At 46.1% G+C, this 57,671-nt stretch carries 48 protein-coding genes (2 of these 48 running past the window's edge); 26 read left to right on the top strand and 22 right to left on the bottom strand.

From position 1 onward, the window contains the following. The 12 genes from ACFFUV_RS10895 to ACFFUV_RS10840 all read left to right on the top strand — a co-directional run. Nucleotides 1-419, top strand: the 3' portion of a protein-coding gene (locus ACFFUV_RS10895) for a MarR family winged helix-turn-helix transcriptional regulator (RefSeq protein WP_390193276.1). The gene continues 70 nt to the left of window position 1, outside the view; only the last 419 of its 489 coding nucleotides appear in the window; the start codon falls outside the window, past its left edge; the stop codon is at nucleotides 417-419. Between the two features lie 450 nt (nucleotides 420-869). Beyond that, the gene (locus ACFFUV_RS10890) at nucleotides 870-2,123 is read left to right on the top strand and encodes an ABC transporter substrate-binding protein (protein WP_390192370.1); all 1,254 of its coding nucleotides are present in this window, start codon (nucleotides 870-872) and stop codon (nucleotides 2,121-2,123) included. A gap of 30 nt (nucleotides 2,124-2,153) precedes the next feature. Further along, nucleotides 2,154-3,053: a carbohydrate ABC transporter permease gene (locus ACFFUV_RS10885; protein ID WP_390192367.1), complete on the top strand. Its 900-nt coding sequence runs from the start codon at nucleotides 2,154-2,156 to the stop codon at nucleotides 3,051-3,053. Nucleotides 3,054-3,055: 2 nt separating this feature from the next. Continuing rightward, nucleotides 3,056-3,886 carry a carbohydrate ABC transporter permease gene (locus ACFFUV_RS10880; RefSeq protein ID WP_390192366.1) on the top strand — a complete coding sequence of 277 codons (831 nt, stop codon included), beginning with the start codon at nucleotides 3,056-3,058 and terminating at the stop codon, nucleotides 3,884-3,886. Between the two features lie 2 nt (nucleotides 3,887-3,888). Next, nucleotides 3,889-5,100 carry an ABC transporter ATP-binding protein gene (locus ACFFUV_RS10875; protein WP_390192363.1) on the top strand — a complete coding sequence of 404 codons (1,212 nt, stop codon included), beginning with the start codon at nucleotides 3,889-3,891 and terminating at the stop codon, nucleotides 5,098-5,100. 32 nt (nucleotides 5,101-5,132) lie between these two features. Then, nucleotides 5,133-5,993 (top strand): MurR/RpiR family transcriptional regulator, encoded by an 861-nt coding sequence (locus ACFFUV_RS10870; RefSeq protein WP_390192361.1) that lies wholly within the window; start codon nucleotides 5,133-5,135, stop codon nucleotides 5,991-5,993. Nucleotides 5,994-6,043: 50 nt separating this feature from the next. After that, nucleotides 6,044-7,444 carry a M24 family metallopeptidase gene (locus ACFFUV_RS10865; RefSeq protein ID WP_390192358.1) on the top strand — a complete coding sequence of 467 codons (1,401 nt, stop codon included), beginning with the start codon at nucleotides 6,044-6,046 and terminating at the stop codon, nucleotides 7,442-7,444. 106 nt (nucleotides 7,445-7,550) lie between these two features. Beyond that, nucleotides 7,551-8,450: an ABC transporter substrate-binding protein gene (locus ACFFUV_RS10860; protein WP_390192355.1), complete on the top strand. Its 900-nt coding sequence runs from the start codon at nucleotides 7,551-7,553 to the stop codon at nucleotides 8,448-8,450. A gap of 156 nt (nucleotides 8,451-8,606) precedes the next feature. After that, complete coding sequence (locus ACFFUV_RS10855; RefSeq protein WP_390192352.1) at nucleotides 8,607-9,272, top strand: GntR family transcriptional regulator; 666 nt, start codon at nucleotides 8,607-8,609, stop codon at nucleotides 9,270-9,272. A gap of 159 nt (nucleotides 9,273-9,431) precedes the next feature. Next, on the top strand, nucleotides 9,432-10,361 hold the full coding sequence (locus ACFFUV_RS10850) for a Gfo/Idh/MocA family protein (protein WP_390193274.1): 930 nt from the start codon (nucleotides 9,432-9,434) through the stop codon (nucleotides 10,359-10,361). 83 nt (nucleotides 10,362-10,444) lie between these two features. Further along, on the top strand, nucleotides 10,445-11,140 hold the full coding sequence (locus tag ACFFUV_RS10845; RefSeq protein WP_390193271.1) for a sulfite exporter TauE/SafE family protein: 696 nt from the start codon (nucleotides 10,445-10,447) through the stop codon (nucleotides 11,138-11,140). A 100-nt stretch (nucleotides 11,141-11,240) separates the two neighbouring features. Further along, nucleotides 11,241-11,663, top strand: a complete 423-nt coding sequence (locus tag ACFFUV_RS10840) for a YccF domain-containing protein (protein ID WP_390192350.1) — start codon at nucleotides 11,241-11,243, stop codon at nucleotides 11,661-11,663. 48 nt (nucleotides 11,664-11,711) lie between these two features. Here the strand turns inward: ACFFUV_RS10840 and ACFFUV_RS10835 are convergent, their stop codons facing one another. Then, nucleotides 11,712-12,575: a glycerol kinase gene (locus ACFFUV_RS10835; RefSeq protein WP_390192349.1), complete on the bottom strand. Its 864-nt coding sequence runs from the start codon at nucleotides 12,573-12,575 to the stop codon at nucleotides 11,712-11,714. Nucleotides 12,576-12,699: 124 nt separating this feature from the next. Beyond that, complete coding sequence (gene glgX / locus ACFFUV_RS10830) at nucleotides 12,700-14,667, bottom strand: glycogen debranching protein GlgX (RefSeq protein WP_390192348.1); 1,968 nt, start codon at nucleotides 14,665-14,667, stop codon at nucleotides 12,700-12,702. A 463-nt stretch (nucleotides 14,668-15,130) separates the two neighbouring features. Here glgX and lamB point away from each other — a divergent pair, with 463 nt between their 5' ends. Both lamB and ACFFUV_RS10820 read left to right on the top strand, forming a co-directional pair. Continuing rightward, the gene (gene lamB / locus ACFFUV_RS10825) at nucleotides 15,131-16,366 is read left to right on the top strand and encodes a maltoporin LamB (protein WP_390192346.1); all 1,236 of its coding nucleotides are present in this window, start codon (nucleotides 15,131-15,133) and stop codon (nucleotides 16,364-16,366) included. Between the two features lie 112 nt (nucleotides 16,367-16,478). Then, nucleotides 16,479-17,318 (top strand): MalM family protein, encoded by an 840-nt coding sequence (locus tag ACFFUV_RS10820; RefSeq protein ID WP_390192343.1) that lies wholly within the window; start codon nucleotides 16,479-16,481, stop codon nucleotides 17,316-17,318. 44 nt (nucleotides 17,319-17,362) lie between these two features. On the opposite strand, the gene malZ is transcribed toward ACFFUV_RS10820, so the two are convergent. From malZ to nagB, 3 genes are all read right to left on the bottom strand, one after another. Beyond that, nucleotides 17,363-19,216 carry a maltodextrin glucosidase gene (malZ, locus tag ACFFUV_RS10815; protein ID WP_390192341.1) on the bottom strand — a complete coding sequence of 618 codons (1,854 nt, stop codon included), beginning with the start codon at nucleotides 19,214-19,216 and terminating at the stop codon, nucleotides 17,363-17,365. Beyond that, nucleotides 19,213-21,000: an alpha-amylase family protein gene (locus ACFFUV_RS10810; protein WP_390192339.1), complete on the bottom strand. Its 1,788-nt coding sequence runs from the start codon at nucleotides 20,998-21,000 to the stop codon at nucleotides 19,213-19,215. The genes malZ and ACFFUV_RS10810 overlap by 4 nt, the downstream gene beginning before the upstream one ends. Nucleotides 21,001-21,177: 177 nt before the next feature. Further along, nucleotides 21,178-21,978, bottom strand: a complete 801-nt coding sequence (nagB, locus tag ACFFUV_RS10805) for a glucosamine-6-phosphate deaminase (RefSeq protein ID WP_390192336.1) — start codon at nucleotides 21,976-21,978, stop codon at nucleotides 21,178-21,180. Nucleotides 21,979-22,417: 439 nt separating this feature from the next. Between nagB and ACFFUV_RS10800 the strand changes: the two genes are divergently transcribed. Continuing rightward, complete coding sequence (locus tag ACFFUV_RS10800) at nucleotides 22,418-23,614, top strand: tetratricopeptide repeat protein (RefSeq protein ID WP_390192334.1); 1,197 nt, start codon at nucleotides 22,418-22,420, stop codon at nucleotides 23,612-23,614. A 77-nt stretch (nucleotides 23,615-23,691) separates the two neighbouring features. Here the strand turns inward: ACFFUV_RS10800 and sstT are convergent, their stop codons facing one another. From sstT to ACFFUV_RS10775, 5 genes are all read right to left on the bottom strand, one after another. Beyond that, on the bottom strand, nucleotides 23,692-24,903 hold the full coding sequence (gene sstT, locus ACFFUV_RS10795) for a serine/threonine transporter SstT (protein ID WP_390192331.1): 1,212 nt from the start codon (nucleotides 24,901-24,903) through the stop codon (nucleotides 23,692-23,694). Between the two features lie 305 nt (nucleotides 24,904-25,208). Next, the gene (locus ACFFUV_RS10790; RefSeq protein WP_390192328.1) at nucleotides 25,209-25,706 is read right to left on the bottom strand and encodes a copper chaperone PCu(A)C; all 498 of its coding nucleotides are present in this window, start codon (nucleotides 25,704-25,706) and stop codon (nucleotides 25,209-25,211) included. A 40-nt stretch (nucleotides 25,707-25,746) separates the two neighbouring features. Further along, entirely contained in the window at nucleotides 25,747-26,361 is a 615-nt protein-coding gene (locus ACFFUV_RS10785; RefSeq protein ID WP_390192326.1) for an SCO family protein, read from the bottom strand. Then, complete coding sequence (locus tag ACFFUV_RS10780) at nucleotides 26,358-26,786, bottom strand: protein kinase family protein (protein ID WP_390192324.1); 429 nt, start codon at nucleotides 26,784-26,786, stop codon at nucleotides 26,358-26,360. The genes ACFFUV_RS10785 and ACFFUV_RS10780 overlap by 4 nt, the downstream gene beginning before the upstream one ends. A gap of 150 nt (nucleotides 26,787-26,936) precedes the next feature. Further along, nucleotides 26,937-27,569 carry a DUF2057 family protein gene (locus ACFFUV_RS10775; protein ID WP_390192322.1) on the bottom strand — a complete coding sequence of 211 codons (633 nt, stop codon included), beginning with the start codon at nucleotides 27,567-27,569 and terminating at the stop codon, nucleotides 26,937-26,939. A gap of 489 nt (nucleotides 27,570-28,058) precedes the next feature. On the opposite strand from ACFFUV_RS10775, the gene ACFFUV_RS10770 reads away from it, so the two are divergent. The 4 genes from ACFFUV_RS10770 to ACFFUV_RS10755 all read left to right on the top strand — a co-directional run bounded on the left by ACFFUV_RS10770 (nucleotide 28,059) and on the right by ACFFUV_RS10755 (nucleotide 32,812). After that, nucleotides 28,059-30,596, top strand: coding sequence for a glycosyl hydrolase family 18 protein (locus tag ACFFUV_RS10770; RefSeq protein ID WP_390192319.1), 2,538 nt, complete (start codon nucleotides 28,059-28,061; stop codon nucleotides 30,594-30,596). 148 nt (nucleotides 30,597-30,744) lie between these two features. After that, complete coding sequence (locus tag ACFFUV_RS10765; protein WP_390192317.1) at nucleotides 30,745-31,113, top strand: GntR family transcriptional regulator; 369 nt, start codon at nucleotides 30,745-30,747, stop codon at nucleotides 31,111-31,113. After that, nucleotides 31,113-31,985 carry an ABC transporter ATP-binding protein gene (locus ACFFUV_RS10760; protein ID WP_390192315.1) on the top strand — a complete coding sequence of 291 codons (873 nt, stop codon included), beginning with the start codon at nucleotides 31,113-31,115 and terminating at the stop codon, nucleotides 31,983-31,985. The genes ACFFUV_RS10765 and ACFFUV_RS10760 overlap by 1 nt, the downstream gene beginning before the upstream one ends. Beyond that, nucleotides 31,982-32,812, top strand: coding sequence for a hypothetical protein (locus tag ACFFUV_RS10755; RefSeq protein ID WP_390192313.1), 831 nt, complete (start codon nucleotides 31,982-31,984; stop codon nucleotides 32,810-32,812). Before ACFFUV_RS10760 ends, ACFFUV_RS10755 begins: the two co-directional genes overlap by 4 nt. A gap of 45 nt (nucleotides 32,813-32,857) precedes the next feature. On the opposite strand, the gene ACFFUV_RS10750 is transcribed toward ACFFUV_RS10755, so the two are convergent. From ACFFUV_RS10750 to ACFFUV_RS10725, 6 genes are all read right to left on the bottom strand, one after another. Further along, the gene (locus tag ACFFUV_RS10750; protein ID WP_390193268.1) at nucleotides 32,858-35,302 is read right to left on the bottom strand and encodes a molybdopterin guanine dinucleotide-containing S/N-oxide reductase; all 2,445 of its coding nucleotides are present in this window, start codon (nucleotides 35,300-35,302) and stop codon (nucleotides 32,858-32,860) included. Nucleotides 35,303-35,319: 17 nt separating this feature from the next. Continuing rightward, nucleotides 35,320-36,414, bottom strand: coding sequence for a NapC/NirT family cytochrome c (locus ACFFUV_RS10745; protein WP_390192311.1), 1,095 nt, complete (start codon nucleotides 36,412-36,414; stop codon nucleotides 35,320-35,322). A 283-nt stretch (nucleotides 36,415-36,697) separates the two neighbouring features. Further along, nucleotides 36,698-38,809, bottom strand: coding sequence for a type I secretion system permease/ATPase (locus tag ACFFUV_RS10740; protein WP_390192309.1), 2,112 nt, complete (start codon nucleotides 38,807-38,809; stop codon nucleotides 36,698-36,700). A gap of 20 nt (nucleotides 38,810-38,829) precedes the next feature. Next, complete coding sequence (locus ACFFUV_RS10735) at nucleotides 38,830-40,740, bottom strand: bifunctional diguanylate cyclase/phosphodiesterase (protein ID WP_390192307.1); 1,911 nt, start codon at nucleotides 40,738-40,740, stop codon at nucleotides 38,830-38,832. A gap of 8 nt (nucleotides 40,741-40,748) precedes the next feature. After that, nucleotides 40,749-41,408, bottom strand: coding sequence for a transglutaminase-like cysteine peptidase (locus tag ACFFUV_RS10730; RefSeq protein WP_390192305.1), 660 nt, complete (start codon nucleotides 41,406-41,408; stop codon nucleotides 40,749-40,751). Between the two features lie 46 nt (nucleotides 41,409-41,454). Further along, the gene (locus tag ACFFUV_RS10725; RefSeq protein WP_390192303.1) at nucleotides 41,455-42,846 is read right to left on the bottom strand and encodes an HlyD family type I secretion periplasmic adaptor subunit; all 1,392 of its coding nucleotides are present in this window, start codon (nucleotides 42,844-42,846) and stop codon (nucleotides 41,455-41,457) included. A gap of 202 nt (nucleotides 42,847-43,048) precedes the next feature. Between ACFFUV_RS10725 and pdxH the strand changes: the two genes are divergently transcribed. Further along, nucleotides 43,049-43,684 carry a pyridoxamine 5'-phosphate oxidase gene (gene pdxH / locus ACFFUV_RS10720; protein ID WP_390192301.1) on the top strand — a complete coding sequence of 212 codons (636 nt, stop codon included), beginning with the start codon at nucleotides 43,049-43,051 and terminating at the stop codon, nucleotides 43,682-43,684. On the opposite strand, the gene ACFFUV_RS10715 is transcribed toward pdxH, so the two are convergent. The 3 genes from ACFFUV_RS10715 to ACFFUV_RS10705 form a co-directional block, all read right to left on the bottom strand. After that, nucleotides 43,681-44,436, bottom strand: a complete 756-nt coding sequence (locus ACFFUV_RS10715) for a helix-turn-helix transcriptional regulator (protein WP_390192299.1) — start codon at nucleotides 44,434-44,436, stop codon at nucleotides 43,681-43,683. The two genes, pdxH and ACFFUV_RS10715, sit on opposite strands and share 4 nt — an antisense overlap. A 324-nt stretch (nucleotides 44,437-44,760) precedes the next feature. Next, nucleotides 44,761-46,581, bottom strand: coding sequence for an SUMF1/EgtB/PvdO family nonheme iron enzyme (locus ACFFUV_RS10710; protein ID WP_390192296.1), 1,821 nt, complete (start codon nucleotides 46,579-46,581; stop codon nucleotides 44,761-44,763). A gap of 129 nt (nucleotides 46,582-46,710) precedes the next feature. Further along, nucleotides 46,711-47,811, bottom strand: coding sequence for a PEGA domain-containing protein (locus ACFFUV_RS10705; RefSeq protein ID WP_390192292.1), 1,101 nt, complete (start codon nucleotides 47,809-47,811; stop codon nucleotides 46,711-46,713). A gap of 424 nt (nucleotides 47,812-48,235) precedes the next feature. On the opposite strand from ACFFUV_RS10705, the gene ACFFUV_RS10700 reads away from it, so the two are divergent. From ACFFUV_RS10700 to putP, 4 genes are all read left to right on the top strand, one after another. Then, on the top strand, nucleotides 48,236-49,060 hold the full coding sequence (locus ACFFUV_RS10700; protein ID WP_390192289.1) for an AraC family transcriptional regulator: 825 nt from the start codon (nucleotides 48,236-48,238) through the stop codon (nucleotides 49,058-49,060). Nucleotides 49,061-49,244: 184 nt separating this feature from the next. Continuing rightward, nucleotides 49,245-52,364, top strand: a complete 3,120-nt coding sequence (gene putA, locus ACFFUV_RS10695; protein WP_390192287.1) for a bifunctional proline dehydrogenase/L-glutamate gamma-semialdehyde dehydrogenase PutA — start codon at nucleotides 49,245-49,247, stop codon at nucleotides 52,362-52,364. A gap of 23 nt (nucleotides 52,365-52,387) precedes the next feature. Beyond that, nucleotides 52,388-53,077 carry a 1-pyrroline-5-carboxylate dehydrogenase gene (locus tag ACFFUV_RS10690; protein ID WP_390192286.1) on the top strand — a complete coding sequence of 230 codons (690 nt, stop codon included), beginning with the start codon at nucleotides 52,388-52,390 and terminating at the stop codon, nucleotides 53,075-53,077. Between the two features lie 67 nt (nucleotides 53,078-53,144). Further along, complete coding sequence (gene putP / locus ACFFUV_RS10685) at nucleotides 53,145-54,626, top strand: sodium/proline symporter PutP (RefSeq protein WP_390192284.1); 1,482 nt, start codon at nucleotides 53,145-53,147, stop codon at nucleotides 54,624-54,626. A gap of 185 nt (nucleotides 54,627-54,811) precedes the next feature. On the opposite strand, the gene ACFFUV_RS10680 is transcribed toward putP, so the two are convergent. Further along, complete coding sequence (locus ACFFUV_RS10680; RefSeq protein WP_390192282.1) at nucleotides 54,812-55,075, bottom strand: hypothetical protein; 264 nt, start codon at nucleotides 55,073-55,075, stop codon at nucleotides 54,812-54,814. A gap of 81 nt (nucleotides 55,076-55,156) precedes the next feature. On the opposite strand from ACFFUV_RS10680, the gene ACFFUV_RS10675 reads away from it, so the two are divergent. Next, nucleotides 55,157-55,633, top strand: a complete 477-nt coding sequence (locus tag ACFFUV_RS10675; protein ID WP_093270211.1) for an Lrp/AsnC family transcriptional regulator — start codon at nucleotides 55,157-55,159, stop codon at nucleotides 55,631-55,633. A 60-nt stretch (nucleotides 55,634-55,693) separates the two neighbouring features. On the opposite strand, the gene ACFFUV_RS10670 is transcribed toward ACFFUV_RS10675, so the two are convergent. Beyond that, nucleotides 55,694-56,461 (bottom strand): siderophore-interacting protein, encoded by a 768-nt coding sequence (locus ACFFUV_RS10670; RefSeq protein WP_390192278.1) that lies wholly within the window; start codon nucleotides 56,459-56,461, stop codon nucleotides 55,694-55,696. Nucleotides 56,462-56,554: 93 nt separating this feature from the next. Beyond that, the gene (locus tag ACFFUV_RS10665) at nucleotides 56,555-57,142 is read right to left on the bottom strand and encodes a LysE family translocator (RefSeq protein ID WP_390192276.1); all 588 of its coding nucleotides are present in this window, start codon (nucleotides 57,140-57,142) and stop codon (nucleotides 56,555-56,557) included. Nucleotides 57,143-57,278: 136 nt separating this feature from the next. Between ACFFUV_RS10665 and ACFFUV_RS10660 the strand changes: the two genes are divergently transcribed. After that, nucleotides 57,279-57,671, top strand: the 5' portion of a protein-coding gene (locus ACFFUV_RS10660; protein ID WP_390192274.1) for an Lrp/AsnC family transcriptional regulator. The gene runs 48 nt beyond the window's last position; the window shows 393 of its 441 coding nt (coding positions 1-393); the start codon lies at nucleotides 57,279-57,281; its stop codon lies off the right edge, out of view.

Genomic DNA, 57,671 nt, shown 5'->3' with positions numbered 1-57,671 from the left:
AGTTGAACAAGGATTTGGGTTTGACCGGTCCTCAACTGATATTGATGCGTGCTATCCGTGACCTTGGTGATGTGACAATCAAGCAGTTGTCCATTGAAACCAATATGAGCCAGGCGACGGCGACAAGCATCATTGATCGATTAGAAAAGCGAGAACTGGTTGAACGAGTGCGCAGTCAGCGAGACCGACGTATTGTTCACGCGAATCTTACCGACAAAGGCCTGCTTATGCTTAGTACAGCGCCACTCCCACTGCAAGATAGTTTTATCCAACGTTTTTACGATCTTGACCGATGGGAGCAGACCCAGATCTTGTCCACGGTTCAGCGCATCTCTGCGATGATGAATGCGCATGATATTGAGGCTGAGCCTGTGCTGCATATCGATACTGAGCCGAAAGACTCAAATCATCGACATTAAATTACTTTTATCATTACATCATTAAAAAGGGACCCGCTTAGCGAGTCCCTTTTTTCGTTAGAGTCTTCATACTTTGTGATTAACCGCTAGGTTTAAAATAGCGATGTTGATTGCCCGCAAACCTCCCTCCTTTTTATGCTCGATTCGTTCACCTAATTGGGTGGTCTTATCTCACCAAAGTTGATCGCTTTGCAACATTTGAGTGCACAATTCGCTTCCTTTTTGTTTATGCAATTGCGTTAAATCCTTGTATTCATTGTATACAAACTTGTGGCATGAAAAGTGCTTTTCATGAAATGCGCACCAAGAAAAACATTTTACTTGATGTTGTTATGTTAGGAGAAAGCCGGAAACAGCACGTTAACCAAAACGAACTTGGCGCTGTTTATTAGGCAAAAGAGTGCAACTTTGCACTGAATATGGATTGAATTGAATATTGAGGGAACACTCATGAAAAAACGATTACGTAGTTATTTATCCACTGCTGTGAAATCAAGCTTATTGGTTGCGAGCTTAGCGGGCTTCCAGTCAACCGCAATGGCGGATGATAATGAAGCGACCTTAACCATCCTTAACTCACAATGGTTAGATGCGCTACGTGGCGAGTCTTTATGGGGAGCGGTGAAAAAGTTCGAGGCAACGGATCCAACGGTTACCCTTGAACGTGAAATGATTTCGTCATCAGAAATGTATACAAAAATGATGACACAGCTGGCCGGTGGTCAGGGTGCAGATTTATTGATTTTGCAAGAAGGACTTTTTTATTCTGCCGCCAATGCGGGTTTTCTGACCGATATCAGCAAAGCGGTAGAAGGTGTCGATAACCTGAATGTCACGAATGAAAATGGTGTTATTGATGGTGAGCGTTTGGGCATTGCATGGCAACGTGCGCCTTATGCACTAATCTACAACAAAACGTTAACGGATGACGCTGGCGTGTCAGCACCCACCACTGTTGATGAACTCATCGCGTCTGCAAAGGCGGTTCATGATAAGTCAGATGTGATTGGCTTTACAGCCCGTCACCGTATGGCTGATGTTGGCTCTTGGTCTATGGATTTCCAAAACTGGGCGTTTGGTTACGGTGTTAACTGGGTCAACGAGGACGGAGAGTTGACCATCAATACTCCAGAAGCTGTTAAAGCCGTCAAAGCGTTCAAGAAATTGTACGATGCGGACATCATTCCAAAGGGTGATGATATGCCGACTCAGCGCACTCGCTTTAAGCAAAACCAAGTGGCGTTCAGTATTGATAATAGTGGCGGTACGTTGAATATTGCTAACGGTGGCGAGTTGGATTCCAAGAACCTTGCCGGTGCATTGCTGCCATTCCCTCAACCTGGTGCTCACCAGCAGTTATTTATCGCTCTTAATGCGAAAAGCGAGCACAAAGCGGAAGCGATTAAATTCCTAAAATGGTTAATGTCAGCAGATGCTCAGAACGCGATGCGTCAAGCCTCTGGCCCTGATGCGTTGGCGACCGATGTTCCTGTTACTCAAGAGTTTCTGGCTGCAAACCCATGGGCAGCGGCGTTTGCTGAAGCAGGTAAACACTCTCGCAGTACTTTGATTCCTGGATACGAAAACGAAACGCCAGCCATCATGCGTACCGTGATGGGCGCAGTCGAAAAAGTCATTGTTGCTGGTGAAGATCCTGAAGAAGCGCTTGCTTACGCGCAAAAACGCATTTCATTGAAATACTAAACCAGAGTCCTATCGATTAAGAGAGTCCTCATGGAAGCAATATTAACTCAACGCTCGCGTAAGTCGCGGGCGTCCCTTCTGCCTTATTATTTCATCGCTCTACCGATGATTTATTTGGCAGTGTTTATGTACTGGCCGCTCATCAAAGAGATGTATATGAGTTTGACATCAGCGATGTTAACCAATCCATCAGGCGGCAAGTTCATTGGTTTAGGGAACTATGAACTCCTGTTCCAGGACCCGACCTTCTTTAAAACAGTCAGAGTCACCGTTGTTTATTCACTGTTGTCAGTGGTGTTTAGTGTCGCATTAGGTGTCGTTGCTGCGCTGGCGATTAACCGTCCTTTTCCTGGACGCGCCATTGTACGCGCTATCCTGTTGTTTGGGTGGGCAGTACCGAGTGTCGCTGCCGCTTTAATTTGGCTGTGGATGTACAACGAGCGTTCAGGTGTATTTAACGAAATCGCCGGCATGCTGGGTTTTGATGCTCAGCCTTGGTTGACTAGCGCAGACATGGCGATGACATCGATCGTGACGGTGACCGTTTGGCAAGCCGTACCTTTTGTGATGCTGGTGGTTCTTGCTGCACTGCAATCTGTTCCCGACGAGGTGAGAGAAGCGGCTCGCATTGATGGAGCTGATGCTCTTAATGTCTACCGCAACGTGACTTGGCCGCATATTCGCCCAGCGGTGCAGTTGGTTGCACTGCTGATTACCGTTTGGTCTATTCGTCGTTACGATTTGATTTATTTGCTTACCGGTGGCGGCCCTCTTGATAGTACGGGTACCTTGGTTGTTCAGCTAAAGCAAATCGCGTTCCGTGATTATGAACTGGGCACAGCCAGTGCTTACGGTGTTGTCGGGCTAGTACTGGCGATGTTGGTCGCTGCCTTCCACCAATATGTTGAACGTCGTCAAGCAAGGAAATAACTATGTTGTTAAGGAAAACCCCTGCGTTATTACGCTACGTGCTCATCGCTATTTTGCTGGTGTTTAGTGGATTTCCAATCTATTGGATGCTTAACACTGGGTTGTCAGCAGAAGCCCAACTCTACAATGAAGGGCAGAGTTTTTGGCTGCAGCTAGGTAACCTTCCGGCGATGATTGGGTCGTTGAGTAGTGTGCCTGTGATGCATTGGCTGTTTAACACTTTCTTTATCGCAGCGGGTACTACAGTGCTGAGCTTGGTCTTGGGAGCACTACTTGGTTATGCACTGAGCCGACTTAAATTCCACGGTAAAGGCTTAATTGGCTTCTTACTTTTTACCACTCAAGTTGTGCCTGAAGCTTTATTGGTGGTTCCACTTTACTCCATGTTTATTACCATGGGGTTACTCAATAGCATGTTTGGTCTCATTCTGGCCAATGTAGGTTTTGCTCTTCCGGTCTCGGCCTTCATTATCAAAGGGGCGATCGATCAAGTACCGTACGAAATTGAAGAGTCGGCTGCGGTTGATAACTGCCCACGTTATGGCATTTTTTCTACCATCATTTTGCCTTTGATAGCGCCGAGCTTATCCGCAGCGGCCGTGATTTCTTTCTTCTCCGGATGGAATGAATTCCTGTTTGCTTCAACATTTATTAACGATGATGACATGTGGCCTGCGAGTGTTGGTTTGGCTTCATTTATTGGTCAATACGACACACCACTCTCCACTGTGATGACGGCGGCGCTGATTTTCAGTATTCCAGCCATTGTCTTTTTCTTAATTATTCAACGCAGAATTGTCGCTGGCTTGACCGCTGGCTCAGTTAAGGGGTAATCATGCCTAAACTTAATTTTCGTAATCTATCTAAGTCTTTTGGCGACCACACTGTCATTCGTGAATTTAATGCAGAAGTCAGTGACCGTGAATTCTTGGTGCTATTAGGGCCGTCGGGCTGTGGTAAATCAACGCTACTTCGCATGATTGCTGGCTTGTCTGATATCTCTGGCGGTGACTTTCTGATTGATGACCAAGTCGCCAACGACTGGTCACCCAAAGAGCGCGGTATTGCGTTTGTGTTCCAAACGTACGCGCTGTATCCCCATTTAACGGTACGTGAAAACATTGCCTTCCCGTTAATGATGAATCGATTTAACTGGTGGCATCACCTGCCAATGATCAACACCCTAAAACGTTGGTCTTTAATGAACGATGCCTCCATCGTACAAGCTACGGACAAAATCGCAGAGCAGCTCGAGCTAACCCCACTTCTTGACAGACGTCCTGCGGCACTTTCTGGTGGTCAACGTCAACGGGTTGCACTCGCACGTTCCTTGGTACGTGACCCATCGATTTACCTACTCGATGAGCCGCTATCAAACCTTGATGCCAAGCTGCGAACTCAAATGCGTTCTGAAATTTCAGCACTACATAAAAAAGTGAAGAAAACCTTTGTGTATGTGACTCACGATCAGGTTGAGGCCATGACGATGGCAACGCGCATTATCATCATGAATCAGGGCGAAATTCAGCAGGTCGATACGCCAGAAAATATCTACAACGATCCTAGAAATACCTTTGTCGCGCGCTTTATTGGCTCACCAGCAATGAACCTCGTCACCGTCGATATTGACGGTAATGAACTGAACGCTTCAGGACGCGAAAGCTGGGAACACCCCGGTGCATTGCCAGACGCTAGCAAAGCCATTATTGGCGTACGCCCTGAGAAAATGATTCTCGCGGAAGGGCTAGAAGGTTTAATCAAAGGTCATATCGTCGCGGTAGAAAAACTGGGCGCAGAGACCGTGGTTGGTCTGAACGTTGGCCTAGATGTCGATGAAGACGACGAGGAAAGCTTGATCGAGAAAGACACGATCTTTATTCGCGTTCCGGGCAATGTGAATGTCGAGATTGGTCAGCAAGGCTCATTCAGTTACGACGCACAAGATTGCTACTGGTTTGACGAACAAACGGGGGAGCGTATCGAGAATCCAGCGGGAAAGCTTTATGAGTTGGATGACAGTGTCAGCGAGCGAGTAAGACAGGCTTAAAACAAAAGAGGCAATTGAGTTTGGGTGTAAATATGTCTGATACGAGTAAACCAAAAGCAGTGAAAGAATCGTTTATCTCTCGAGTCAAAGAAGCATTTCCTTCATTGCATCCTGTTGAGAAGCAGCTTGCAGGCTTCATTTTGGATTTTCCAGGCGAATTAGCCAGTTATTCTGCGTCTGAATTGGCTTCTTTAGCTGGCGTCTCGAATGCCACCGTATCTCGCTTTATTCGTCATATTGGTTACCAGAATTTTGATGAAGCAAGGCGTCAGGTGAGAGAAGAACGTAAGTCCGGTGTTCCCTTATTTCAAGCTGAGCGAAAGGCCGTATTGAGCGGTGAGGAGGGTGGCGACCCTTCCATCCTTTACGGGAGTAATATCACCGAGACGTTTAAACAGCTTGGGGAATCACGCGTTAATGCTATCTCAGATAAAATGCTTAATTCTCGACGAGTATGGGTTTTTGGTTTCAGAGCGAGCCAAGCTTTAGCCGCATATTTTCAAACTCAGCTATACCAACTCAATGACGAAGCTCGCTTAGTGAACACCGGTGATGGCGGTTTGGGTGAGTTTCTTAGTGCCATCAACGATCAGGATCTGATTGTGCTGTATGGCTTACGCCGTCGCCCAACGATATGGCGTCAATTGCTGAGCCAATGTATCGGAACCGGCGCTGAAATATTGTTGATTAGTGATGATCACTTAGCGTTTAACCAAGATGTTACCTGGCACATTCGCTGTTGTTGCGATAACGCGGGTCCGCTTGATGATCACACCTCGGTGATGGCCTTGAATCACCAGCTACTAAATTCAGCGTTTGAACGTGCGGGGCCAAATGAGCGCAGCAGACTCGCAGAGTCCTACAACCAGCATCAGCAATTGGATGAGATGTAAAGCAGCCAATTATAAATAAAGGAAGTCATACCTTAAGGAGTATTAAAGAGATGGCGACTAGTCAGTTTGAAAAACTATTACAAGGGTTTGAACCCAGTTTTGAGTTTGTGCCGCCAAAGGCCATTCCTGAAGCCGAATTTTATTCCCGTGTTGAGCAAATCCGTCGCGAAGCGATGATTGCTGAACTGGATGTCACTATTGTTAACGCCAATGGTGCCAGTGGTTTCAATACCACCAATAAATATTTACGCTACTTGTGTGACTGGATGCGTGAAGGGATTTTAATCATCCCGACCGACAGCAGCAAAGGGCTCCAGTTATATTCTTTTTATACTCAGTCAGTCTTGCTACCACCGTCATTAGGTGAAGCGATTGGGGTAGAAAAAATGTATCAGGTTGGGGCTTTGGGCCGTGAATATTCAGGCCGTCAGGGCGACTCGGGCCGTCAATTGGTTGAAGGTGTGGTCAAGACACTTTCTCACCTAGGCTATAGCACAGCAAATATCGGTTTGATTGGTGATTCATCATCCGTTAAACACTGGCATGGCATTCAAAGCCTGCTACCGAAAGCGACATACAAAGAGATGACACACGTTATCCTTAACATGCAACGCATTCGCTCAAAGAACGAGGTTGATCAAATTCGCGCGTCAGCGCAATTAATGGATATCGGCTTTGAAGCGGCTGTTCATGCTTGCAAACCGGGTGTGACGGATTTTGAATTGTACGCCGCATTTAGTTTTGCCCAACTTGCACGCGGTGGTGAAAACGCCGATGCGTATCAAATTGGTGTGAATCAATACGGTACTCATTGTGGTAAGCCCTACGGCCATCGCATTGTATCTGGCGATCTGATCAACTTCTACGTTTCGGGTATTGCGTTCCGTGGTTACTCGGCACAAATGGCGCGCATGATTGCGGTGGGTGACATTACCGATAAGCAAGAGCAAACACTGGAAGTGTGCACCGAAGCGTTAAGACGTGCAGAAAAAGCGATTCGTCCAGGAGCTCGTGCCTGCGATATCAATAAAGCCGCTTTTTCGGCCTACGTTGAACAAGGGTACGTTAAAGATGATATTACCGCGACGATGCCTTATAACTGGGCGCCCAACGATGACCTCTCCGCAGTAGAAATACCACAACAATACGTACCAGATGTCGATTTTGAAGCAACAGGGCGCAAACTGATGCATGTCTATCCAGCGGTTGCTGGGCCTCATAACCCGAATGTTGGCCACAGCGTTGGTATGCATGGCAACCCAGATAAATTTAATCTGACATCGCACAATACGGATATTTGCCGTCCTGGCTTAACGTTTGTTCTGCATCCTCAATGGCTCGCACCACAAGAATCAGGTGCCAATATCGGTAACAGTTATGCCGTTACTGAAGATGGGTATGAAAACCTGAATTGCCACACGCCAATCGAAACAATTCGTATCAAAGCGTAATGTTCACTAGTTAATTATTCATTCCCTCAGTACTTAACTGAATGCATCTGTTCGACCTGAATTTGTTAAGTACTGAGTTATATCGGCATTATTGCCAGAGGATTTTATGGAAAAAATTCAAGTCGCAGCGACCGGTCATAGCCTTAACTACTTGCCGGAATATCTGGCTCTAGAAAACGGCTATTTTGCAGAAGAAGGCATTGAGCTTAACGCCATCGTACCGAGCCCGTGGGACAAAGTGATCACAGAAATTGAGCAAAGCAGCTCCAACTATGCATTGGGCGGAATTTGGGTTCCTGCGATGTATCACGGAAATGGTAAAACGTTGGTGCCATTCGCCCAGCTTGCCGCTCGTTGCCCGTTGACCATTGTTGGCCGCAAACAAGCTGAGTTCAAATTTGAGGACTTAGTCGGCAAAACGATTTTAGTCCCAGGTGGTAACGGTGCGAGCCCAGGTATGTTTTTAGACGTGCTATTGAAAGAACACGGTATTGATCCAGCTACGGTTAACGTTGCCCGTTGTTTAACTGGCACCATGATGAAAGAGCTGTATGTCGGAGGATTAGGGGATTATTTGATGATTGACCCGATTTCAGCCCTCAAACTCTCCCGTGAAACCAGCAATGTGATAGTGACTCACTTAAGCCAAAGTGGTGGCCCGATCCCATGGAGTGTTTATTACTGCACGCCCGAAACACTGGGCGACGATGAGGCATTGCAAATCAAATTTAGTCGCGCTCTCGCGAGAGGAATGAAGTTCGTCAATGAGCATTCGGCTGAAGAGATGAGCGACTTACTGGCTAAACTGTTTCCCGCCAATGAATTGGATGATTTGATTGGGTTGGTGAACGCGTATCGAGAGTGGGGTATGTGGACATCTCCAGAGATCGACCGTCCGTCATGTGAGCGTTGGCTTCACGGTATCAGTGATGGCAACCTCTCTGCACAACCGATACCTTACGATGAGCTGGTTAACGCGAAGGTTGCCGCTAGCGCGCTAAAGTAAGGGTGAGTGCTGGGTATTGTTTGTCTATGTGATACTAACATCAAGCGTCTCATTCTTGTGGGGCAAAACCAACTATGGGACGCTTTATATGTTAGTGTGCATGAAATTCAGATAGATAGAGAATATATCGTTCATTTGTTGCATTGAGAATTTGTAATGTCTAGTGATGATAAAATATACAATAAACTGCTCAAAACCATCGTCGCGCATCAGTTGCCTCCTGGGGCTCGGCTTCCTGAAGATAAACTTTCTGAGGCGTTCAACGTCAGTCGAACAGGAATCCGTAAAGTCTTGCAGCGTTTGGCGGTTGAGCAATTCGTTTTAATTCGCCCTAACAAAGGCGCGGAAGTGTACGCGCCAGATCAGCAAGAAGCGAATGAAGTCTTCGATTCCAGAATATTAATCGAAACTCAGTTGATTCCGAAGTTGGTTCGTAATTGGGATCGAACTCTTTCCGCCCAGTTTCGCCAAATCGTGGTGCAAGAGAAGAAAGCAGAACAAGACGACGATCTGTCCAATGCGATTTTACTCACATCGCAGTTTCACTATGAGCTTGCGAAAATTGCGGGTAACTCGGTTTTGGCGAGTTTTGTTGAAAAGTTGTGTTATCGCTCCTCGCTGGTGATCGCGTCTTATGGCTCGATTAACAGTGTTGGTTGTGATTGTGGTGACCACGGGCATTTGATTGACTTGCTGGACAAAGGCGATGAAGAGGGAGCCACGGTATGGATGAAGCATCATCTTCAACAGATCAAACAGTCTCTCGATATTGACCGTCAAAGAAGCAGTGATATCGACTTTCTCCAACTGTTTTCTAGCTAGCGGTTAATGTGACTTGAGAAGCGGTTTCCGGCTTTTGCTGTGAACCACTGCACTTTCTAATCCATCGAAAATTTCTAACAATAGATATCATTCAACACCTTATAGCGGTAGAGTGACTGGCATTGTGTATTAAGATGCGGCCGTCTGAAGGAGTGAATGATGAAAATAGGAATTGTCGGATTAGGTGATATTGCGCAGAAAGCGTATTTGCCTGTGATCACGCAACGCGATGACCTTGAGTTGGTATTTTGTACCCGTGACCCGCAAACGCTTGCCGCGTTAGCTGGGAAGTACCGTATTGCCGAGACGTGTCAAGATTACCGCCAATTGCCAGCCATGAACGTCGATGCGGTGATGATTCATGCGGCAACCCACGTTCATTTCGAGATTGCTTCATTTTTCCTTGAGCAGGGGATTCCAACGTTTGTCGACAAACCGCTTTGTGATAATGCCGCTCAAGTAGAACAGCTTTATACCCTTGCAACACGTCAGCAGCAGCCACTGTATGTTGGGTTCAATCGTCGGCATATTCCGCTGTATAACCAATACATTCCCGAGCTCGCCGAGCAAAGACTGGGCGCTTTGCGTTCATTACGCTGGGAAAAGCATCGCTGCGCGCACCCAGGCGATATTCAAACATTTATTTTCGACGACTTTATCCACCCATTGGATAGCGTCAATCTTAACCATCAGAGTGATTTACGCGATGTTGATGTGCGTGTCCAAACTCAAGGGCAGCAACTGGCTCGAATTGATGTCAGTTGGGAGAGTGGCTCTACTTTGTTGTGCGCGTCAATGAATCGCCAGTTTGGCACCACCAGTGAGCGAGTGTCTGCTTGTTATGACAATCATGCTTTTGAGTTTGATTCTTTTGTTGAGGGGCGAGAGTGGAAATCAAGTGAAGAGCGCCATCTTAAAGTCAAAGATTGGACACCAATGCTGGCCACTAAAGGCTTTAGCGCGATGATTAATGATTGGGTTGCTTGTGTTAACACCGGCACGGTGGCCAGCGAAGTGGTCGAACGCAATATCGCTACGCATCGCTTGGCTGACGCGATTTATGAGCAGGTTATTGGGCAATTGGCGTAAGATGCGCCAATCCTAAGTCGGTGTGATTGATTAGTTGAGGAATATGTGTGTCTGATTGGCTAAGCTCGCAGGCGTTAATCGCCATGTTTTTGATTTTTCTCGGGTCATTTGTTCAAACCGCGATTGGGTTTGGTTTGGCGGTGGTGGCTGCGCCGCTGCTTTTTATGGTTTCACCTGATTACGTTCCGGCACCCATTACCATCACGGCGCTATTTATTTCGTTGCTCAGTGCGCTGAGACATCGCGCCAGCGTTGAAATTGGTGGGCTAAAAATGGCCTTGATTGGACGTATTCCTGGGTCGATTGCTGGTGGCGTTCTGTTAGTCATGGTGTCGACCCAGTTGCTGTCTTTGTGGTTAGGGCTGCTGGTGTTGTTTGCTGTGGTGGTCAGTTTACTGCCATTTCGCGTTGAGCCAACACCGGCAAGAATGGCAGTCGCCGGATTTTTCTCTGGTTTCTTTGGGACCAGTTCGGCGATCGGTGGGCCGCCAATGGCCTTGCTGCTACAACATCAAGAAGCCAATCAGCTGCGCGGTAATCTCTCGGCGTTTTTTGTGTTCAGTTCCATCATTTCACTGATCATCCAACTGCCTACTGGGTATCTCACCTTACATCATCTGTGGCTGACGATACCGTTAATTCCAGCGGCTTGGCTCGGATATAAATTGGCCATTTTTACCACGCAAAGTTTACCGAAAGAAAAAATTCGCGCAGGGGCGTTGCTATTATGTCTAGTAAGCGGTGCCACTGCAGTCTATAACGGAGTGATTCAGTATTAGGGAGCGAGTTTTTAGGGTTTTTGGTCAAAATATGACACCGCGTTTACCTTGTAGGTCGAGCAGTCACGCATGATAGGCGAATAATAATATGGGAGCAGATATGCGTACGATTGGAAATATAATTTGGTTCTTGTGCGGCGGCGTGGTCATGGGGCTGTTGTGGTGGATGTTTGGTTTGTTAGCGTTTATTAGCATCATTGGTATTCCTTGGGGGAAATCATGCTTTGTTATCGGGACCTTTTCATTCTTTCCGTTTGGCAAAGAAGCGATTTCTCGGAGTGAGTTAACCAATCAATTGGATATTGGTACTAGCCCTGTGGGGTTTATCGGTAACGTGATTTGGTTCTTACTGGCTGGGATTTGGCTGGCGATTGGTCATATTGTCTCGGCGGTCGCTTGCTTTGTGACCATTATTGGTATTCCGTTTGCGTTGCAACATCTAAAGCTGGCGGCTATTTCACTTGCGCCTATCGGTAAAACGGTGGTCTCAAAAGAGCGTGCTGGCGCGGCGCGTTTTCGCTGAGTAGGTCAATGGTTTTTGGGGGCCCTTGTGCTTGAGCGCAAGGGCTTTTTAATACGCGCGAATCCCGTATCGGCGAAGGCGTTTTGGCAGCACTTCGTCGAGTTGATGCACTTCTTGCTCACTCACTTCAATGAGCGCAAAGTTATGTTGGTGATATACATCTCGAATCTGCTGACGTTGAGACTCGGTTTGCGCGCCATGCGCTTCGCTCCAGTACTGCAAGTACACTTTTCCTGCCGGTAAATAAAAGTCGCAAACCATATCATCTTCAATCGGCAACTGGCGCGCATATGCGTGAACAATACCATTTACGTAAAGCCAATTATCGATCAGCAATTCCCCCACGGTTCGCACATAATGGCCATCCAAGGTGCGGTGCTTGGCTTCAAACTTTTGTCGAAAGCTTGAAATGGATTTATCTGTCGCGTGCAACTCGGCGTCTTGACCAAGAAACTCGGTTACCGATTGTTTAAAGCGTTTATTTTTAATGATCGAATCGTGCCAAACGATAAAATAGTTTTGTGAAGTTTTATCTTGTTTCTGTTGCCCACCAACACTGGCACCGAGTTGGGTTAATTGCCAGCCGTGTTCTCCCTTTTCCATCCAACCTAATTCATTGAGTAACTGATTGACTTTTTTCGCGTTGAGCTTGAGGCGCTCACCAATTTGCGTCGCGCTTAGATGGGTTTGCGCTGTGTGATCAAGGTCGATAATAAGATTCGCTGGCCAGGCAATGAATTGACCAAATTTTTTATGCTGAGCATATTCTCCCCCCATTTTTGTTCCAAGCGGGGTGAGTAGCCACTGTTCTTGATAGCGATTGATATAGCCCGCGTTGGCTAACGTCTCAAACAGTTGCTTTGCTGAAATACCACGCTGCTTCGCGAGCGCTGAGGTGGAGAGTTTGTTCACCGTAAAAGCTCAAAAGTTGAAAAAGTAATGCGCCATTGTTTCCCACTTTTATCATTGAATACAAATTTAGAGCGCACGATCTTTGAGCCATCTTCCGTTTCCAATGGCTCAAAGTCTGGTGGGGTTATGCATCACTTGTGGTCGAGTGGTAGAAAATCGCCATTGACTCGGGTGCAATTAATACCTGCTTGTGATCAATGGTTTGATGGACATTATGATGATCGGTATGGCATATCATTACCCATTCTTGTTCTGTCTCATCGGGAAGCGTGAATCGGGCGGGCGCTTTGGTTTGATTAATGCAGTAAAAAAGTTCATCGCCTGCTTCATCGATCCCCATATGCAGGGCGACAGAGCTTAAACGGTTCCAGTCGTCATGTTGCATGATTTCGCCGTTTACTCGCCGCCAGTAGATTCGATTGTTATTGCGCCTTTCGCCGCTAAAGGCTTGGATAAACGGCACCATATACTCTTGCCTTGCCACGACCATTTCCGCAACCCATTGCTTAAAAGCCTCTTTACGTGGCGTCATTTCCCAGCTCAACCAGCTCAGTTCGTTATCTTGGCAGTAGGCGTTATTGTTGCCTTGTTGAGTGTGGGACAGTAAGTCAGCGGTCAAAATATGTGGAATTCCGAACGAGAACAGTAAGCTCGCCATAAAATTGCGTTTTTGCTTTTCTCGTTTGGCGATGATAGTGGAGTTATCCGTTGGCCCTTCGACGCCATAGTTATGTGAGCGATTATCCCCGTGCCCGTCGCGATTTTGCTCACCGTTCGCTTCATTGTGCTTATGTTTGTAGCTGACAAGGTCTTGCATACAAAAACCGTCATGATAGGTGATGTAGTTGACCGTCATACGAAATGGCCAACAAGCGGCACTGTAGAGATCGCGAGAGCCCATTAAACGAGTCGCAAATTCCTTTAGATAGCCTTGGTCGCCTCGCCAAAAGCTGCGCGTTATATCGCGAAGACGGTCATTGCATTCATTCCATCCGAAAGGAAAATTACCAACCTGATAGCCATTTGGCCCGATATCCCAAGGTTCTGCTATCAATTTAACTTGTTTCAGTACTGGATCCTGAGCCACGGCTTTAAAGAAAGCAGAATTGCGATTGAAGTTATCACCTTCTCGACCCAGCGTTGCCGCTAAATCAAAACGAAACCCATCGATTTTATATTCGCTTACCCAGTGGCGTAGGGTGTCCATGACCAGGTTGAGCGAGGGTTGATAAGCGAGGTCGAGCGTATTGCCACAGCCAGTGAAGTTGGCAAAATGTTCCCCGTGTTTGATGTAATACTCATCATCAAGCGCTTTAAGGTTGAATACCGGGCCGCCTTCTCCACCTTCTGCGGTATGGTTGTAAACCACATCCATGATGACTTCTATGTTGTTTCTATGCAGTTCTCGAATTGCGGTTTTTAACTCGTTAATCGCATCTTGGTCGGCATAACGAGGATCGGGCGCCATAAAGACATACGGGTTGTACCCCCAATAATTCACCATATCATTACTCAATAGGTGAGGTTCGTGCATACAGGCGGTGATGGGCAGCAGTTGTAGCGTATTGATGTTTTGCTCACGATAGAACCTCAGCATGGCTTCGCTGACCAGCCCCAGATAGCGTCCACGGTATTGAGATTCGATATCAGGGTTAAGATTCGATACGCCTTTCACGTGGGTTTCAAAGAGAATGACGTCATCAAGAGGACGACAGGGTTTTTCTACGCCTTGCCAATCAAACGTATCCTCGGTGACAACGCACTTGGCCAGCTCAAAGCTTTTCTGGGCATCAAACGGTGGAATATAATGCAGAGCGCTATCAAGCGCTTTGGCGTAAGGGTCAGCGAGGTAGTAGAGTTCGTCATCAACTTCGAGTACGTAACCATATCGTGTTCCCGGCTTAATGTTTTCAAGATAGGTGTAGCGAACCCCTGCGTACTCTTCGGTGAGCGGGTAGCTTTGATAGCCGTTGTCTTGATCAAAAATGGCCAGAGAGAGCGAGGCTTTCTTTGGCGCATGAATCGAAAAATTACACCCGTGCTTGTCGAGTGTGGCACCTAAAGGAAAAGGGCGAGCGCACTGCATAGTCATTGATTGTCGTTTCTTCTTTTTAACTTATTAAATACTAAGTAAAAGGCTTGATGTGATTTCGGTCAAGCGCCCTAGAGGATATTTTTCAGTGTAATTTTATTTCATTTTAGGGACATAAAAGCTGAAAAAAGTGAGCCGATTATCACTTTGTCGCTTAAAACCTGATCATCAAGCCAGATCCTCCGCCTCAAATTTGTGATTGGCCCCTTAAAAAGCAGGTTAGCGCTTTTTTCTCCTCCTTTCTCATCCCCCTCAAATTAGTTTTGGGTGGAGGAAGTCAGCCATCTACTCCTTGGGTAATCTTTCCTACGTCGAAACAAAATACGAGCAACTTGTTACCATGTGACTTGATGCTCCGTCTTACCACTCATGTTGTTGTCTCTTCATTTCTGCCTTTATGAAGCGATGGTCAATGAGTCGAAATGCGCAAGATAAAAAATAAAAGCCCTATATGGAGTTTAAAATGAAAAAAGTAAGTGTAATTGCTGCCGCAGTGGCCGCTACTCTCGCTGCAGGTTCTGCGTTCGCAGTTGATTTTAATGGTTATATGCGCGCTGGTACTGGCATCAGTAACAACGATGGTGGCGACATCTCGTTTATGAAAAATGGTATTGGCCGTTTGGGTAATGAAGACGACAACTATTCTGAGTTTGGTTTTTCTGAAGAGTTAAAAACTGGTGAGCAAAATTGGCGAATTGAGTCAATGATTGCTTCGAGCAATTCAGGTGCCAGTGGTTGGCAAGACGGTGATTTTAATGTAGCGCAGTTTAATGTTCAGGCTAAAGGTTTGTTCGCTAGTGACAAAGAAGCTGTGTTGTGGGCTGGTAAGCGATACTACCAACGTAAAGATATTCATATTACAGATACTTATTTCTTAGATACTTCTGGTACCGGTGGTGGTATTGAAAATGTATCTATTGGTAATCAAAAATTCTCGTTCGCAGTTCTTCAAGATGGAGAAGATTCTGATTATGCAGGTTACAAAGTTGATGCTCGCCTAGCTGGTATTAGCTTGTGGAATGATGCTTCATTGGAGCTTGCTGCCGTATATAACTTTGCTACAGAAACAGCGAATGGTAACAGTGAAGCTGATGATGGTGTTTTAGCAACCGCGATCATTCATCAAAATCTTTCTTTTGGTTTTAACCAAACGATTCTTCAATATGGTACAGCGTCATATGGTGAACAAGCATACCGTTTAGGTGGTGCAGGCTCTTATTATGACCGTTCAGGTGCGCAAGACGATGCCAATGGTTTTCGATTCTTGAACTGGGGTGTAGTTTCTTTAGGGCAGTCATGGGAACTGGGCCACCAACTAGGTTATACCGTTGGTTCAGATATCGGTGGTACTAATAGTGATGGTGATTATACTGGGCAGCAGTTTGACCTTAGTCAGTTTACGGCCGTCGTGCGCCCTATGTACAAATGGAATGATACAATGCGCACTGTCTTTGAAGCCGGCTATAACTCAGGTGATCGTATCGCCAATGGTGGCTTAGCGAAAGAAGATTTCGGTGGGGCTAAATTTACAGTGGCTCAAACTTGGGCAATGGGTGATAACTTCTGGGCACGTCCAGAATTGCGTATTTACGCTTCTTACTTGAAAGACTTGGAAAGCGATTCATTTGGAGCAACTGAAACTCAAGCCGGTGAAGATAATGATGTTGTTGTCGGCATCCAAGTAGAAGCTTGGTGGTAATCCACTAAAAGTCCTAAATAAATTAAGTCCATAGTGTAAATAGCCGACTTATGTCGGCTATTTTTTTAAAGGTTTATGAGAGTCTTTAAAAAAATAACAAAGGAAACACTCTATGTATTTACGCGCTTTACTTTTAGGGGGCTGTATCGCCCTAACAGGCTGCCAATCTGCTTCAGTTGTTGAGCAACAGCCAGCAACGTCTTCTCAAGCCTCTCGCATTTCTCAGTTATCGGCAACACAAGTAAAGTTACCGAGTGTCACCCGAGTAGCGATTACCGCTAATACCCAGTATTTGAACAATCAAACCATTGATAGCCCGGTGGCGGTATTTGCGATCCCTGCTGACCGCGGTCGCATGTCACTGACGATCACTAGTGAAATAAAAGATTCAGTATTTTACCCTTATGCAATGATCACTGATGAACAAGGTCAGGTGATTGAGCAATACGATGACAGCAGTTTTGAATATGTGAAGCCACGCCTGAATCTCGGTAACCGTTTAGTGGCGGATATCGATTTCTTCCCGCCTCGTGGTTATCAAACCTTGTACTTAGTGGTTTATACCAAGAAGTCTGATTTAGATGGCTCTACCGGAGTGATTCATCCTGCACGATTGGATGCAGAAGCTCGTGGTAACTATATGCCAGAAATGAAAGATATTCCGGTTCCGCACAGCTTAACGGGCACCATCGAGCTTGAGGTCGCTGGACCAAGCTTTTTCTCATCATTGACGAGTAATGACAACGCAGAGCAAAACGTTACGTCTAGTGACCAAGCTCAGCGCGCAGTGGAAGCCGTACAACCTGATACTCAAAGCTACTACACCAATGCCATCACTCAAGCGGTTAAAGAAAACAACTTGCCGAAAGCCCTTGGTTTGCTGGACGAAGCCAAAGCGCTAGGTGTAGAGGGCGCGCAGGAAGTGTTTATTAAAGCCGTGAATAGCAAATAAGCCGTTAAACACTCAATAAAAGCTCCCAAATGTGGGAGCTTTTTTTACCCGTAAAAAGGGTGTGAAGTCAAAATCCTAAACTGCTGCGCGTCTATGGTGATGGTGAGTTCACCGTCACAAACCGTCATAGGCACACCATCTGTGAAGTCGTAGAACTGGTTAAGCTCTGATCCTGTTTGCCATATTGGCGCGCGGAAAGTGGCGGGGCTTTGGCTAACATTCATCGCAAACACAACCATTTGCGAACCGAGGTGGCGTGCAAATACAATGCCTTGCGATGATTGATTCAGCCACTGAAAATCGCCTTGCTGCAGCGCAGCGCAGTGTTTGCGCAGTGTCATTAAGCGTTGGAAAAACGGAAGGTGTTCTGAGGTTTCTAATTGATGCCAAGGCATGCAGCGGCGGTTGTCTGGGTCGTCGCTTCCTTCCAGCCCCACTTCGGTTCCGTAATACAAGCAAGGCGTGCCAACGTAGGTAAATAAAAACGCCGCAGCGATATGGAATCGAGCTTTATCACCATTAACCATGGTCATAAAACGGCGTGTGTCGTGACTGTCTAATTGGTTGAGCTGAGCTAATTGATTTTGCCAAGGAATGCTAGCGCGAGCTTGGTCGAGCCAAGTGCAGAATTCGCCAACATCAATTTCGATTGGATCCCAACTGACATCGATATTAGCTAACAAGGCGCGAAGCGGATGGGCAAATCCGAAATAGTTCATTGAGCCATCTTCTTGATCGCCTTGTAACCACTGGGTGGCTTCAAAAAAGTGCTCACCAAGGATATAACAGTCCGGGTTGACTTGCTTGGCAGAGTGACGGAATGCTTTGACGTAGTGAGCATTGTTTTTGGCGCCTGAGCCTTCTCCGAGCATATGGATAACATCAAAGCGCCAACCATCAACATGATACGGTGCGCGCAACCAGTGCTTGATAACGGAATCATCGGACTGATAAATCGTGTCACGGACTTGCTGATTTTGGAAGTTTAATACTGGGAGCGAGTCGATGCCTTTCCAACCAATGTAATGATTCGTATCGCCTTCAAAAAAGTAATAATCGCGGTAAGGTGAACTTGGGGATTGATACGCGCCAGCTGTGGTTTGTTTTCCCGGTTTATCAAACCAAGGATGTTCGGTAGACGTATGGTTAAAGACCGCATCGAGCATAACCTTCATGCCGCGCTGATGAACGGTTGTACACAGCGAGGCAAACTGCTCATTGCCACCAAGGTGCGAGTCAACGTGGTAGTAATCGGTGGTGTCGTATTTGTGGTTACTGGGCGCTGAGAATATCGGGTTAAGATAAAGTGCAGTCACGCCCAGTTGTTGTAGATACTCGATTTTTTGTTCCACGCCAAACAGATCACCACCATAAAACTCACTGGCCCCACTATTATCGTGCCCACCAACCGGCTCTTCCCAGGCTTTTTGTAGTGATGGTTTTCCACTGAGTAATTGATATTCGCCACTTTTTACACTGATTTCTGGTTTTCCATTGGCAAAGCGATCAGGGAAGATTTGATAAAAAATTTGGCTTTTTACCCAGTTTGGTGGCTGGTGGGCAGCGTTATATTTAAAGTGGTATACGCGTGAAGGAATTCGGCGGTTAATGCCTTGCCCCGTTAGCCAAAATTGTTGGATTCCGACCATCGCTTTGAAGCTGTAATGAGTGAGGTCGCTGTCAGTGTTAAGTGCAATCGTTGCCTGCCAGTAGATGAGCGTAGACGTCTCTTTTAATACCGACATCTCAACCAGATACTCTTCATTATCTGGCTCATGGCGAACATAAATATGATCGTATTGATCTTGTGCTGAAGTGGCAAGAGTCAGAGTGAGCGAACCTTGTTGGCGTTGTACCCAAAATTCGCTCTGACCATGATAGAGAAACGGAAACGTCATGCGGGCTCCTTAATCAGTTCTAAATAGCCACAAAACAGTGGCGTAAATTCGACGCTTACACAGGCGCCGTCGTGGTTTAGATGCAGTGGATAACGCACGTCGTTCAGATGGTCATACAGGTACAGGCCATCACTGTTTTGTGGCCAATGTTTGACGAGCGTCTGTGGAAGAGAAAGATTGATGCGTTTTGAATGTTGGTGGTCAAAATTGACCGCAATAATCACAATTTGCGAAGGCGCTGAGCGGGCAAACGCAAACAGGCGATGCTGTAATTCATCAAACTGTGCGTAATTAGCCGCATAAAGGTCATGATAATCGCCCTGCATTGCTGGAGATTGAAGCGTCAGATTTAATAATCGTTGATAAAACTGCCTAAGTTCAAGCTCATTGTGATTAAGGAGGCCGCCATCAAATCGTCCTTGGTTCATCCATCTTTGGTGATGAGGAACACCCACGTAATCAAAAATCGAGGTTCTTGATGGTTGACCAAAACCTGCATTTTCATTTGCAGGCTCTCCTACTTCTTGTCCGAAATAGATAAGCATCGCTGCTGGGGATAGCGTGCAAGCCACTAACATGGCGGGGCAAGCACGCTTGGCATCTCCAGCAAATGCCGGCGAAGCAATACGCTGTTCGTCGTGATTTTCTAAGAAATTGACAAAATGCGCGGCCATCTTACGTTGCTGCCATTCTAAGGCGCCGATTTGAGATGTGGAGGCGGTGCCTTGGACAATTGAACGTAATAGGTCATAGAGCCCCACCTTGTTGTAGAGATAATCCATTTTGCCCAGCTCAATATAATCCTCATAGCGATCGGGCTGATAGATTTCGGCTATCAGTACGGTATCAGCGCGCTGGGTTTTTATTAAGCTGTTGAGGTAGCTCCAAAATTCAACGGGCACCATCTCTGCCATATCAAAACGAAATCCATCAACACCTTGAGCGAGCCAGTAACATACGATATCGGCAAATTTGTACCATGAATCTGGCAGCGACTGCTCGTCCCAAAACGCGAGGTGTTGAGCGTAAGAGCGGTGCCGAAACGCATCGTCCAATGGCGTGAAATCTTGGCTGCCATCGGGCTTAATACCATAGTTAATCTTGACCGTTTCAAACCAGTCATCAAAGCTTGGCTGAGCGCGCGCTGCGCCATTGCCTGTCCATTTGGCGGGCTCTTCTTTGAAAGGTACGTTGAGCTGAGAATGCGCTTCGCCGCCAGAAGGCCGATAACGCGTTGGAAATTCAGGCAGCTGAAACGCTTCATCAGGTAGATAGTAGAAGTTGTTATCACGTTGATAAGCGACAGAAGTGTCGTCGTTATGACCAAAATCAACAACGTGCTGTGGATTATTCAGGCCTTGATAACACCGCGCCACGTGGTTGGGCACAATGTCGATGATGACTTTTAATCCTGCTTGATGCGTACGCTCTATCAGTTGACTGAATTCTTGATTTCGCTGCGCGGGATTATCGGCTAAATCAGGATCGACAGAGTAGTAGTCTTTGATCGCATAGGGCGAGCCTGCACGTCCTTTGACTATTGCAGGGTGGTCATTGGTAATCCCAAAACGTTGGTAATCAGTGGTGGTGGCATGGTGAAGGACTCCGGTATACCAAATATGCGTAATGCCAAGCGCTTTAATTTTCTCAAGTGCACACGGCGTAAAATCACTGAATTTCCCCACGCCATTTTGTTCCAACGTACCCCAAGAGTGGTTGTGGGTCTGAGTGTTACCAAATAAGCGAGTAAAAACTTGGTAAATATGACATTTTCCAGATTGCATCACGCGCCTCCCTGCTAAGCTCTCTTTCTAGCCTAGTTGAGGTTGACGAGAATAAGCTCATCCTTAAATGGTGAATCAGGGGCGTAGTCGAGAAAAATGTGACTTTAATCGAGACAAAAATAAAGGTCGCGTTGTAAACGCGACCTTTAAAGAAGCAACAAGTCCTAGATAAGACCGTTAGAAGCCAACGATATTTTGCGCTTCGAGTTCAGAGAAATATTTGACCGTTTTGACTTTCAGCTCTTGCGTGGCGGGCTCGTCACACACCATGACTGACTTGGGATGTAATTGTAGGGCGGTAACGGTCCATAAATGATTAACACTCCCTTCCACAGCAGCTTGCAGGGCTTGGGCTTTATTGTGACCCGTCACCAGAATGAGCACTTCTTCCGCGTCAAGCAAAGTCCCCACACCGATGGTCAATGCGTATTTGGGCACCTGAGAAATATCGCCATCAAAGAATCGAGAGTTTGCAATACGAGTGTCGTGAGTCAGTGTTTTGATACGAGTGCGCGAAGCGAGTGAGGAACCAGGTTCGTTAAACGCGATGTGTCCGTCATTACCGACGCCGCCCATAAACAAGTTAATTTTGCCATAAGACTTCATTTTTGCTTCGTAATTACGGCACTCTTCATCGTGGTCATCCGTATTGCCATTGAGCAAGTTAACGTTTTGCTCTTGGATATCTACGTGATTAAAGAAGTTATTAAACATGAATGAACGGTAAGACTCAGGGTGATCAGCAGGCAAACCGACATATTCATCCATGTTAAAGGTGACAACATGTTTGAAGCTAACTTCACCAGCATTATATAGTTCAATCAACGCTTTATAGGTCGTTAGCGGAGTGCCACCTGTTGGTAGCCCGAGAACAAATGGACGTTCGGCAGTAGGATTGAATTCGTTGATACGACGCGCGATATATGCCGCGGACCACTTACCTACTTGCTCGGCATTATTTAACGGGATAAGTCTCATGTTTTGCCTCTAATTCTTTATCGTGTTCAAATAGTGTTGTTATTTTTCATTATAAAATAAGTTAATCAGCACAGCCATTGTTTTTGGTCAAATTTTCTGGTTTTCGTTCAATTGAGATAATCTCATCGCAATTTACGCTTTCATGAAACCAGAATAAGCGATTATTTCACGTGGATTGCTGTGTAATTTTACTTCTAAAATTAAGGCCTTGTCGCAGCGATCATGTTAACCAACTAAACTTTAGATTTGGATAGCCGCCTTCTAGTACGATATGTCTAACAGTTCGCACTGAATGCCTAGATTTATTAATAAGGTAGAAGCGCAACACACAAAGTGCTTACTTGCGCTTTGAACTAACGCTTTTTATTAATCAATTAGGGCTCAAATTATTGGCTAAACGGCCGATAAACAATCTATTGAAGAGATGCAAGTATAACGAATGGATATTATTGGAATGGCGATAGGTGCAGCAGGGTTAACATTGCTTTCAATGTTTGCCTGGATGCTTGTGCTTTCGTTACGTAAAAAACGCCTAGAAGAAGAGCGTAAAGAGCGTGAAATAGCTTACCGAAAAGCGATAGAAAAACACCGCAAAAAAGAGCATGAAGAGCGTTTAGTCAAAGCGGAAAATGGCCATGTTCCAACGATTCTATTTCTGGCTAAAGAAGCCGAACGCACCAATATTCGTGAAGCCCTTCATTGGTATGGAAAAGCCGCAGCACTTGATAATGTGACTGGCATGTACGGTATCGTGCGTATTAGCGCCAAAATGAGTGATGACATGGTGCTGAAAGAGCAAGCAAAATATTGGAAAACCTGCATTGCTGCCATGGAAGGTAATCTTGAAAAGAAATATCAAATGGGCCAAGCGCTCTATTCTGGACGTGGGGTTGCCCAAGATGTTGTAAAAGCCCTTGAGGTGATCACAGAAGCGGCAGAACGTGGGCACGTTGAATCGATGTTATTCTTGGGTGATTGGTTTCGCTCGCAAGAAAACTCGGCCCCAGACCCTAAATTATCACTTCAATGGTATAAACGGGCTGCAGCGATGAAGAGTAACCCCGGGCGCATGAAATATGGCCTCAATTTTCTACAAGGGGTGGGCGCTGCGGTGGACTTCAAACGCGGTATCTATTGGCTTGAACGTGCCGCAGAAAAAGGCCACACCGAAGCCATGTATCAAGCTGGCGAAGCATGGATTGACCAAGGGCCGCATGGTAATGCGCTAGCGTATATCTGGTTATTTATGGCGGCGCAACTTGGGCATGTTAAATCACGTCGCAGCCGTGACCAAGTCGCGTTAACCATTGGCGTAGATACAGTAGTCGGACTTCAGGCACTTTCCAAACCTATGCTCAGAAAGTTGCGGGAAAATAAGGTGAACAAACATGCTTTGATTCGAGCATTAAACCGTTTATACAAACGCGATATTCCTCTTTATGAAAGCTCGCCGTTAACAGAGCAAGATGAGTTGATGCAGGGCGGTGAACAGGTCGTCGCCGATGCCCAGCAAGTTGAGGATATACTGGAAGAGACCAATCAAGAATCGACGAATTCAAACCAAGAACAAGAGCAAGAAGATAAATCTAAACTCGATTTTTCTAATACTTCAATGGATAAACCAAACCCCAGCTAACTTGGTGTCTCAGGCGGGGTTTCGCCAATAAAAAAGGCTCGTTAAACAACGAGCCTTTTTTATTTTTACATTAAGAATTAGCTTTTTTGTACTGACTTACATACCGCAGCGGTAAATACCACGTCGGTAGAGCTGTTAAGTGCAGTTTCTGCTGAATCCTGAATCACACCAATAATAAAGCCGACCGCGACCACTTGCATCGCGACTTCGTTATTAATGCCAAATAACCCACAGGCAAGAGGGATCAACAGCAGTGAGCCGCCTGCAACGCCAGAGGCACCACACGCTGAGACTGCAGCAATAATGCTCAGCAAAATCGCAGTCAGAATATCAATCTCAACACCGAGCGTATGTACGGCCGCGAGCGTCAAGACGGTGATGGTAATTGCTGCACCAGCCATGTTAATCGTTGCGCCCAGTGGAATCGACACAGAATATGTATCTTCATCCAGATCAAGCTTTTCACACAGATTCATGTTGACAGGAATGTTGGCAGCACTTGAACGCGTGAAGAAAGCCGTGACACCACTTTCACGCAGACATTGGAACACCAATGGGTATGGGTTAGTGCCTAGCTTGATGTAAACGATCAGTGGGTTGACCACAAGCGCAATGATCAGCATCGCTCCAAGCAGTACCGCCAATAGATGGGCGTAACCCGCTAGAGCAGAGAAACCTGTCGTTGCCAAGGTGGAGGCAACAAGGCCAAAAATACCAAATGGCGCAAGACGGATGATGAAGCGAACAATTTGTGATACGCCATGGCTAAGGTCTTCAAAAACAGATTTGGTGGTCGCGGATGCATGATGAAGTGCTAAACCCAAACCGATAGCCCAAGCCAAAATACCGATGTAGTTAGCATTCATTAACGCACTTACTGGGTTATCGACGAGCTTAAACAGCAATGTATTAAGCACCTCTGCAATACCTTGTGGCGGTGTTGTGCCCTGTGCTCCAGCAACCAAAGTCAACTCGGTTGGGAACAAAAAGCTCAGTACCACGGCCGTGAGCGCGGCACTGAAGGTGCCAATCAAGTACAGAACAATGATTGGGCGCATATTAGTATGCTGGTTTTTCTTCTGATTCGCGATAGAAGCAGCCACTAAAATGAAGACCAAAATAGGAGCGACCGCTTTTAAAGCGCCAACAAATAGGCTACCAAGTAACCCGGCGTTTTGTGCAGATTCTGGAGATAACGTCGCCAGTATGACCCCGAGAAGGATACCAGCGAGTATTTGCAAAACGAGGTTACCTCGTGCAAATCGGGCAAAAATATTGTTGCGTTGCATTAGAATTATTCCTGAAGTGAATAGTTTCTCGATTTCTTGTTATCAAAGCCTTTTATGACTAAGGCTGCTAATACTATCGTGCTGAAATAATGTGTCTAGATGTAGGTATAAATTAGTGGGAAAAATTATTTAATATGAGGCATCTTGATTCATTTCACTGTCAAGTTGTTACTTTATGACCATTAATATTACTCACTGATTTGGTGGGATATTTTATTATTAAGCGCGCTTAAAGTGACAAAAGCCGCCAATCATGACATTGGCGGCTTTATTGCTATTGGTTGGTGCAGTGACGTCGCGGGTGACTAGTGCTGCATATCCATTTTGCCATGATCCATTTCTTTACCATGATCCATGTTGTGGTTCATGCTCATGCCTGCCATTACTTTTTTGACGGGCGCTTGGAACTGGTACTTTTCACCGTTAGCGAACGTTAGGGTCACATTGAGGGTTTGGCCTTCTTTAAGAGGATGCTTTAAATCAAACATCATAATGTGATGTCCGCCGGGTTTGAGTGGTAACTTACCATTGGCGGGAATTACAAAGGTGTCCACATGGCGCATTTTCATCATTTCGCCATCCATGATCACATCATGCAGTTCTGATTTTCCTGCAGCATCAACACTCACCGAAACGATATTTCGGGCGCGATCTCCACTATTGTGAATGTTACCAAACACCGCGCTCGTCACTGCTGTTGGGGGCGTCGCGCGCGCGTAGGTATCTTGAGTGGTAATTTCTGCGTTGGCAAATGCCAACGGCGCGGCAACAAGGCTGCTAAGTAGAAAAGCTTTAAGCTTCATCGAATTATCCTTTATAAATAATGTGTTGAGCGAATTGGGATTATTCAGTGATGGTTTTAATGGCGTCAATAATCGGTGCAGGTGTTAGCGTATGCGGCACTTTGGTGATCATCGAACCATCGGGTTTTAGAAAATAGAAATAGGAGCTGTGATCCAGAGTGTATTCAAGTTCAGAGTCTTTTAGCTCTGTTTTTCGAAAAATAACCCCATATTTATGAGCTAGGGGAGTGGTCACATCAAGCGGTGCCGATAATCCTTCGATCTGCTTATGGAAGTACTGCGCATACTCATAAGAGGCTTGGGCATTATCACGTTCGGGATCAAGAGAAATAAACACTGGGCGGATTTTGGCAATGGTATCGGCATCAAGCTGATTGAGCGCACCCGCTAACATGGCGAGTGACGTCGGGCAGACATCCGGACAACGAGTAAAACCAAAATAAACAATGCGAACTCGGGTGTCATTCGGGTCGAACAAGTCGACTGGCTGGTTGTCTTTACCATATAAAACAACGTTACCGTCATCTTGCGCTTGCTTATCCGAGGTCTTCGTTTCTTGTGCTGATTTATTGTCTGGCTGCGTCTCGAGATAGTTGTAAACTCCAAACCCCAAAGCAAATGCAACGACTAATATCAACGACCAATTTTTACTCATCTTTTCATCCTAATCGCGGTCTTAACAGAGCTTGAACCATCACTGAGCTCCCCAACCCAAGTCATTTCGTCACTGGTGCACACCGGCAAAATCACTTCACCTTGGAATTGGTCACCAGAGGTTCGGTTCAAGATAAACTTTACTTTTCCCATCTCCATTTCACGGCCTTCAAGTGTCAATAATAGTTGCTTGGCAGCGGTGTCGACCCAAGTGACAGAAAGTTGAGATGGAATTAAGGGGTGTACCGTATCTGAATTTGCTTTGATGGTCACGTTTTGTTGTACGCACGTTTGGCTTGATACCACGCAGTAATCATTCAGAGCCTTAAGGTCGGTGGGTTGAACAGGGGCGTTGAACCATTTTGCGGCGATAAAACCGGCGCTAAGCGCAAGTAACACTGAACCAAATTTTATGAGGTTTGACATGGGGTTAGTATCAAATGAGCGTAAAGTTAGATGTTATCACACTCAGGTTGTAAATCTGATAATTTGTGGTTGAAATGAGCGCCCATTCAAATTGTAAAAATTTGCATATAGGCGCGGGTAAATAAGGGATTATTGCTTGAAATTAGCGCATTATTGTTGGTTAACGAAGGCCTTAAATTTTGCTTTGGTTTCAGCATCCGCTCGTTGGTACCAAAAATGCAGCATTTCTTCTGCATTATTTGTGGTGTCTGCCGGAGTTTGATTCGTTGCAACTGAGGGTTGTGACTGTACTATACTCAGCGCGGCAATACCCCCTTTGGCATTATATGCTTTCGCTTCACTTGGGTAGTCTCGACCCAGCTGAACCCCTTTTTTGATTAGCTTGTCTTGGTTAACTTCAACCGCCGCGCCAGACTGGTCAACTAACTGCCATTGCAGATTATCCATGTGCTCTTGTGCTTGTTGCTGATTTTGATAATCAGGCAGTTCAAAGTTCAATTCGCTGTCGGATGACTTGAATGTCGCGATAATCGCATCACTTTCTACTACGATGCGATCATTTCCCTGGCTAAAATAAGATTTATAACGAAAGACGATTTGGTTTTCGCCATCTGGCAGGGTGACGGTGTTGGATGACGAAAAAAAACCACCCGAAATATCAGGCTTGGCTTCATTTGCGGCTAATAAATCGATGGTATCTGGAACCTGAATAGTGACAGCGGCCAAACTCGTAAAGCTCAGCGTACTTAATAACGTACCCAATACCACGTTTTTGAGTTTCATTTTCTTGTCCTAATTTGTTGACCCGAAAACAGAGTGCCGCGCTCACACGCAGTTTTCAACGTCTGTAAGTGAGAAGTCGGAAAATTTTATCATTAAGTCTTTGGTGTTCGTAACGATGATTTATTTTCTTTAAGAAAAAAGTAATGCCGATTGGTGGTTGTTATTGATGATTTAATCATCGGTATCGCATTGGGAGCATAAGGAAAATTCAATCAATCCCTAAACGGCTTTAATAGCTAATATTTTGATTTTTCGTTGATAGTGAGTCTACTTTGACAAACTCATTGTCAACTTTTTCGCTTTCTGACTCAAAGTAGCGGCAATGATGTAACTGAAACGTCGTGACGAGTTTTTTTTTCGTTTGACTCGAAAAAAGCTTTAATTTTTTGAGTCAAAAATAAAGTCTCTTAAATACTGGAGTGGATGGTCTTCAATATATCGAGTTGAGGAACAGGACAATTAACCACAAAAGGAATGAGAGATAACGATATGAATCGTATAACTTTATGCGCCGCAAGCGTCACGTTGGCACTCTGTGGCAGTGCGCTGGCTGCTCCAGCTGTGCCAGCCATTGACCTCTACGAATCAAACAATCTTCAGTTTTCGAAAATTGAGCTGGAGATGGAAGCCACGAGTGGCTACAAAAGTATGGTTACGTACCATGACCAAGCCGACATCACACTCAAATTTAATCAGTGGAGCGGTGAACCCGGTGATACTTACCATATTTATTTCGATGGTCAACAGGTCGCAACGGGACCAATTACTGGAACCACGACCACGGCGAGCTTTAGTTATGCCAATGGCGGGAAGTACCAAGTCATTGTTGAAGCCTGTGATGAAACTGGCTGTTCCCAGAGTGCGCCGAGCGAGTTGGTGATTGCCGATACCGATGGTTCACACCTTGATCCCTTAGCGATGAACATCGATACAAATAATAAAACCTACGCGACAGACCCAAATACGGTCGTTGGGGCTTACTTTGTTGAATGGGGCATTTATGGGCGTGATTATACGGTAGATAATATTCCCGCAGATAACTTAACGCATATTCTGTATGGATTTATCCCTATCTGTGGGCCTAACGAGTCAGTAAAATCGGTTGGCGGCAACAGTTATACTGCGCTGCAAACCGCTTGTCAGGGTGTTGATGATTACGAAGTCGTTGTCCATGATCCTTGGGCGGCTTTTCAGAAAAGTTTTCCGCAGGCTGGCCATGAGTACTCTACGCCGATCAAAGGGAACTATGCGATGTTAATGGCATTGAAACAGCGCAATCCAGAGTTAAAAATTATTCCATCCATTGGTGGCTGGACTCTGTCTGATCCTTTCTTTGATTTTACCACGAAAGCCAACCGTGACACCTTCGTTGCATCAGTAAAGGAATTTTTAACCACGTGGAAGTTTTATGATGGTGTGGATATTGATTGGGAATTTCCTGGTGGCGGTGGCGCTGCGCCGGATTTAGGGGATCCTGTGAACGATGGTCCTGCGTACGTTGCTCTGATGAGTGAGCTACGCGCAATGCTGGACGGGCTGCAAGCGCAAACTGGGCGTGAGTATGAGCTTACATCCGCGATTGGAGTAGGTTACGACAAGCTGGAAGATGTTGACTACGCTCAAGCCGCGCAATATATGGATTATATCTTTGCCATGACGTATGACTTCTACGGTGGTTGGAATAACGTATTGGGTCATCAAACTGCGCTATATTGCGGCTCGTTTATGTTGCCAGGGCAGTGTGATGGTTCGGGTGTTGATGCACAAGGTGAACCGTTCAAAGGGCCAGCTTACACAACAGATAATGCGATTCAAATCTTACTTGGACAAGGGGTTCCAGCAAGCAAGTTAGTGGTTGGTGCAGCCATGTATGGTCGAGGTTGGCAAGGTGTGATGCCAACTTCTCTCACCGATCCTACCGATCCAATGACAGGCGTAGGCAACGGAAAACTAACCGGAACCACCGAGCAAGGTGTTTGGGAAGACGGTGTTATTGATTATAAGGGCATCAAAGCCAATATGCTTGGGAGTAATAATAGCGGTATCAACGGTTTTGAATATGGTTACGATGAACTTGCGCAAGCGCCGTGGGTGTGGAACCAAAGCTCCGGTGAGTTGATTACGTTTGATGATGAACGATCAATCAAAGCAAAAGGGGCTTATGTTCGTTCATTGGGGCTTGGCGGTTTGTTTGCATGGGAAATCGATGCCGATAACGGTGACATTCTTAACGCGATGCATGAAGGATTGAATAGTACGCCGCCAGCAAATTATCCACCAATCGCCAAGGCTGGTGACGATCAAACTGTGACAGCCCCCGTCGAGGTTACGCTTGACGGCAGTCAGTCCAATGACCGTGATGGTGAGATTGTTAGCTATCGATGGACACAGATTTCCGGACCTTCCGTAACTCTGAGTTCAGAGAGCAGTGTGCTTACCAGTTTTAGCGTTTCGGAACTTGAACAAACACAAGTGTATGAGTTTGAGTTAACGGTGACCGATGACGATGGTAGCGTGGCTACTGACAGCGTGCTGATTCGTGTTAAACCACAAGGCAGTGAGCCTCAAAATACGCCACCTGTCGCCAGTGTGAGTGCTCCAGCATCTGTTTCCTCGGGTGATGTGGTCGTCGTCGATGCCTCGCAGTCAATGGATGGTGATGCGTTAACCTACGTTTGGTCGATCCCGACAGGCGTCGATGCGACACAAAGCGGCGCGACATTAAGCTTTATCGCCGGTGATTACTCTCAAGAGACTGAACTGATGTTCAGCGTTACCGTTGATGATGGTGAACTTTCAGACAGTGCAACCACGATCGTCACTGTGATCGCGAGCGGTTCATCCACTGAATTGTGCGACAATTTATGGGATACCACCCTCGCATACCCAACGCCAGGCACCCAAGTGACTTGGGATGGGGGTATCTGGCAAAACAAGTGGTATGCCAACCCGGGTGAGAACCCAAGTGAGTCGGGTCCATGGGGCGCATGGGAGCGTATTGGTGATGCGCAATGTGCCACTGAATAATCTTAATCGATAAATAATGCCGTTAAACCTCGCGCTTGCCGCGGGGTTTTTTATTTTCTAAGTATCCGTTCTTTACGTTGAGTACTTGAAGTCGTTTTAGAGTTATGGTGTTATAGTTATATATAACACCATAATTTAAAGAGGCATCGTGAGCGATTGGAATGAGGATCTGCCGATCTTTCGGCAATTAGCCCTACGTGTGAGCGATCAAATTGCCCAAGGTGTCTGGGCAGATGGCGACGCGTTACCTTCGGTAAGAGCCGTCTCTGCCGATTTAAAAATTAACCATCTAACCGTACTAAAAGGTTATCAGCTGTTAGTGGATGATGGGTTAGTTGAAAAAAGGCGTGGGCAAGGTATGTTCGTTGCACCCGGCGCCCAAGCCAAATTAAAGGCTAAGCAAAAACAGCAATTTATTTCTGAACAAATACCCAAGATTCGTCGTACTCTGCGTCAGTTGGATATGCCTTTGGAAGAATTTATCTCGCGTCTTAAGCAAAATATTGAAGGTGAATAATGATGCCCGTGGTTCGTGTTCAACATCTGTCAAAAAACTATAGCGGGCGCCAGTCTGGACAAGGCGAAGCGCTTAACGATATCAGCTTTCAGCTCGAGTCTGGTCAAGTGTTGGGATTGCTTGGGCACAATGGTGCAGGCAAATCAACATTGATAAAAAGCTTGTTGGGGGCTCAGCGTTATCAGGGAGAGATCGAAATTAATGGTTATGAGCCACTGTCACAGCGGGCTCAGCTCATGAAAGGCGTCGCCTGTATTTCTGATGTCAGCGTATTACCGGATTGGATGAGAGTTGAGCAGCTACTGGAGTACATTGCTGGGGTCCATCCGAAATTTGACTCGTTACAAGCACAGCAGTTTCTTGCCAAAACGGACATCACACTCGCGAGTAAAGTTGGCCGGTTATCCAAGGGTATGAAAGTTCAGCTGCATCTCGCAGTGGTGATTGCTACTGATGTGAATGTACTTATTTTGGACGAACCGACGCTTGGATTAGATTTGGTCTACCGGGACACGTTTTACCGCCATTTGTTGCAATGGCTCGAAGAAGGTGAACGCACTTTGATTGTTGCCAGTCATGAGGTGCAAGAGATTGAGCATTTATTGACCGATGTGTTGATCCTAAAGCAAGGAAATGCCGTTTGGCAAAGTGCGGTAGATGATATTCAGCACTCGCTGTTCGTACTTGACGCAAGTGATGAGCATAAAGCGGAACTGCTAGCTTGCCAGCCTTTATATGTCGAGCAAGGGTTAGGGAGCAGTAAGTGGCTACTAAAGCGAAGTTATCTAGAACAAGTTTCATCGCTTGGACGTGTACTTCCTGCGGGGTTGACGGAGTTATTCTTAGCGCTGCAAAAGGGGGCGGTATCGTGAATCAATATGTTGCGATGTTAAAAAAAGAGTGGATTGAATATCGTTACTTAGTTCGTATTCCACTGTGGAGTGGGTTGTGTGCGCTAGCGCTGCTAGTGGCATTATTTATGAACACGGCATTGCAGGAAAATTTGCTGTTTGAGATGCGTTTTGGTGACGGGTTTACTCGAGATGGGCTGAGCCTTGGCAATGGGTTAAGCACTCTGACAACTGGCGCTGCTGCGCTGTTATCACTGCTAATCAGTACCATGTATTTTCCGAAAACATTACGTAAACCTCGCCAAGAGGGCAGTTTGATGTTCTGGCGAAGTATGCCCGTCAGTGACGCGCAAAATCATTTAGTTAAGTTAATTTTTGGCTTGGTCGTCATTCCCGCAGTGTGTGCGTGTCTTGTGCTTGGTGCGGATATTCTATTATGGCTAATGAATATGGTTTCAGGTCAACAGTTGACTTTGGCTCTTCCACAAGCGTCGTTAAGTTTTAGTCTTATCCATTGGCTCGGGTTTTTAGCTCGCATGCTCTGGGCGGGTGTGCTTATGGTACCACTGGTCTTTGTCGCACTTGCATTATCACAGCGCGTCAATTCGCCCATACTCATCATGTTTGTTGCCGTCTATGCCTTGAAGTGGGGGGCGATTGGTGTGTTCAATTACTATGGAGTGAGTGAATTTTTCTCTGCAGTGTTTGCGATTCCAATGCACATTATGTTTAGCGATAATCCGTTATCCGTGCTGTCCGAACTCTCTTGGCTCGCATGGGCTCTCTATATATTAGTCGGTATCATTGCCGCTAGCGTAAGCCTGCAGTTGAGTAAAACGGTGGAATAAACGCAGGCGATGGATAACCATCGCCTTTGTCTTTTATGAGTATGCTCAACCATTCTCCGGCGGATCAAACGCGGTCAGTGGCAAGGGCTCACCTGAATACTTTTCTATTTTCACCAGCGCAGAGTTGGCTGCGCAGCCATTGGCAAGGCGTGATGTGGGAATGTCCAACGTCAGAACATTCGCTGCGCCGTTTTTACACAGGCCACTTTGTTTATCGAGATCTGGCCATCCGCCTTCATGGATACATACCGATCCCACTTTTATGCGGTTTGTGACGACGGCTCCGACCAAAACCTGCCCACGTTGATTGTAGGCGCGCACTAAATCTCCGTCTGCAATATTGCGCACTTTTGCATCATCTGGGTGAATCCAGATGGGTTCACGGTTCGCAACAGCATATTGCTCGCGCAGTGATGCGTAGTTGAACTGGCTATGGAGACGGTCTGCTGCGTGCGCAGTCATTAATTGAAGTTCATCCGCTTGTGCGTTCCCGGTGTACTCGTCAGGTTTGAGCCATGTCGGATGGGCGGGACAGTCCTCGAGTTGGTAACCTGCAATGGTTTTGGAAGTGATTTCTATTTTTCCACTCGGGGTACCCAATGGGTTGACGACAGGGTCGTCTCGAAAATCTGCATAGCGCACAAACTGTGCACTTTTAGGATTTTCGTTCATCTCAATCAGCTGATTATTGCGCCAAAAGGTGTCGAAGTTGGGCATAGGAACGCGCGCGGCGCGGCCACTTTTTTGCGCTGCGGTGTAAAACTCATATAGCCACTCCATCTCTGTTTTTCCCTCGGTGTAAACCTCATGCCCACCAGGTTTAATTAACTCGGCCATGTCGGCAAAAACATCAAAGTCACTTTTAGCTTCACCTTGAGGTTCAACGACTTGCTTCATCGGAACCAGATGTTGATTGCTGTAGTCACCCGTCATGGTTAAATCGTTACGTTCGAAGGAGGTGGTGATTGGCAAAACAATATCTGCGTGTTTGGCCGCGGCTGTCCAGTAAGGCTCGGAGATAACGACCAACTGAGGCTTTTGCCATGCAGCAATCAAACGATTGGTATCTTGATGGTGGGTAAAGTTAGCGCCGCCAGCCCACCAGATCATTTTAATATCGGGAAACGTAAGACGATGCCCATTATGTGAGTACTCTTTCCCCGGATTCTCTAACGCCTCAACAATGCGTGCGACCGGAAAACTTTGTACGGCGCCAGATACCGCCCAGTCGTTGCCCGCGGATGAGCCCCCACCCAGAGAAGCCGATATCGCGGGTAGAACACCAGCGTCTCGCGCTGGATTGCCACCGTTAGAGTAATGATAGGAAAGGCCAAAGCCGCCACCTGGTAAGCCAATTTGTCCCAGCATTGCGGCCAGTGTCACCAGCATCCAGTGGCGTTGCTCGCCATATTGCTGTCTTTGCATACCCCAACCAGACATTAACATGGTGCGGTTTTCAGAGAAAATCTCGGCCAGTAATCGCAACTGTTTGATGGGAAGGCCACAAATATTGGAGGCCCACTGAGCATTTTTCTCTATACCATCTTCTTCGCCCATGAGGTAGGCTTCAAACTCATCAAATCCTTGGGTATATTTTTCTAAGAAGGGTTTATTGTGCTTGTTACTCTTGATCAAAATATGGGCAATGCCCATCATCATTGCGACGTCCGTCATTGGATGAGGAGCGACCCAAGTCGCGTTATCACCAAAAAACTCGGCGGTTTCGGAACGAATCGGGTCGATGATAATGACGGTTTTACCAGACTGTTTAAGTTGATGAAAAAACTCGAGACCAGCGCAATCGGATGACGTCCACGCGATTTTTAGTGTATTGACAGGGTTAAGTCCCCATAGGACTACGACGTCGCTGCTTTCTAAAATCACGGGGTAGGTAGTTTGTTGTTCGTAGACTTCGATTGAGCCCACCACATGCGGCATAATGACTTGTGCTGCGCCAGTTGAATAATCGCCCAAATGGCCTGAATAGCCACCGGCCATGCTCATATAGCGTTGAAGCAAGGTTTGTGCTTTGTGCAAAATACCACTTGAGCGCCAGCCGTAAGAGCCGGCAAACACTGCCGATGGGCCATACTCTTTGCGAATGCGCATATGTTGCTGGTGGATCAATTGGTAAGCTTGATCCCACGATACGCGAACAAATTCATCATCGCCTCGGCGTCCTTGAGGATCTTGTGGATTAGCAAGAAAACCTTTGCGAACCATTGGGTACTTGACTCGAGCCTTGGTATACACTTGGTCTGGCCCGGTCAGCTGTAAACTGTTGGGCATGGTTTGCGCCAGCGCATTTTTGCTGGCGACCAACTTACCATCTTTTACTTCACACAGTAGTGGTCCCATTCGTCCAGCGGTTAGTATGCCATTGCCTTGCTCTTCAGCCCCATGGGCTAAGGGGATAAATGTGTGAAAAGTGAGTGCTCCTGCCGTATAGCCTGTGGTTTTTAAAAACCGGCGACGTGAAATATCAGTCATCGTCATTCTATAACTCCTTAGTGACTAACCACATCTTTGGCGTGGTGCTGGAAGAACTTGGTTAAGATTTCGAGATTGGCATCAGAGATGTCCGTGCGAGCACCCATGCTTTTCGCCACTGGGCCCCATGCGTTGACGGTGAAGTGTTCAGCCGGAATTTTTGCATGGCAAGTGGCACAATAGACGTTATCCAATTCTTGGGCATAATCCCAAACCGGGTCTAGATTATCGACCACGGGTTGGTTTATTACAGTATTTAAGCGAACTGCTCGCCATTCATTGCCATAGCGGTCGGCTTCAAACTCACCCCCTTGCAGGGCTTGTTGCCCTTGTTCATTAAGCGTTGCGACAATCGCTCTCTGGCCACGTCCCATATACAATACTTGCTCTGCTCCTTTCATTTGGTAAGCGTTCAAAGTGACTTGTCGTTGATCACCATCAGTTGCTGTGACGTCGAGCGCAGTGGTGGGATTGACCGTCCCGAGTTCACCAAGAGCAGTAGCTGTGATTGGATAAACGGTTTTGGCCGTACTCGATGTGCGTTTTGTTAATGCAACGAGGTTATCGTAGGCTTTACTGTCGAGTTCAGCTTCTGGAGCGAAATGAGCAACCCCTTTATGACAATCAATACACGTTTGATTGTTTTCCTTGCCGTAGGCATGCATTTTGGCGGCATCTCGCGATTGAGCATAAGTTTCCATCGCATCAAAGTCATGGCACGAGCGACAGGTAGCTGAGTCATTGTCGCGCATTTGGTGCCAAACCATTTCCGCTAACTCTTTTCGGTGTGCTTCATACTTTTCTGGTGTATCGATTTTTTTCGAAATGAACTCGTGATAGATGTCCTTTGAAGCGCGAATTTTGGTGATCAAATAATCCATGGGTTGTTCGGGGATATGGCAATCGGAACATTCAGCACGAATGCCTTTCGCGTTACTAAAGTGAACCGAGCCTTGGTACTCTTTGAAGGGTTGTTCCATGGTGTGACAAGAAATACAAAAATCGGTGTCCGATGTGTAGTGCATGACGGCTGCCGTTCCGCCAAGGACTAACCATCCGATGACACCGCCGATGAGAGCGATTAAAGCGATATAACGTTTTTTCATTGGCATTGCTCAAGATATTGTTATTGGACGTTGTCCGGTAATAATCACAACTTTAGAGCGGTTTGATGATGAATGGTGAGAAAAGGCTTGGTTTTTATAGGGTTTTTCAATTTTAAGACGTATAAGGCTCGCACGCTGTAGATCAAGGTGAAGGTTATTGCTTGAACGCTATACAATAATTTTGGCATCTGCTAGCTCGGATCGCGGTTGAGACGAAAAAGGTGAGGGCAGTTTATCGTGCCACAAAGGTCTATTCCTCGTGCATAACAAGGGAGAGGAGAGGTCCCGGTCAACGTTTTTTGAGCGTGCCTTTTTTTAAATCACTTAACACATGAGCTTTAGGGCCATCGGCGACGATCATGCCTTTTTCCATCACAATGATACGTTCAACCAGATCAAGCATCGACGGTTTATGAGTAATCAAAATGAGCGTTTCTGTTTTTCCCAGCGTGGCTAATTGCTGCTTGATATGCTGTTCGGAGCGGTTATCCATCGCACTGGTTGGTTCATCCATCAATAACACTGGAGGACGACCAAGTAATGCTCTCGCGATTGAAACCGCTTGGCGTTGACCACCCGAGATTAACACACCACCTTCGCCAACTTGACGCTCAAGCCCGGCGGGATCGTTTTGCGTAAACACACTGACGCCTGAGCGATTGGCTGCATCGAGAATATCGCGATCATCGGCGAGGGGGCGCCCTAAGGTGATGTTGTCACGAATAGAACCATAAAACAGTTGGCTCTCTTGAGGAACACACCCTATATTGCGACGTATATCAATATGATGCAGCTGTTCGATATCGGTATTATCGATTCGAACATGCCCTTCGGTGGGCTTATATAGCCCCATGATTAGGCGCTCTAACGTGGTTTTTCCAGAGCCAATGCGACCAATAATCGCGACTTTTTCACCTGGTCGTATCGTGACACTTAAGTTGCGAATGGCCGCCATCGAGGAGTTTGGATAGTGAAACGTCACGTTATCCAGTTCAATTTTGCCATGGATAATTGGCCTATGGAGATAACGCTTGCCAGGTTGCTGTTCATCGGGCATCTCCATGACTTGATGGATGATCGATAACGATGATTTGGCTTGATTGTAGCGCGTGGAAATCATGGACAGCTGTACCATCGGAGCGATAGCGCGAACGCTCAGCATAGTGGCAGCGATGAGCCCCCCCATGGTTAATTGACCATCGGCAATGAGATACACCCCGAAGATGATAATACCGACATTACAAGATTGCTGAACAAACCCCGCGGTATTTTGGATTCCATCGGTGATTCTTCGACTCTTTATACTCCAGTTAGCCATATGGGCAACGGCCTCTTCCCAGCGAAATTGGAATTGGCTTTGCGCACCAAACAGTTTAACTGTTTCCAACCCCGACAGGCTTTCGATTAAATTCGCGTATTTTTGCGAAGCGAGTCTAGAGCCTTCTTCGATAGCACGGCGTAACGGTTTTTGAATCAACAGTGAATAGAGGAGAAGAATCACTACTCCGGTGACAGGAACATAAACCAGATCGCCAGCCATGAGCCAGATGATCAGTAAGAACATGATGGTAAAAGGCAAATCGATGAGCGCTGCGATGGTCGCTGAGGCAAAGAATTCTCGTATGGCTTCGAACTCTTGTAAGTGACGGGCAAACGCACCCACGGATGGTGGTTTTGATTCCATACGGATGCCCATTACTTTGGCGTAAATTTTTGAAGAGATTAAAATGTCTGACTTTTTGCCTGCCACATCAATAAAATAACTGCGTAGCAGTTTGAGCAATAAATCAAACAAGAAAACCACGACAACGCCACTGGCTAGCACCCAAAGTGTATCAAACGCCAAGTTTGGAATGACTTTATCGTACACCAAACGAGTGAACATCGGCGCCGCGATGGCAAATAGATTGATTAAAATAGATGCAATTAGCACATCTCGATAAATGCGCTTACTTTTCCAGATGGTACCCCAAAACCAATGACTATGGTCGTCTTTAAGGATTTCGGGCGAGCGTTCATCATAGCGAAATTGCTTTTTTACTAGAAAGTAACGACCTACGTATTGGTTATTTAAGTCACTCAGCGACAAGGTAACGGGAACCATGCCTGAGTCGAGATTGACGACTTCAACTTCTTGTTTTTCGATATCCAGCTTATTGAGAACACAGGCATCGCCATCACGAAGCAGTAGCACGACAGGAAGTACGAGTGGTGAAATATGCGTTAGGGATGCTCGGTTCTCACGAGCGACTAATCCAGCACGCTCTGCTGAGCGAGGAAACAGAAAGGGCGTTAACTTTCCTTCACTGAGGGGCAATCCATTAATCAACGCTTCAGGCGAGTTCGCTAGTCCATAGTAGCGACTGACATAAATTAATGAATTGAGTAACGCATCCTGCATTATTTAACCCCTCTGTGTGTTTAATTGTTCACAATAAAACCTTGAAATACTTCAATAAAATGTTGAGATAAGAAGTTTAATTGGGTTTGAGTTTCTACCCTTGAAGCAATGGTTACAATGCCGAGATCATGTGCGGTTCTTGAGATCGAGGTTAAGGTGAATTTCTGCTTTTCATCATCTAAATGGTGCGTGAATAGGTAGTCGAGTTTGACATAAGCGGGTCTAAATTCGTTGATGTAATCTAACGACTGGAAGTGACGGCCATAATTATCGACACCAAAATCCGCACCCGCTTCTCTTACCGCACTGCAGAAAAGAGCGGTATGATGCGGAGTATGGATAAACGCACTTTCTGGAATCTCGAAATGCAGCTGAGAAATCACGTCTTTGTGCTTGCTCAGTTCATTGCCAATCCAGCGAATAAAGCTGGGTTGGGCGATACTGGCGGCGGATATGTTGATCGCGATTCGTGTCGTGATTTGCTGCTCTTCAAGCCGATTTAACAGCGTACGAATGACATATTGGTCGAATAGGTGGCTTGCATTGAGTTCTTCGAGTGCAAACAAATATTGATTGGCACGATAAGTTTGTCCATGGCTTTTAATCGTTGAAAATACTTCACTGTGATAGCTTTGGCCTTCGGCGTTGTTCGCTGACTGGAGACGAAACTCAATCCAGTCATTAGAAATGGCTTCTTCCACCAAGTGTTTCCACTGACTTTTACCCATCACGTGTTGTGAGGTATGGGCAGCAATAAAGCCAAATTCCAGTTCAGGCTCTGCTTTGGCGATCGCTAATGCGTTGTCAAGCATGCTCAATACGTCCGTGGTTGTCTGTCTATCTTGGGTATAGACCACGCCGAGGGCGATATTTTCCGCGCTAAAACCAAGGGGATCTGCGTTTAAATTATGCACATAAGCCATAATGCTGTTTGCCATCTGCTTAAGCTGCTCTTCGGTCATATTGGGGAAAATAAACGAAAACTCGTTGGATGACATTCGTGCGATAACCACGTCTGATGCTGTAATTGATACTTGTAACTGCGCGGCGACTTCTTGCACCATCCCATCGCCTGCTTCATAGCCTTTCTCGTCATACAAATCTTTAATGAAAGAGGCTTCTAAGATCGCTATCCCGCCACTGCCGCCATCGCCGAGCCAAGCGTTGAGCTGGTTCATATAGTAGGCGCGGTTACCGAGTTTAGAGACTGGATCAATGTACGCACGCTCACGCAACATTTGCGCTTCTTTGGCTTGCGCTTTAAACGATTTTTCAACTTGAGCTGACATTCGATTAATGCCATCAACCACATAGATTAAATCTTGGGTTTGAGGACGAGGTAGGGGCTGACCAAATTGATTTTTTGCCACTTGCTCCATTTTGGTCACGATCAATTGCAAAGGACGCAATGCGCGTTTAAGAATAAAGGCAATTGCGGCGATACCGATGATAAAAATGACGCTAAAGGCGAAACTCAGACGAACAAATGCTTTCCACAACTGGGAGTAAGCACTGCCGGGATGACTGACAATTTCCACTTCAGCCAGTTGCATCCAACCGCTAGTGACGACTCGACGATCGTGAATTTTGCTAAATAGATTAAGATTCGAGAACCATTTGGGGACGCTGCTAGGATGAATAGGATAACTACGAACGATTTCTTCACCACTGTCTAAAAATACCAGCCTTACTACCGAGTAACTGCTACCGTCAAACAGGGCATTAATCACTGATTCAACGGCGACCTGATCTTTATTTTCCAGATACGGAGCAAGCGCAAGCCCCACGGTGTTGATCGTGTTACTGACTTCAGAGCGTTGCTGCTGCTCCAGATTGATTCGTGTCGTATTGAACTCGATGACGAAGACTGATGCCATCAGCATCAGAAACACCGCGATCATTCCTGCGACCAACTGTTTATATAGTGTCATACTGCCTTTTAATCATAATTGACGATCGGTTTATTCAGTTTGAGTGAGCGCTCACGACTTCTTAAGTCATTCCATAGACTGAGTCTAGATGACTCACCCGCTAACTGCCCTTGATTTGACTTCATTAACCACAGATTTTTACCGTTAAAACTGTATATCGGTAGTAGATCTTTACGTGTAGAAGCAGGTTTAATCACTGGATTAATATTGTCCAAAATCAGTGGTTCTGAACTTGGCCTTTGATAATACGCAAGAACCATATGAAATTGGTTAAGTTCTAATGCTTTAACATACACCAGTCGTAGTTTTGTGTCTGAGACGCCCAGTTCAAGTAATGAAAAGTATTTTGCTATCGTAAAGTCTTCACAATCACCGGCGTTAGCACCAAGAAATTCGAGCGGTGTAGCCCAATAATCATTTTTACCCCAAAGGTTTATGTCATTGACAAAGTTTAGCTGATTAAAGAAACGATTGACGCGCTCAATTTGTTGCCTTTCATCGAGTTTTTGATAATTTTCCATCTCTTCGCGCCATGTTGTCACGCGTTTCGCGGCTCGTTCTCCGTAGGTGGTACGCACAGAGTCGACCCATTGCTGTTCAGTGCGGTTTAAAGCAAAGGTAAAGGTCGAAAGGATTAAAGCGAGTAACGCGGACAACCAACGGGTCATGTTATCCAAATTCTCAATGAAACGGGTGAGGGTCGGCAAATCATTGTTATTCCTTGAGCGCATTTTGTTGCGCACTTAAAATGGGGGTTAATAAATATTCCATGACGGTGCGCTTTCCGGTAATGATATCGACCGACGCGGTCATTCCTGAAATAATCGGTAAGCTGGTGTCATGGTTTAGTGAGGTTTCTTTGGTTCTCACTCGAACTAAGTAGTAACTGTTGCCTTCTTCGTCTTGCGTTGTATCTGCACTAATATGCTCTAAAGTACCAGATAATCCACCATATTTGGTAAAGTCGTAAGCACTAAATTTAACGACAGCCGGTAAATTGGGGCGCAAAAAGGCAATATCTTGCGGTGCAATTTTTGCCTCAACTAACAGCGTATCTTCACTCGGGACGATTTCCACAATATCCATCCCTGGTTGGATAACGCCCCCGACCGTATTAATGTTCAATGTTTTTACTGTCCCTGTCACTGGTGAGATCACCACCGTTCGATTGACCCTGTCTTGCAGGCCCACCGCGGATTCGGTGAGTGCAGAGAGCTTATCTTGCACTTGGTTAAGCTTTTCTTGCTGCTCTGAGCGAAAACGTTGTGCGGCTTCAATTCGGTTGAGCATTGCTTCACGAATCGCCGAAAGAAGCAAAGGGATTTTCAATTCACTGGAGGTGAGTTCTCGTTTGGTATCGTTGACTTGACGCTGCAGTTTTAGAATCTCGATTTGCGGCACGACACCCTCTTCGGCAAGGGGTGTGGTGATCTCAAGTTCTCGATTGGCGAATTGATAACTGGCCTTGAGGTTACTCACCCGGGCTCGTGTTTCAATTAAATCCTGCTGCTTTTGTTTAACCTGCTGATCAATCTGCGAAATTTTATTGCGTAAGTTGTTAAGGTCGAGCTGATATTCCACTTTTTGCCGAGCAACAAGTTCGGGCCTTTGTTGTTCAAATTCTTGAGGAAATATCAGCAATGAATTGTCAATTTGAACGTTTTGTGTCCAATCCTTTTCATTGAAGTTATCGTTAATTGCGACGCTATCGATGGAGGCTGATAATTGATAAACACTGGCGCGGAGATTCGCCACTTGTTGCTCTCTTTCTCGAAAGTCAGAGCGAAATAGTGTGTCATCAATCAGCAGTAACTGTTGTCCTTTGTTGACATGTTGACCCTCACGCACCAAAATTTCTTTGACTAAACCCCCTTCCAAATTTTGCACTATTTGCACTTGTGAAGAGGGGACCACTTTACCTTGGCCAGCAGTGACTTTGTCGATTTCTGCCCACGAAGACCACACGCCGGCGGCAATAAAGAACAGAACGACGAGCCATAACATTATGCGAGCATTACTTGGTGTGTTGAGAAGCAAGGCCGCGGTCTGATCATCGATGTAGTCAAGTTCCTGCTGTGAAAGCTTGTTATAACTGCTTTTTCCCATACTCATCCCTTGCGGTTACCACTACGTATAAAGCAATAGATAAAAAGTCTGATATATAAACTTTTGCTGATACTGTGTATTTTAGAAGTCTTCTGACGAATACGAGAACTTATTGCTGGTTTTGACTGACTTTGTATCGAGGCATAGCTTGTTTTCTCAATAATATCAGCGCACAATCTAGCAAAAATTAGTGGGGGTTAAGATGGAACTTGAAGATATCCGCCGTGAGTACATTCGAGGTGGCTTGCGAAGAAAAGATCTGCTTGCTGATCCAATTAAGCAGTTTGATGTGTGGCTGCAACAAGCGATCGATGCCAAGCTGACCGATCCGACGGCGATGACAGTGGCAACCGTTGATGAAGACGGGCAACCATTCCAACGCATTGTTTTACTTAAGCACTTAGATAATAACGGTTTTGTTTTTTATACCAATCTAGGCAGCCGTAAGGCTCAGCAGATCAGTCACAATAATAAAATCAGTTTGCACTTTCCCTGGCATCCCCTAGAACGTCAGGTTCATGTTACTGGCATCGCGCACAAATTATCGATGGCGGAAAACATCAAGTACTTCTCATCTCGCCCGAAAGAGAGCCAGATCGCAGCGGTCGCGAGTAAGCAAAGCAGCCGCATTTCTGCGCGTGGGGTCCTTGAAGGTAAGTTCTTAGAGCTGAAGAAGAAATTTGAAAGTGGCGAAGTTCCAGTACCAAGCTTTTGGGGTGGCTTTCGGGTTGAGCCTCAAACGATGGAATTTTGGCAAGGAGGTGAGCATCGCCTTCATGATCGTTTTCTATTTAGTAAGCAGCAGCAAAGTTGGGATATCGACCGCTTAGCACCTTAAGCACGAATCTGTTGCTCGCTAGGCTCCTGAGCCTTCATTTGGTCATGGGGTCTGGCAATGTTCAGTATGACAGAAAGTTGCGTTTTTAGCAGGCTTTGAGGAATATGAGAACCAAAGCCGTATTCTAGTGCTTTTTCTATCAGTTGAGTCTGATTCAACGCGCCAAATTTATCACGTAGTTTTACGATATACCCTTCAAACGTTTTCACCGAAATATTCATCACCTCAGCGATGAACTGTGGCTTTTTACCGCATAACAATAAAAATAGCGTTTCTGATTCACGTGGTGTTAAGCGGTGGCTAAGTGCTGTGTATTGTTCGTGATCATGAGCCGTTACGGCAGTTAGTTTATCTTGGCTTTGGCAGACCCAATGTCCGATCTCAAAAAGGACGGAATCGGTTAAATCTTGGGCAAAAAAGATCACCCCTTGCACTTGACCATCATAATCAAACCAAGGCTTTTTGGTAAAAATGTGAGCGCGCCATTGACCATCCGGATAAGGGTGGATATCAAGAATTTTCAGTTCTTGGCCACTTTCTACCACCAATTTGTCCTGAGCTTTAAAGGTGTCTGCACAATCGGCAAGCGGTGAAGGTAACTCATGCTCACTTAATCCAATACATTGCTCCGGCGAAGTGAGGCCAACCAGTTCAGAATATGACTGATTCACATACACAAAGACCGAGTCTAAGTTTTTGCATCCCCAATAACCGGGAATTTGCTTAAGCAGTGAAACGAATTGGTTGTCCACATTAAGTACCCTGACCCTATACACGAAAGATAGAGGTGTTCCCTCTATCTCATTGGTGCGACATACAAACCAAGAATACTAAATAAAAAAGCCAGCCGGCTGAGCCGACTGGCGAAAATCGGAATAGGTGAGTTGGACTTCACCTAATCCAAAAGGCAGCAATATGCTGCATTGAGACATATCAACAGAAGAACCGTAACAGTTAGGGATATGCTACAGCTCTAATAATATAAGTTAGCGGCAAACAGTGAAGGCGATAAGGGGGGATTTCCCTCCCCTTTATCGCAGAGTGAATAATAGAGACATAATGATTATGAACGGCGGTTATTTCACTGTGCGTACCACTCGAAAGCCGACATAGTTAGCGGATGCCGAAGGTTCGATAAACAGTTGCTGATGAGCGGCCGCCATGTCGGGAGAGAAGTTCCAAGCCCCACCTTTGGCGACACCGCGTGGATCATTGGTCCACTGCCAAACGTTACCGACGGTATCGTATAAACCAATTGGGTTTGGTGCGAAACTCTTTACAGGGGCAGTACTGATGTTTGACCAAGGCGTTCCGCTCCAGCCGGTATTGGCTTCCCCAGCGCGAAACTCATCCCCCCACCAATACTGCGTGTGCTTGCCAGCGCGTGCGGCAATTTCCCACTCTTCTTCCGAAGGAAGGCGATAGTGGAAACCGGTGCGTTGGCTTAGCCAATTGATGTAGGCTTGCGCATCGTTACGGCTGATACATACTGCAGGAGAGTCGGCAGTTTGTTTGAATCCCGGATTACGCCAATAGCTCTTTGCAATCGCGGTAATGTCCGAATCTTTTATGGTAGTACAGGTATTTTTGAGCTCGGCATCGGTTTGATATTGTGTTCTATCGATGAAGGTTTCAAACTGTCCAACCGTAATCGGCGTGGTACCAATTGCGAAAGCATGATCAAGGTGAACTTGATGGGAAGCATTTTCACCGATGTAATATTGTCCTGGGGTAACGGCGACTAAATCCGGCGCTTTTAATTTACCTTTGACACTGTCGGCGAACCGCTCGCCAGCTTTTAAGCGATTTTCATATTCGTATAAATTCGCGCGTAATGCCTGATCTGATTGAATGTTGATCTCTTGCTGAAACGAGCGATAGCCCTCTTTGGCGATCATTACAGTGTGTTTGCCAACGGGCAACATCACTTCAAGCGGCGTACTACCGTAAGAAACGCCGTCGATGGTGACGTGATCGTCATATTGGTTTGAACGCACCGTTAAACTGACCCAAGCAATCTCTTTTTGGGCACTGAGTTCACTATCACCAACGCCAGGGGCAAAGCAATACTTGGTATCAAGTCCAAGTAGTTGGCAGGCTGCGCGTTCTGGCGCCCGCGATTCCAGAGCGACATCAAGTACCGTGCGATAGCGCATGCCGTCATAAAACCCTGATTCAGTCACATGATGACTAAGAACATGGATGTTGAGTGAGGCATCGCTAAGGTGCTGCCGGGCAATTTGAGCTTCCGAGGTGCTGTCAATTAAACGCGTTTGAAATTGTTTTACGGCTTTTTGTAAACCAAGGTCTCGGGTCTGTTGATCACATTGAGCAAGGGTCATCGAAGATTGGCAACGATTAGTAAAGCTAACCTTAAGGGTTTCTTGATGTCTCAACTCTTTCTTAAGTCGGTCAGCACGCGCCCGTAACTTAGCGGTTTCCAATTCTTGAATAGATTGCATTAGCTCGTCAACAGCGGCTTGCTTTTGGGCTAACTGAGACTCTTTTTCTTCGAGTTGTTGCTGCGCGTCTAGGCGTTGAACTTGGTTCTGTTTTACCTTGGCCCACGCTTGTTGGTAACTTTGCTGTGTCGCGGTAATATCCAGAGTTGGGTCGTCAATGATTCGTTGATAATCGCGTGCCAAATCCGTTTTGACTTTACCCAGCTCCGCATCGAGTCGCCGCGCATTTTTATTTAGCTGGCGCAGTGTGGCTTTTTGAGTATTAACCGCAGCATGTTGCTCATCTCTTTGTTCACGCGCCACTTTGAGTTCTGAATGGCGGGTAAAAAGAGCATCTTCGATACCGACAACGGTGGTTGGAAGCGCTTCTGCCCATACATGAATACTATTCACGCTGAGCAGAGCAATCAATAAAGAGGGGAGACCTAGGCGCATTCTCATTCTACTTCAATTATCATCCGTTTTTCGCCTCACTCATCTCAAGTGCCAAAACCGTCATGCGAAGTGACTGCCTTTTCCAGCACTTGAGCGAGAATCATGCTCAGCGAAGAAACACTAAAAGAATTAACTGTCTTTATTGGGTCTGAGCTTAACCCAAACAGTATCATTGCCAGAGACAGTAATGGTTCGGTTGTAGGTTTCATACCCGTCTTTGGAAACCGTCACTTGATGGCGTCCTTGTGGCAATACTACTTCAACCGGCGTACTACCGTAATCGACGCCATTGATGACCACGTCATCGTTGTATTGGTCGGAACGAACAGTGACATTGGCCCATGCTGGATCTTTGGGTTTGTTATCGTTCGCCTGACCTTTTAAACAGTAGCGATTTTCAACGTTCAGTAATTGGCAGGCAGCCACTGCTTCAGGCTTCGCTTGCAGTTGTGCCTGCATTTGAGTGAAGTAATTATTATTGCCTTCAAATCCTGAGCGAATAAATTGGCTTTCTTGAATATGAATATTGAGTTCAACACCCTGAGCGTTGCGTTTCGCAACCGTTGACTCCGTCAAGCTGTCCATTAAGTTTTCGCGAAATGCTTTCACCGCTTTTTGTTTCGTCAGGTGTTTGCCTTGATTAGAACATTGGCCTAATGTCATGGTCGAAGAACAGGCGGTTTGATACTGGGTTTCGACAACTTGGCTTTCACGAAGCTCGGCATCTAAGCGTTTAACACGGGCTTCTACCTTTTGCTCTTTCAGGTAAGAGTGCTCAGAGTTCAAACGAGCTTGTTTTTGTTTGATTTGCGACAGCCGCATTTCGCTTTCTGTCATTGCCTGCTGATTCTCAAGTTGCTGCGCTTGGTTATCTTTAACCGCTGCCCATGCTTCTTGATAGCTTTTTTGGAATGAAACTAAGTCGATATCAGGGTCGTCGAGTAAACGACTGTACTGCTTGTCTAAGGCGGATTTAGCTCGATTCCGTTTTGCATCCAAATCTTGCCCTTCGCGCTTGAGTTTGGCTTGGTCATTCTTTAGTTGCTGAAGTTGATCGGCTTCAAGATGATACTCTTGGGCCATCGCATCCAATTCTGCTTGCTTGTTTGAGAGTTTGGAGTCGATCGCGGAAATCGGATCCACAGGTGTGACTTCTTCCGCTGAAATCGCTACCGATACCCAAAGAGGGCATAGCGCCAACAAGAGCGCTGGGGTTCGACGTAATATCATAGTTCCCTGCAATCAATTAACGTGGTTACATCACCAATGTGAAAAGACAATATTTTGACGGTCCTCACAATGAAAACGGTCTATTTATAATTTTTTAATAGCTCGGTAGCACTTTTTTGCGGTCTCAGAACTTAACCGTTTGTATGTCATATGAAAGTGCTATTTCTCATTTTGAGCAGATTACTAAATTATGCAAGAACATATACGGAACTACGTGCGTGATCTTAAGCAGAAATCGCATTGACCGTAATTTCTGTGCGCTTGATCATTGTTCCAAAGTATCGAGTTAATCTAATTTCATATGAGTGCAATTCCATATATAACCAAGGCATATACAATCAAATGCTAACTGGCTCACAAAGTTTCGAGTTCTGGCGATTTTGGTATACCATCGCAGGAAGTGAAACTCAGGCAGATGGCATGAATGAAAACCCCACTCGATACCATGAAACCCACGCATAATGATGCCAAAGTTTTGTCGCCTCGCCCGGCAGAGCTGATTACGTTACCTTCTCATATGGATTGCCATGATCACCAATACACTCAGATTGTGATTGGGCTTAAAGGTCAGGCGGAATTTGACGTGCGTGGCATTGGTAATCGAGTTGGCCCGGGGCAGGGATGTGTGGTGACGCCTTCGACCAATCACGCATTTGGTGGTGTAGAAAACCAGTCTGATATTTTGGTGTTGAACCTACAAACGCCTACCGAAGATGACCCTTTGATGTTGCAAAAGATCAATGACCTGAGTCAATGCGATGTCTACTTTAAGCTCGATAACCAAATTCAGCGCATTATTCACTTACTGGTTGGTGAGATGGATGCGCATCCTGATGATTTGCTTTTGAGCCGTGCTTGCAATGACACTGTGATGGCACTTTTGCAACGTCATATTTCTGCATTTCAGACGCCCCGCAAGGATTCCCGGTTTGATCTCGATGTCATTGATCGTTATATCGAGCGTCATATCGGTCGCCGAATCAGTGTCGCGCAATTGGCTGGCAGTGTATTTCTTGGGGAAAGTCAATTCCACATGCTGTTCAAAGAACAGATTGGTATCACGCCCCATCAATATGTTTTGAATAAACGCATCGATCTGGCAAAAGCCTTAATAGAGCAAGGCGAGCTTACCATTGGCCAAATCGCGGAGCTAACGGGCTTTTCAGGACAAAGCACTTTCACCCATACCTTTTCACGTCTTCAGGGCTTGTCACCAAGCCAGTATAAAAAGCAATATTCTGTTAAATAATCAAAATGTAGTGAATTAAATATTATCAACTGCACGTGAGATTGTTTTTAGTTTGTTAATAAGCAGAGGAAATAGCAAAAAGCTCGGAGTTTTTGACAAGTATTCAGCCTGCGCTCACAATACACTGCAAGCCATTGTAGGAAATCTGAAAAATTTGTTCAGATGTTGAGATTGAGGAACGCGCATGTTTACTGCGACCGATGTGTTGAAAACCGAGTTTGTTGAGCAGCCGCTTGAACAGCTTTGGTCACTGATCTCACCACTATATATGGTGGATGAATCACAATGGCTTGAACAGCTATTACCCCTTGCGACTTCCAGTGAGGCTGAGAAAAATCAGATCACTGAGCAAACCACTGAATTAATTCATGCGATCCGTGCCGATAAAAAGTCGATTCAGATGATCGATGCGCTGCTATTAGAATACAGCTTGGATACGCAGGAAGGCATTTTATTGATGTGTTTGGCTGAAGCCTTGATGCGAGTCCCCGATGCCGCGACCGCTGATGCGCTAATCAAAGACAAACTCAGTGTTGCTGATTGGAAGTCACATCTGAAGAATTCAGACTCGGTTTTCGTTAATGCGTCTACTTGGGGATTGATGCTAACGGGTAAGGTGATTGGCCTTTCTGATACACAACCGCCAAGCCCGGCTCAAGCGGTCAATAGCTTAGTTAATAAGTTATCTGAACCTGTGATTCGTAAAGCGATGCACCAAGCGATGAAAGTCATGGGGTATCAATTTGTGCTGGGACGCAGCATTGAAGAAGCACAGAAAAATGGTCGCAGCATGCGCGATAAAGGATTTACCTATTCGTATGATATGCTCGGTGAAGCCGCATTAACCCGTGATGATGCGCACAAATACTTTCAAGATTATCTCACCGCTATCGATGCGGTAGGGCGTAATCGTTACGGTGATAGTACCAGCCCTGCTGCTTCGGTTTCGATTAAGTTGTCGGCGCTTCATCCCCGTTACGAAGTTGCGAATGAAGCGCGAGTGATGACTGAGCTTTATGACACGTTACAAAAGCTGCTTGAGCGAGCCATTGACGTTGATGTTGCTATTACTATTGACGCTGAAGAAGCGGACCGTTTAGAGCTTTCTCTTAAACTATTTGAAAAAGTTTACCGTAGCGATTTAGTGCGAGGTTGGGGTAAGTTTGGCCTGGTGGTTCAGGCGTATTCGAAACGTGCCCTGCCTGTATTAGTGTGGCTAAATGGGCTTGCGAAGCAACAAGGTGATTTGATTCCACTGCGCTTAGTCAAAGGGGCGTATTGGGATAGCGAAATCAAATGGTCACAACAAGCAGGCTATGATAATTACCCAGTTTACACCCGCAAAGAAGCGACCGATGTTTCTTACCTGGCGTGTGCGCGCTTTTTACTAAGTGAGCACGTCCGCGGTAATCTTTTCCCACAATTTGCGAGCCATAATGCACAAACGGTCACCTCGATCGCGGTGATGGCCCAGCACAAAGATTTTGAATTTCAGCGCCTACATGGAATGGGCGATTCACTTTATAACCATGTAATGGCCACGCATCATCAACCCGTTCGCATTTATGCGCCGGTGGGTAGCCACAAAGATTTGCTGCCTTATCTGGTGCGTCGGTTGCTTGAAAATGGTGCCAATAGCTCGTTTGTGCATCGCTTAGTGGATGCACGCTGCCCTGTCGAGACATTAACTCAAAATCCGGTCGATGTATTACAAAGTCACACGACGCTGAGTAACCCGCAAATTTCGCTTCCACCCAATATTTTCCCTGAGCGTAAGAACTCAATAGGGGTAAACATTGATATTGAAAGTGAAGCATTGCCGTTCGAACGCCTAGTTGCTTCATTTATGGATAAGCAGTGGCGAGCGAGCCCGATGATCAATGGGATATGGCAAAGTGATGATCCTTCCGCTCAAACCTGTTATGTCGAAACCATTACTGCGCCTTATGACCGTGATGTGACCGTGGGGACGGTGGTTCACGCAAGCCTTGATCATGTTTCCGCAGCCATTGATGGCGCGCAAGCGGCATTTGATGCATGGAACCAAACCGATAAACAGCAGCGAGCAGCTTGTTTAGAGCGTCTTGCCGACCTATTGGAAGAGAACTTGGCAGAGCTTGTAGCACTGTGTCATAAGGAAGCGGGTAAAACTATCCACGATAGCATCGATGAAGTGCGTGAAGCGGTTGATTTTTGTCGATACTATGCCAAGCAAATTACTCAATTTTCCTCGCAAAGCATTACCGATTTCTCTGGAGATACTCACCAAGTGACTCGCGAAGGACGTGGTGTGTTTGTGTGTATTAGCCCTTGGAATTTCCCATTAGCCATTTTCCTTGGTCAGATAACCGCAGCGTTGGTGGCAGGGAATACCGTTGTTGCTAAGCCTGCAGAGCAAACTAGCTTAATTGCTGCTCGAGCGGTTGCTTTAATGCAGCAAGCTGGCTTTGCGCAAGGCACGATTCAACTGTTGACAGGCCGTGGCGCAGACATTGGTGCGGCTTTGACATCTCACCATGCGATTGCTGGTGTCGCCTTTACTGGGTCAACCAATACCGCTCAGCGGATTAATTTGTCATTGGCTGAGCGCGAAGCGGCGCCAGTGCCGTTTATTGCTGAAACGGGCGGTCAGAACGCGATGATCGTTGATAGCACCGCGCTGCCAGAACAAGTGGTTCGTGATGTGCTTCGTTCGGCATTTGCGTCAGCCGGACAACGCTGTTCAGCACTGCGAGTCTTATACGTTCAAGAAGACATTGCTGATCGTATCATTGGGCTGATACAGGGGGCGATGCAAGAGTTACAAGTAGGTTTGCCTTACTTGCACGCGACGGATGTGGGGCCTGTTATTGACGCGAATGCCCGTCATAAGCTTCAGGCGCACATTGACCGCATGACCAGCACCGAAAAGAAAGTGGCGCAATTAGAATTACCTGAAACCTGTAAAAATGGCGATTTTGTCGTGCCTTCTGCATTTGAAATCAGCAGTATCAATAGTTTAACGGAAGAACATTTTGGTCCTATTCTTCATATCGTTCGCTATAAGGCCAAAGATTTGGCACAAGTTGTGAATGATATCAACCAGACGGGTTTTGGTTTAACGATGGGAGTTCATAGCCGAAATGAAACCACTTACCGGTGGATAGAGAAAAACATTCGAGTCGGTAACTGTTACATCAACCGTGACCAAGTCGGTGCGGTGGTCGGTGTACAACCCTTTGGTGGTCAGGGGCTATCAGGCACAGGTCCAAAAGCGGGTGGCCCGCATTACCTGTATCGGTTCACTCAGCCCCAATTTTCTTAATTCGGTAAGTAAGGAGAAGGTTTATGGTACATCACGTGACTCGTTTTTCAGATGCTTACTCGGCATGGGAAAATTGGAATCAAACCAGTTTTGACGCTCGTAAAGAGAGTATCTTGACGTTATGCAGTCAACTGTCTGCGCCTGTGTTGTCGGCATTTAATTATCAGATTACTCACGCCAGTCAGCATTTGGCTCAAACACATCAGCTCGTCGGGCCAACTGGTGAAACAAACGAACTTTATACCGCAGGGCGCGGTGTTGCCGTCATCATTCAAGATGAACTCAGCACTCGTGCCCAGCAGTGTGCTGCTGCTCAAGTGGCCGCGGCTATCATCGCAGGAAATGGCGTTATTCTCTGCAGCGATGACACGGCGTTTTCATCGCTACTTGAAAACGCATTTATGCAATCAGCATTGCCCGCGAACCTCATTCAGTTTGCTTCTAATGACGCTTATCAGCAGCTTTTAGAATCAGATGTGCGAATCGTGGGGTATGTCGGTAACAGCGCGGTTGAAATGCAACTTAACCGCCAACTGGCCAAGCGTCACGGTGCCATCGTGAGTTTGGTTTCTGAAACGGATACCACCAACATGCCTGTTGCGTTGGATCCACAACTTTCGCTTCGCTTTATCACCGAGCGTACCAGAACCATAAATATTACCGCTGTCGGTGGCAACACCACCTTATTGGAACTGGGTAGCGAAGCTCATTAAGCTTCCCATTTGATGCCCCAGTTGGGGCATCCAAGGAAGAAAGTTTATAATTAAGAGGATAAAACATATGGAAAATAGCTTTGCTATTACCTCAACGTTTATTGCGTATCTGATAATGATGCTCGCAATCGGCGTTATTGCATACCAACGAACGAAAAACTCGTCCGACTATTTTCTAGGGGGGCGTACATTAGGACCTTGGCCTTCAGCGCTTTCTGCTGGTGCATCAGATATGAGTGGCTGGCTCTTATTGGGTCTTCCTGGCTATGCTTACGCGGCAGGTCTTGAAGCGATTTGGTTAGCTGGCGGTCTATTAGTGGGAACATGGCTCAACTGGTTGATTGCTGCGAAACGTCTTCGTACGTACAGCATTACCACCGACGCCCTCACTTTGCCTGAATTCCTTTCTCGTCGCTTTAATGATAAATCGAAATTGATTCAAATTATCTCTGCGTTCTTTATCCTGTTGTTTTTCTTGTTCTATACCAGTTCAGGTTTAGTAGCTGGTGGTAAGTTATTTGAAACTGTATTTGGTCTTGATTATACCCTTGCGGTGATTGTTGGAACGGTGTGTGTGGTTTCTTACACCCTGTTTGGCGGCTTCTTGGCGGTCTCTTGGACTGACTTAGTGCAAGGTTTACTGATGTCTGCAGCACTGGTGATTGTTCCTCTCGTTGCAATGGAAGGTGATTTGTCGACGCAGCTTGAAAACATTAACCCACAACTGCTGACGATTTGGAACGATGTGAAAGGGGAGCCGTTATCCGGCATCGCCATCATTTCTTTGGCCGCTTGGGGCTTAGGTTACTTCGGACAACCCCATATTTTGGCGCGTTTTAAAGCGGCTCGTTCGAATAAAGATTTAGGGACCGCTCGCCGCATTGCCGTACTGTGGACGGCGATTTCTATGGCTGGTGCTCTATTGGTCGGGCTTGTTGGTCTGGTATACGTGACCAATACAGGCAGCTTGTCTCTTGATGACGGTGAAAAAATCTTCATGCTACTGGTGAATGCCATGTTCCACCCAGTGGTTGCGGGCATCCTGTTAGCGGCCATTCTCGCCGCCATCATGAGTACCGCTGATTCACAATTGCTTGTGTCTTCGTCTGCGCTGGCGGAAGATTTCTATAAGCAAGTTATCAAAAAAGACGCAACATCCGAGGAAATCGTTGTAGTTGGCCGCGTGGCTGTTGTCGGTCTATCGATTGTTGCTCTAATTCTTGCAATGACACCGGATAGCTCTGTGCTTGGCCTTGTTTCCTACGCATGGGCTGGATTTGGTGCAGCGTTTGGTCCTGCCATTTTGCTTAGCCTGTTTTGGTCACGCATGAATCGTAACGGCGCATTAGCCGGTATTGTTGTCGGTGGCGTTACCATCGTAGTTTGGAAGCAGCTTTCTGGTGGTTGGTTCGACCTTTATGAAATCGTTCCTGGATTTATTCTTGCTACGCTGGCGATTGTGGTCGTGAGTTTAGTCAGCGGTGAACCTGAAGAAGCGGTGAAAGCTCAGCACAGAACGTATGAGAAAAATCTCGCTGAACTTGATTAAACAAGTCATGTATTTTCTCTGTAAAATTTTGCCCTGCTATGTAGCAGGGCTTTTTTATTTATACCAGTATTAGTTTCGGAATAAATATTCCAAATTTTTCAGCAAAATTTGATCAACTGGAACTATTTTTCACATTATTGGTCAATATCCGTTGTTGTATGGATTGTAAACAGAGGAGGATTCCGTCATGCCACGAGCGTATTGTCAACGTTGTCACCGTGAAACCAGTCATAAGGTGGTTTTACAACGTTGCATAGCCGAGGACCATTCGCTTGCTCAGCGATTCTTCCATTCTCTCGCCATGTTGCTTCATGGGGATCACTACGTGAAGATGGAGGAGCAAAGTATTTGCCGTGAGTGCAATACGCCTTCGCCGCACAAACGGATCGCGATGTCAGATATACACCCTGTGTGACCGCTGCTGAATCACGAAACCCATATTCTTCCATAGGCGACGACCTCCAACTCCGTTACTATCTATTTTGTTTTATGATCTTTTCTCTAACGATGACGGTTGGAATGAACGCTTCATGGATCTAGATAGAATTGACAAAGAAATCTTACGTTTGCTGCATATGAAAGGGCGTCTGCCCCTAGTTGAGCTAGCAAAACAGGTGAATTTAACCACATCACCATGCTCTGATCGCGTTAAGCGATTGGAAAAAGAAGGTTATATCAAGGGTTACCACGCAGAGCTCAATGCTGAAAAGCTCGGACTGGATGTTCAAGTGTTTATCCATATCCGCCTTGATCAGACCAGTTTTTCAATTTTCGAAAAATTTGCCGATGCGGTGGCAGATATGCCTGAAATTGAAGAGTGCTATTCACTTTCCGGTGATTTCGATACCATGATTAAAGTGCGAGTCAAAGACATGAAGTCCTATCAGCATTTTATGGCGCGTAAACTGGGGACCTTGCCTGGTGTTATTCAGACTCGAAGCGAAGTTGTGATTGAAGAGCACAAGACTAATTTTGGGTTAAATCCAGAGTTAATTTCAACGCTTTAACGGGCGGTGTTGTGCAGAAAAAAGCCACCATGTTTAGGTGGCTTTTTTATTCGGATTCGCTCAATTTTGGGTTTCCATATCTTGGCGTTTAATCACCTTATGCCCATCTTCGGTGACACCTCGTTTCCAATAGCTGCTGAGATAAATATTTTCGCGTCCCACTTCTCTTTCGTTGCGGAAATATTTTCGCATCGCGCGCATTGAATCAAATTCACATGCACACCAGACGGATGCGGTGCCTGCCAACCATTCGAGATCTGGCACAACTTGGTTGATGCTTTGCTCGGTTAGCCAGATAACCTGCATGTTTTCTGGCGCGTCTAGAGGTTGCGTATTTTGTTCATCCTGTACTTGAATCACAGCATACCCTTTTGCATCGCGAGGTAGACGGCGAATTTTGGCTGAAAGGGCGGGCAGCGCTGTCATATCGGCGACCATAAAAAACCAGTCGGCTTCGATATTCATATTTTGGATGGTGCCAGGCCCAGCAATATGAATCTTTTCACCAATCGAGACGGTCATCGCCCAACGAGCAGCAAAGCCACTACTGAGATCATCGGTTTCATGGCGAACAAAATCGATTTCAATCTGGTTTTGTTCAGGTAGATAACGACGAATTGTGTAGGTTCGCATTGAAGGTTTTTCATCGACAGTGAGTGAGTCAAGATCAGTGGCACCCTGAGAATTGAACAGCAGCTTAACGTATCCGCCTTCACAGTCACTTGGGTAATCAGCAAAACCATCACTTTGCAGTAAGATACGTTGCATATTCGGCGTGATGGTGTCACTGCTAACCACGGTGGCGACATTGGGTTTTGGCTTATTCATAGATTACTTTCTCACGATAATTATTCTTGTTCTCACTAAGGTTACCACCTTCTTCAACGCTGCGAAAAGCGTCTTTAAGCAAATTTACATTGCTTAATGGAGCATAGGAAAGGTTGATCCAATGAGCAATAGAGCCATTACATAGTTAAAGCTTTTCACACGCTTAGGTGTGGTCAACCAGGTTTGTAAATGTTGACCAGCGACGACCCAAATACTGGTCGACGGCAAATTGGCAAAAATAAACACGGTCGCGATAATCAGTAAATTGAGCCAAGACGAGCTCGGGTTATAGACACTGACAGCGGTTAACGCCATCGTCCATCCTTTAGGGTTCATCCACTGAAACATAGCGGCTGAAAAGAAATTCATCGGTCGATAACCATCTGTATTTTGTGTTGGCTTGCTGGTGGCGATCTTAACGGCTAAATAGATCAAGTAAATTAAGCTAATCACTTTGAGTACGGTGTGCAGAAAAGGATAGCTATTAAATGCACCAGTTAAACCAGCCCCCACGATCATTAACATAGCCGAAAATCCAAATGTGACCCCCAGCAAGTGAGGAATACTCCGGGCAAAGCCAACATTGGCTCCCGAGGTCATCAGCATAATATTATTTGGTCCTGGGGTAAAAGTGGTAACAAAGGCGAACAGAGCCAAGGCGCTTATGTGAGCGAATTCCATAATATGTCTCTCTAATGACAGTGAAAATCAGGGTAAGTAGGCTGTTTAACTAGCTGAAAATATAATAGATAGAATTGTGCTCAATTTTGTGCTTTTATTTGTTGTTAATGAGCTATTTTTGCAATGGAATTAAGCAATGGATAAATTTGACGAAATAATATTGCGCGAGCTGAAGAATAACGGAAGAATCCCCAATGTAGAGCTTTCTGAGCGCGTTGGGCTTTCGCCATCGGCTACGCTACGCCGTGTACAAGAACTCGAAAAACGTGGTGTGATCAGTGGTTACCGTGCGGTGCTTAATCGTAATGTGATGGGGGTTGGCTTTATTGCCTATGTGTCGGTTGGGTTATCGAGCCACGGAAAAAAAGCGCAAAAAGAGTTTGAACAGCATGTTCAGTTTGTTGATGAAGTGGTTGAATGCCACAACATCACTGGGGCTAACGAATACTTGCTGCGAGTTGAGACCAATGATTTGGTCGGCTACAAGCGATTCCACGCAGATGTGTTGGGCGAGTGCCAAGTGGTGAAT

This window comes from Vibrio olivae (genome assembly GCF_042428525.1).
In the GTDB taxonomy this organism is placed as follows: Bacteria; Pseudomonadota; Gammaproteobacteria; order Enterobacterales; family Vibrionaceae; genus Vibrio; species Vibrio olivae.
Note: the sequence above shows the minus strand (reverse complement) of the source record. Positions and strands in the feature narration are given on the sequence as shown.

What these genes read in the sequence shown, in the direction of transcription:
- ACFFUV_RS10890 (WP_390192370.1), top strand. Translation starts at nt 870, where the DNA reads ATGAAAAAACGATTACGTAGTTATTTATCCACTGCTGTGAAATCAAGC.
- ACFFUV_RS10885 (WP_390192367.1), top strand. Translation starts at nt 2,154, where the DNA reads ATGGAAGCAATATTAACTCAACGCTCGCGTAAGTCGCGGGCGTCCCTT.
- ACFFUV_RS10880 (WP_390192366.1), top strand. Translation starts at nt 3,056, where the DNA reads ATGTTGTTAAGGAAAACCCCTGCGTTATTACGCTACGTGCTCATCGCT.
- ACFFUV_RS10875 (WP_390192363.1), top strand. Translation starts at nt 3,889, where the DNA reads ATGCCTAAACTTAATTTTCGTAATCTATCTAAGTCTTTTGGCGACCAC.
- ACFFUV_RS10870 (WP_390192361.1), top strand. Translation starts at nt 5,133, where the DNA reads ATGTCTGATACGAGTAAACCAAAAGCAGTGAAAGAATCGTTTATCTCT.
- ACFFUV_RS10865 (WP_390192358.1), top strand. Translation starts at nt 6,044, where the DNA reads ATGGCGACTAGTCAGTTTGAAAAACTATTACAAGGGTTTGAACCCAGT.
- ACFFUV_RS10860 (WP_390192355.1), top strand. Translation starts at nt 7,551, where the DNA reads ATGGAAAAAATTCAAGTCGCAGCGACCGGTCATAGCCTTAACTACTTG.
- ACFFUV_RS10855 (WP_390192352.1), top strand. Translation starts at nt 8,607, where the DNA reads ATGTCTAGTGATGATAAAATATACAATAAACTGCTCAAAACCATCGTC.
- ACFFUV_RS10850 (WP_390193274.1), top strand. Translation starts at nt 9,432, where the DNA reads ATGAAAATAGGAATTGTCGGATTAGGTGATATTGCGCAGAAAGCGTAT.
- ACFFUV_RS10845 (WP_390193271.1), top strand. Translation starts at nt 10,445, where the DNA reads ATGTTTTTGATTTTTCTCGGGTCATTTGTTCAAACCGCGATTGGGTTT.
- ACFFUV_RS10840 (WP_390192350.1), top strand. Translation starts at nt 11,241, where the DNA reads ATGCGTACGATTGGAAATATAATTTGGTTCTTGTGCGGCGGCGTGGTC.
- glgX (WP_390192348.1), bottom strand. Translation starts at nt 14,667, where the DNA reads ATGACTATGCAGTGCGCTCGCCCTTTTCCTTTAGGTGCCACACTCGAC.
- lamB (WP_390192346.1), top strand. Translation starts at nt 15,131, where the DNA reads ATGAAAAAAGTAAGTGTAATTGCTGCCGCAGTGGCCGCTACTCTCGCT.
- ACFFUV_RS10820 (WP_390192343.1), top strand. Translation starts at nt 16,479, where the DNA reads ATGTATTTACGCGCTTTACTTTTAGGGGGCTGTATCGCCCTAACAGGC.
- malZ (WP_390192341.1), bottom strand. Translation starts at nt 19,216, where the DNA reads ATGACGTTTCCGTTTCTCTATCATGGTCAGAGCGAATTTTGGGTACAA.
- ACFFUV_RS10810 (WP_390192339.1), bottom strand. Translation starts at nt 21,000, where the DNA reads ATGCAATCTGGAAAATGTCATATTTACCAAGTTTTTACTCGCTTATTT.
- nagB (WP_390192336.1), bottom strand. Translation starts at nt 21,978, where the DNA reads ATGAGACTTATCCCGTTAAATAATGCCGAGCAAGTAGGTAAGTGGTCC.
- ACFFUV_RS10800 (WP_390192334.1), top strand. Translation starts at nt 22,418, where the DNA reads ATGGATATTATTGGAATGGCGATAGGTGCAGCAGGGTTAACATTGCTT.
- sstT (WP_390192331.1), bottom strand. Translation starts at nt 24,903, where the DNA reads ATGCAACGCAACAATATTTTTGCCCGATTTGCACGAGGTAACCTCGTT.
- ACFFUV_RS10790 (WP_390192328.1), bottom strand. Translation starts at nt 25,706, where the DNA reads ATGAAGCTTAAAGCTTTTCTACTTAGCAGCCTTGTTGCCGCGCCGTTG.
- ACFFUV_RS10785 (WP_390192326.1), bottom strand. Translation starts at nt 26,361, where the DNA reads ATGAGTAAAAATTGGTCGTTGATATTAGTCGTTGCATTTGCTTTGGGG.
- ACFFUV_RS10780 (WP_390192324.1), bottom strand. Translation starts at nt 26,786, where the DNA reads ATGTCAAACCTCATAAAATTTGGTTCAGTGTTACTTGCGCTTAGCGCC.
- ACFFUV_RS10775 (WP_390192322.1), bottom strand. Translation starts at nt 27,569, where the DNA reads ATGAAACTCAAAAACGTGGTATTGGGTACGTTATTAAGTACGCTGAGC.
- ACFFUV_RS10770 (WP_390192319.1), top strand. Translation starts at nt 28,059, where the DNA reads ATGAATCGTATAACTTTATGCGCCGCAAGCGTCACGTTGGCACTCTGT.
- ACFFUV_RS10760 (WP_390192315.1), top strand. Translation starts at nt 31,113, where the DNA reads ATGATGCCCGTGGTTCGTGTTCAACATCTGTCAAAAAACTATAGCGGG.
- ACFFUV_RS10750 (WP_390193268.1), bottom strand. Translation starts at nt 35,302, where the DNA reads ATGACTGATATTTCACGTCGCCGGTTTTTAAAAACCACAGGCTATACG.
- ACFFUV_RS10745 (WP_390192311.1), bottom strand. Translation starts at nt 36,414, where the DNA reads ATGCCAATGAAAAAACGTTATATCGCTTTAATCGCTCTCATCGGCGGT.
- ACFFUV_RS10740 (WP_390192309.1), bottom strand. Translation starts at nt 38,809, where the DNA reads ATGCAGGATGCGTTACTCAATTCATTAATTTATGTCAGTCGCTACTAT.
- ACFFUV_RS10735 (WP_390192307.1), bottom strand. Translation starts at nt 40,740, where the DNA reads ATGACACTATATAAACAGTTGGTCGCAGGAATGATCGCGGTGTTTCTG.
- ACFFUV_RS10730 (WP_390192305.1), bottom strand. Translation starts at nt 41,408, where the DNA reads ATGACCCGTTGGTTGTCCGCGTTACTCGCTTTAATCCTTTCGACCTTT.
- ACFFUV_RS10725 (WP_390192303.1), bottom strand. Translation starts at nt 42,846, where the DNA reads ATGGGAAAAAGCAGTTATAACAAGCTTTCACAGCAGGAACTTGACTAC.
- pdxH (WP_390192301.1), top strand. Translation starts at nt 43,049, where the DNA reads ATGGAACTTGAAGATATCCGCCGTGAGTACATTCGAGGTGGCTTGCGA.
- ACFFUV_RS10710 (WP_390192296.1), bottom strand. Translation starts at nt 46,581, where the DNA reads ATGCGCCTAGGTCTCCCCTCTTTATTGATTGCTCTGCTCAGCGTGAAT.
- ACFFUV_RS10705 (WP_390192292.1), bottom strand. Translation starts at nt 47,811, where the DNA reads ATGATATTACGTCGAACCCCAGCGCTCTTGTTGGCGCTATGCCCTCTT.
- ACFFUV_RS10700 (WP_390192289.1), top strand. Translation starts at nt 48,236, where the DNA reads ATGAAAACCCCACTCGATACCATGAAACCCACGCATAATGATGCCAAA.
- putA (WP_390192287.1), top strand. Translation starts at nt 49,245, where the DNA reads ATGTTTACTGCGACCGATGTGTTGAAAACCGAGTTTGTTGAGCAGCCG.
- ACFFUV_RS10690 (WP_390192286.1), top strand. Translation starts at nt 52,388, where the DNA reads ATGGTACATCACGTGACTCGTTTTTCAGATGCTTACTCGGCATGGGAA.
- putP (WP_390192284.1), top strand. Translation starts at nt 53,145, where the DNA reads ATGGAAAATAGCTTTGCTATTACCTCAACGTTTATTGCGTATCTGATA.
- ACFFUV_RS10680 (WP_390192282.1), bottom strand. Translation starts at nt 55,075, where the DNA reads ATGGAAGAATATGGGTTTCGTGATTCAGCAGCGGTCACACAGGGTGTA.
- ACFFUV_RS10675 (WP_093270211.1), top strand. Translation starts at nt 55,157, where the DNA reads ATGGATCTAGATAGAATTGACAAAGAAATCTTACGTTTGCTGCATATG.
- ACFFUV_RS10670 (WP_390192278.1), bottom strand. Translation starts at nt 56,461, where the DNA reads ATGAATAAGCCAAAACCCAATGTCGCCACCGTGGTTAGCAGTGACACC.
- ACFFUV_RS10665 (WP_390192276.1), bottom strand. Translation starts at nt 57,142, where the DNA reads ATGGAATTCGCTCACATAAGCGCCTTGGCTCTGTTCGCCTTTGTTACC.